This window comes from Actinomadura citrea (assembly GCF_013409045.1).
Taxonomy (GTDB): domain Bacteria; phylum Actinomycetota; class Actinomycetes; order Streptosporangiales; family Streptosporangiaceae; genus Spirillospora; species Spirillospora citrea.
In genome coordinates this window covers 1,508,074-1,562,920 of sequence record NZ_JACCBT010000001.1, presented here as the reverse complement: position 1 = coordinate 1,562,920, position 54,847 = coordinate 1,508,074, and the positions used below count along the sequence as shown (strand labels likewise).

The following is a 54,847-nucleotide window of genomic DNA, read 5'->3' as shown; positions in this document are numbered from 1 at the left end:
GGCGAGGGCGTGCGGGCGCCGGCACAGCGCCAGCAGCCGGCGCTGCTGGCGCGAGAGCCGGCCGGGCTCGGGCGGCGGCCGCCCGGTCGCGACGAGGATCGCCACGATGTCGAGCGGCTCGCCGCTCGGCCGGGTGCGGCCGCGCGTCACCGCATAGGGACGGACGATCGGTCCGGCGGCGGCGTCGAGCCACCGTTCCCTGCCGGGACCCCGGGGAGCACCGGGCCCGTCACTGGGGTCCATGGCGGGTCACCGGTGTCCGGGTCCGGGCGCACCTTGCCTGAGTCCGGTGGACAGCTGCCTGCCGACCCGCTTGACCAGCATCGTCATCTCGTAGGCGACGAGGCCGGCGTTGGCGCCGACCTCGCTGAGCAGCGCGAGGCAGCTGTTGGCCCCGGCCGGGACGACGAAGAACAGGCCCTTGTCCATCTCGACGAGCGTCTGCCGGATCTCGCCGGAGTCCAGTTGCGGCCGCGCCCCGACGGCGAGGCTGTGGAACCCGGCGGCGAGGGCCGCGAGGTACTCGGAGTCCTCGCGCGCGACACCCCGCGACATGCCCATGACGAGCCCGTCCCGGGACAGCACGACCACCTTCCGGATCTGCGGGACCCGGTCGACCAGGTCGTCGAGGAGGAAGTTCAGCTCCGCGGCCACTCCCTGATAGGTCATGATCTTCCCTCCATGCCGTCCACGGGTCCTTCGGGCGCCTCGTCCTCGTCCCGGCCGCGCAGCCAGCCCGCCTGCAGGGACGCGAACAGGTCCCGGGACGCGTCCGCCGACCGTTCCTCCCAGGCGGCGATGGCGTCGCCGGTGGCGGCGGACTCTTCTCCGTACGGGCCGGTCTCCTCGTAGGAACCGGTGTCTTCGTAGGCGCCGGCCTCGCGCAGCTGGGGCGCGAGGCTCCCGCCGCGCACCCGGCGCGGCAGCGGGGCCCGCCCGCCGCCGGCCGCCTGCGCATGCCCGAACTGCGTCCCGCCGAACGGGGACTCGCCGAACGACGTCTCGCCGAACGACGCGGGCGCCCCGTACTGGCCGGTCGCCCCGCCGTAGGAACCGCCGCCGTAGTCGGGTGCGCGGGGGCCCGCGGCCTGGAAGGGACGTGTGGCGTCGGTCGGCGGCGGCGCCCCCCGCGACGGCGGCGGACCGTGCGGCGGTGGGGTGCCGAACGACGTCGGGGTCTGGTCACCGTCGTCGAACCCCACCGCCGCGTTCTGGTCCGGCTTCTCCTCGCTCATCCACTGGGGGAGGGACACCGGCGTCTCTGGCGGCGCCGCTTCACCGATCGGCCCTGGCGCGCCCGGCACCGGGCCGCCGGGGACCACCCTGTTGGGCGCCGTATCGGTCGACGCCACGTCCTGAACAGGGGCGATGTCGTACACCGGCGCGTTGAGCGTCGCGGTGGACGACGGTGTAGGAGGCGTGGGCCATACGGGCGTCGACCCGTTCACCGCCGACGCGCCCCGCTGCTGGGCGGGACCGGCGTGGACGGTGCCGTCCTGGACGGCGCCGTCCTCGTCCTCGGGCTGGTCGACGTCCACGATGAGCCGGCGCGGGATCAGCACGACGGCGCTGACGCCCCCGTACAGCGACGGCTGCAGCGCGACCCTGATACCGTGCCGGCCGGCGAGCCGGCCGACGACGAACAGCCCGAGCCGGTCGGTGACGGCCAGGTCGAACTCGGGCGGCTGCGACAGCCGCAGGTTCAGCGCGTCCAGCTCGGACTGGTCGAGCCCGATGCCGCGGTCGATGATGTCGACGGCGAACCCGTTGGCGCCCATCTCGCCGCGGACGAGCACCTCGGTGGGCGCGGGCGAGAACACCGTGGCGTTCTCGATCAGCTCGGCGAGCAGGTGGATGATGTCGGCGACGGCCTCGCCGATCACCGCGGCCTGCCCGGACACCACGACGATCTCGACCCGCGTGTAGTCCTCGACCTCGGCGACCGCGGCGCGCAGCACGTCCTCGACGTGCACGGGCCGGCTCCAGCCCCGCCCCGGGGACGTCCCGGACAGGATGACCAGGCCCTCGGCGTGGCGGCGCATGCGGGTGGTGAGGTGGTCGAGTCGGAACAGGTCCTCCAGCACCTTGGGGTCGGAGGCGTCGCGCTCCATCTCGTCCAGCATCCGCAGCTGGCGGTGCAGCAGCGACTGGCTGCGCCACGCGACGTTGAGGAACACGCGGCTGATGCCCTGCCGCAGGTAGGACTCCCGGACGGCGGTCTCGATCGCGGTGTGCTGCACCTTGGTGAAGGCGTCGCCGACGCGCGCGACCTCCCGGGACCTGCCGATGACGAGCGGCGGCGCCTCGGCGTCCACGTCCACCTCCTCACCGCGCCGCAGCCGGGCGACGACGCCGGGCAGCCGGTCCTCGGCCAGCTTCAGCGCGGCGCGCTGCAGCCCCCGCAGCTCCCGCGACAGGCTGCGCGCGGCCAGCAGCGACAGCACGATCGAGGCGATCACCGCGAGCAGCCCGAACCCGCCCGCCAGGACGAGCCGCATGATGATCCGCTCACCGATCGGCTTGGCCATCTCGTTGAGCGCGAGGCTCGCCTCGGTGACCTTCTGCGCCCACGCCTGCGACAGCAGCTGCGTGGTGGCCTGCCAGTCCGCCGCCTCGGGCGGCAGCCGGTCGCCGCGCGCGTTGACGATCGCGTCCTCGGCCGCCCGGTACCGCTGGAACTCCGCGGAGGCGGCGAGCTTGCCGAGCGGCCCGCGGATCTGCTCGTTGAGATCGGCGAGCCCGGCCTCGAACTCCCGCCGCCCCTCCGCCGCCCACTGGACGAACGCGGTGTGCTCGGCGGCGGTGAGCCTCCCGTTGCGCGCCATCGCGGCGGTGACGAGCGAGTCCTCCCGCAGCATGTAGGCGCGGGCGTTGCCGATCCCGATCAGCGCCCGGCCCTGGGTGAAGATGGCGACGTCGTTGACGGTCACCAGGCCGTCGAAGACCTTGATGACCTGGTCGAGCAGGACGCTGTAGGAGTTGATGACCTCCAGCGGCTGGACCCGGCCCGAGTCGACCCTGGCGCGCAACTGCGGCAGCCGGTCCAGCGCTCTGACCGCCTCGGCGAGCCGCCGTTTGGTCTCCGGCCGGGCCGCGTCCCTCGCCTCGGGCGACAGCGCGGTCGAGCGGAACACCTTGTCCACGCCGCTCACCCGGGCGCGCTGCCCGCCGAGCTTCTGCCGGGCCGCCGGGTCGCGCGTGCTGAGCGCGACGACGCTGAGCGAACGCTCCGCCTGGAGCTGGTTCACCAGGTAGATGCCGGGAAGGCCCACCTTCTCGTACGTCGTGGAGAAGTCGTACTTGTCGAACGCGTCGCCGAGCGTGATGTTCGCGGCGAAGGCCCACAGGGTGATGAGGGACACCAGCGGGACCAGCAGCAGCGCCGTGATCCGCAGCCGGATGGGACGCCTGCGCCGGGGCCTTCGCCCGGACGCGTCGTCGCGGGGTGTCGTGCGGGACATCGAGATCACTACCTCTAGCCGGGGGCGGGCCGTGCCTGCCGATCCGTGTGTCGGGGGTGGCCCGTGTGTCGGGGGTGCGGGGTCAGGGGTGGGCCTCGTCCAGGGCCGCGCGGGCGACCAGGCCGCGCAGCCGACTGGTGATCATGGCGACGGCCTGGGCGTGCCCGCGCAGGGCCTTGTCCCGCGCGGTGTACTGCCCGATGTCGGCGTGCATCGCGTGGTCGGACACGATCGTCTGCCACAGCAGCGGCCTTCCGTTCGCCGCGATGCCGAGGTCGATCACGGTGAACCAGGTCGAGACGACCACGACGACGGAGCCGACGCGGATGACGTCCTGCGCGAGCAGGCGTCCCCGGACGTCGAGCAGCAGCCGCTGGGCCTCCTCGGCCGTGGCGCGCCGCCCGTCCTCCCGGTAGTAGTCGGGGGGACGGCGAGGATCGGCGGGCCGCCGGCCGGCGGGCTCCCCCGGAGGCCGGTGGTCACCGGGCCACGGGTCGGCGGGCCTTCGATCGATCGGCCCCCGGTCGGCGGGCCGCTGGTCGGCGGGCGGTTGGTCGAACGGCCGCTGGCCGGCGGACCCCTGGTCGGGGGGCCGCTTGTCAGGGGGCCGCTTGTCGGCGGGCATGGCGTTAGCAGGCATGGCATTTCCCATCGCCGTACCGGGGGTGCGCGGGAACTGCTCAGTGGCCGGGGTGCTCGTCCCGCGGCCAGGCGCGCACCTCGCACCAGACCGCCTTGCCGGAGGCGGTGTGGTCGGTGCCGTGCCCGTCGGCCATGACCGCCACGAGGAACCAGCCGCGCCCCGTCTCCTCCATGAGGTCGACCGGCCGCGCCGTCGGGACGGCGGCGCTCTGGTCGTGCACCTCGATGCGGAGCCGGATGCCCGCGCGCAGCAGCCGCAGGCACAGCGCGGCGCCGGCGACCGGCGCGTGCCGGACGGCGTTGGTGACCAGTTCGGACACCAGGACCTCGGCGTCGTCGGCGATGTGCCCGATGCCGGACGCGGTGCTGACGGACCTGCTGAAGCGCCGCGCCGCGGGCACGGACTCCCGCTCGGCGGGCAGCGTCAGCTCGCCCAGCAGGACGGCCGGGGGCTCGTCCAGGCCCCGCAGCCCGTTCGGCGCCGTGCCGTTCGGTGGCGCGACCTGCGACGCGGTGGTCAGTTGGCTCGGGAGTGGGGTGCTAGGGAGTTCGATGGTGTGGTGGTCGCCTGACATGATGAACGCCTCCTTGACTAAGGCGTGCCGCCCGGTTCCAGCTCGGCCGAAGCGCGAGGCCGGGGTGGGCGTGGGGGGTTGGTGCCGGTGCCGCCGCTGTCCGGGCAGACGGTGGCACGGCGTGCGAGGGACGACGGGGCCGCCTCATGGCGGGCCGCTCCCCTCGGACTGGGTGCCCGCCCGGGCGCGCAGCAGCCGGGCGGTGCTGGTGAACCACGCGTAGTTCTCCTGCTCGAAGCGTTGTCCGCGCAGGCACGTGAGGTAGGGCCCGAGAGGGGACCCGGTGCGCAGGAAGGACTCCTCGTCCAGGTCGCCGCGCAGGTGCTTGAGGGTGCGTTCGAAGACCTCGACCTTGGCCGCCGAGGCCACCGCCCGGTCTTCCAGCTGCGCGATGACGGAGTCGGCGCAGATGTGGTCCACGGCCTGGACCATGACGAGCAGGTTCTCGCGGATGATCCCTGGCTTGGCGGGGGTCACGGCGAACCGTTCGAGCTCGTCGACGCCGGCCTGGGTGACGGTGTACACGCGCTTGTTGGGACGATCGTGCTGGATGATCTGCCGCCCGCTGATCAGACCTTCCGTCTCCAACCTCGACAGCTCCGAGTAGAGCTGCTGCGGTACGGCGTGCCAGAAGTTGGAGACCGACAAATCGAAGATCTTTGCCAGCTGGTAGCCGCTGTACTCGCCGTCGAGCAGCGCCGCCAGCACCGCGTGACGTAGCGCCATCGGCCTTCTCTCCCCGCCTTGACTCAGGGTGATGCCCGACGTTAGCAGACAACGACATGATTAGTCATCATGTTGACTAGGATTGGTCAGCGTCAACTTGTGGGCGCGCCTTCCGGAGGCCGGCGACGCCCGGTTCGAGATCGGCCGCGAGTTCGGTGATCTTCCCGGTCAGGAACGCCTCGCGGGTCAGCCGGCGCTGCATCTTCCCGCTGGTCGTCCGCCTGACCGAGCCCCGCGCGGCCAGCACGACGCTGACGGCGGGCAGCTCGAAGGTGCGGGCGACGCGGGTCTTGACGGCGGCGGCGACCTCCTCCAGGGGCGTCCCGGCGGCCGCGCGGGTGCTGACCTCCTGGACGATGACGACCTGCTCCCGGCTCGCGTCGACGGCGTCGCCGTCGCCGTCGCCGGGCCGGCCGTCGCCGGGCGGCCCGGGGCCGAGGTCGGGGTCGATGGCGGCGTCGATCGCGAAGGCGGCGCCGAGCAGCGCGGCCGGATGGGCCGCCCGCGCCACCTCCTCGATGTCGTGCGCGTGGATGTTGCGGCCGTTGACGATGATCAGGTCCTTGATCCGCCCGGTGACGTAGAGCTCGCCGTCGGCGACGAAGCCGAGATCGCCCGTCCGCAGGAACGTGCCCTCGCCGGTGGACGTGCGGGCGCGGAACGTCGCCTCGGTCTCCGCGGGGCTCTCCCAGTAGCCGCGGGCGACGCTGCCGCCGCGCACCCAGATCTCCCCCACGCGCCGCTCCGGCCGCTCGGCGCGGGTCTCGGGGTCGACGACGCGGACGTCCAGGGTGACGGGACGGCCGCTGCTGACGAGCCGTCTGACGCCGCCGTGGGCGGGGGTCCCGCCCGCCGGGGCGGTCCCGTTCGCGGGGGCGGCCTCGTTCGCGGGGACGGCCTCGTTCCGCGCGAGGGCCCCGGCGTCGAAGTCGCGGACGACCGGGCCGCCGCCGAGGGGCGCGCCGGTGATGAGCAGGGTCGTCTCGGCCATCCCGTAGCACGGCATCCACATCGAGGGACGGAACCCGACCGGGGCGAACCGCTCGGCCATCGCCTCCAGTGTCGCGGCCCGGACGGGCTCGGCGCCGTTCTTCACGACGGTCAGCGACGACAGGTCGAGACCCTCCATCTGCCGGTCGGTGACGCGGCGCAGCACCAGCTCGTACCCGAAGTTGGGCGCCACGGTGATCGTTCCCCGGTACCGGGTGATCAGCTCCAGCCACAGCACGGGGCGCTTGATGAACGTGATCGGCGAGGTGAACACGTACCGGCAGCCGAGGTAGAGCGGCTGGAGGAACTGACCCACCAGGCCCATGTCGTGGTAGTGCGGCACCCAGCCGACGCCGACCGTGGCGTGCGACCCCTCGATGCGGCGCCTGATCTCCTCGCCGTTCGCCAGCAGGTTGCCGTGGGTGACCATGACGCCCTTCGGCTCGCTGGTCGACCCGGAGGTGTACTGGAGGAAGGCGACGGTGTCCGGGCCGGACCGCGGCGGGGACCAGTCGCCGGCGTCGGTGTCCTTGCCCGCCTGGGTGTCCAGGCAGTGCACGCGCCCCTTCAGCCCGGCGGCCGACAGCCACGCGTCGAGGGTGTCGCGGTGGGCGGTGTCGGTGAGGATCAGCGCGACGTCGGCGTCCTCGATGATCCGGCGGGTGCGGCCGAAGCGGCCCGCGTCCAGGTCCGGGAGCGGGGCCGGGACGGCGATGACGCGCGCGTACAGGCAGCCGAGGAAGGCCGCCAGGAACTCCAGCCCCTCCGGGTAGAGCAGCAGGACGGCCCGGTCCCGTAGGCCGCGCGACTCCAGGCGGCAGGCGAGCGCGCGGGCCTTGCGGTCCAGGTCGGCGAAGCCGAGCACGTTCTCCTTGTACCTGCGTCCCGGTTCCTCGCTGATGAAGGTGAAGGAGCGGGTGTCGCCGTGCGTCCGGATGTTCTTCCGGACGAGCGACACGAAATCTCTCGTCGTCTCCGGTGGCCCGGCCATGGGTGTCACTCGTCCTCGGCGGAGATGAGCAGGGAGGGAGGGAGCGGGGACAGGGAGAGCAGGGAGAACCAGCGCCGCTCGCCCGTGGCGCGGAACATCGCGTCCTCCACCGGCGGGAGGAAGTCCTCGGACAGGACGGTGTCGGGCTGCGCCCGCTGGAGCAGCCGCTGCAGGCACAGGACGAGCCACTGGCCCTCCTCGAACGCCCCGCCGAACACCTCCCGGTTGTGCAGCCAGGTGAGCATGCACGACGTCATCGCGTGCAGCTCGCAGTACCGTTTGGCCCGCGTCAGCGCCGCGACGGAGGAGGTGTCGCCCTCGTTCGCGCGGATGCCCTCCTCGATCCTGGCGCGCAGGGTGCCGATGGCGGACATCAGGTCCTTCAGCTCGGCCGCGACGCCGGGCGCGGCGTGCGCGTTCGCCGCCGCCAGCACCTCCTCGGAGATCTCCTCGAACCGCTGGCCGATCTCGTCGCGCCCCTCGTTGGTGAGCTGGAGCAGGCGGCCGTCGGGCTCCCAGGCGGGCGGCGTCCGCGTCCAGCGGAACAGGTCGGCGAGCAGTTCGTCCTCGCGGCCCGTCTCCGCCTGCGGGTCGATCAGGAAGGGCAGCTGGCCCGCGACGTTGGCGAGGTTCACGTGCGTGGTGCCCTCGAAGATGCTCGCGATCGCGTGGTCGCGCTGCAGCTTCTGGAACACCCCGTGCGCCACGCCCTCGCGCAGGTAGCCGCGCGCGGCGAGCACGGTCCCGATGCTGGCCACGACCTCCTCGCCGAGGACGGGCACGAAGTACTTCACGATCGAGGACCACAGGCTGAGCCGTCCGGGCGCGACCGTCAGGCAGCGCGCCACCGGGATGGCCACGCACTCGGCGATCAGCAGGTCCAGGTGCGCCTTGACCAGATGGTCGCGGATCACCGGGATCCGGTAGATGTCCGAGCCGTACAGGGTGCGCTGGCGGGCGTACTCCATCCCGATGCGCACGACCGCGTCCATGGTCCCGACCGACAGCGCCGCGATCGCGGTCCGGGTGATCTGCAGGGTCTTCAGCGTCTGGACGAGCCCGGAGCCGCGCCGCCCGATCACTCGCTCGGCGGGCAGCCGCGCCCCGGAGAACGCGACGCCGGACAGGTCGTGGCCGCGCAGCCCGACCGTCCGGACGGGCGGCAGCGTCGACCAGGCCGCCGGGTCCAGTTCCCGCTTGTCGACCAGGATGAGGGAGAAGTCGCGCGGACCGGTCCTGGCATAGGTGGTGACGAACCGTCCGCGGGTGGCGTTGCCGACCGGCCACTTCACCCCGGTCAGGACCAGCTCGTCCCCCTGGATGTCGGCCTCCGACTCCGACGCCATCACGTCGCTGCCGTGGTCGGCCTCCGAGACGCCGAAGCAGGCCAGGTCGCCGCGCAGCACCCCGTCCGCCACGGTCCTGCGCTGCCACGCGTCGCCCCACAGCCACACCGGGTTGACCGCCAGCAACCCGGACCCGTACATGACCGCGACGGTGACGCTGCGGCGCGAGATGCCGCGGGTGACGAAGAACAGCTCCTCCAGCGTCGTCAGGCGTCCGCCCAGCCCGCTCGGCACCAGGTACTTGGGGAAACCCCACGCCCGGACGGCGTCCACCGCGCCCGGGGGGATCTCGTCGCGCTCCTCCGCCTCCACGATGGCCTTGTAGGAGAAGGGCCCGGCCTCGTCGTCCATCGGGTCGCCGAGATAGCCGTCCAGGTCGGCGGCGATCCGGTGGGCCGGGGCCAGCCTCGCGCGCGGGTGCCGCCCGGGCGCGGAACCCGCGGAAGCGGGCGCGGGGCCCTCGGACCCGGGGGTCTCGGACGCGGGGTTCTCGGCCGCGGGGTTCTCAGAATGGCCCGGGTGGACGGAATGCCCGGGATGGACGGAACTCTCAGCGTGGGCCCCGGAGGCGGAGTGAGCGGGGCGGGCGGGATGCACGGGGTGTGCGGGGACCTTGCTATCCATTTCCTTCGACTCCCTTGTGTGGGTCGCGCCTTCCGGTTCGCGGGCCGCGACTCCTGTGCGGGTCGGCTCCCTATGGCTGCGCGGTGTCGCCGGACGGGCCCCCCGCGTCGTCGGCGTTCGTCGGATCCTCCATGCGTCTGCCGACCACCCGGGCGAGCGTCATCGCCGCGGGCAGCGGGCGGACCATGACGGTCAGACCGGTGACGAGCCCGGTCTCGCCGAACCTGAGCAGGTCCAGCCCCTGGACGTCCTTGCCCAGCACCCGGGCGCTGAAGATCAGCGCCTGCGCCGGCGGTTCTGCGCCGTTGCCCCCTCCCGGGGGGACTCCCACCAGCTCGTCGGTGTAGTGGAAGTCCTCGAAGACCTCCAGCAGGACGCCGAGCAGGGCCGCGACGGCGTCGCGCCCCAGGTAGGGCTTCACCATCACCGGACTGCGGAACTCGATGCCGGGGTCCAGCGCACCGGTGATGGCGGCGAGGTCCTTGGCCTCCACCGCCGTTCGGAACGTTCCGGGAACCGTCATCCGAGCTGCTCCCTTCGCTTGCCGTTGGGTCAGTCGGCCGTCCTCGGCGGGACGGCGCCGGCGGGGGGCGTGGCCTGTGGCGGGTCGCCGGATCCGGCGGCGGGAGCGCCGACGGACCCGGTCACGGGAGCGGTGGCGGGGACGGCGGCGCGGGCGAGGTCGCGGGCCCAGACCCGGTACCCCGCGGCCGACGGGTGGAAGCCGTCGGACGCGAAGAGGTGGGGGTCGCGGGCCATCGCCTCGTCCATGGGAGCGTGGACGGCGCCGCCCGCCGCGGCGGCGTCCCGAGTGATCCGGTCCATGGCGCGCGCCCGCGCGCCGAGGACCGAGCGCAGCGGCCGCGGCAGGGCGGGGAAGCGGTGCACCGGCGGCATCCCGGCGACGAGCACCGTCGCCTCCGGGAACCGGCCGCGCAGGAGGGCGACGAGTTCGGTCACGTCCGCCGCCCACCGGCGCAGGGGACGCCGCCTGAGCAGGTCGTTGATGCCCGCGGTGACGACCACCAGGTTCGGCGCGGAGCCGTTCGCGGGCGGGACGAGCCCGGCGATGATGCGCCGGGCCGTCGCGCCGTTGCGGCCGGAGACCGACCAGGCCACGCTGCGCCGCAGCCGCTCGCCCAGTTCCTCCGCCAGGAAGCCGGGCAGCGCCTCGGCGTGCCGGGACGCGCCGACGCCCACGGCGGTGGACTCGCCGATCACCACGACCCGGAAGGCCGGGCCCCGCCCGGGGTCGGCGCCGGCGACGAAGCCCTGCTCGTCCCCGGTCGCCGGGTCCAGCCGCGGTGTCCGCCGCACCGTCCGCCACGCCTGCACGACCAGTACGGGAGCGAGGAACAGCGGCATCGGCGAACGGAGAGCGCGGGCGACGGAATATTCTCTTTTCATCAGTCTCCCAGACTGCTGGATCGGCCCACGGATTTCATTTCACCCGCTCGCCGAGCAGGCTTGCCGCAATCCGCGCCATCACCTCTGCGACATAGGCGTGCCCATCCGGATTCAGGTGGATTCCGTCGGCGCTCCACATCGCGGGATCGGCGACTCTCGCCACTGTCTCCCGCTCGGGAAAGGCCATTCCGAACTCGCGGGAGACCCGGTCGAGCTCGGCATTGAAGTCATGAATGCGCTGCACCGTGCGTTTCTTGCGGAACTGCGAGATCGGCGTGATGTCCAGCAGCGGCGGCCGCGGCACCGGGATGGCGAGGACGACCGCGCCGCGCCCGCGGGCCCAGCCGAACAGCTCCGCCAGCCGGCCGGCCGCGGCCTCCCGCTCGAAGCCGCGCAGCGCGTCGTTCATGCCGCAGCCGAGCACGACCAGCCGCGGCGCCATCTCGCGCACGGCGGGCAGCTGGTCGCGCACCACGTCCTCGACCGTCGCGCCCGGATCGGAGGCGTTGAGCATCTCCTCGGGGGAAATCCCCAGGTGACGGGCCAGCCGTCCGGCCCAGCCGAGCCACCCGCCGGCCGGGTCCGGATCGTCCTGGCCCTCGGCCACGCTGTCGCCGAGCACCACCATGGCGGGCCCGGCGGCGCCGGCCTCGGGCCGGCCGGCCATCACGCGACGAGGTCGAGCAGGTAGTCGGTGAGGTCGGCCACCGTCTCCCGGCGCCGCGCCTCGGCCACGTCGACCTCCACCTGCAGATGGTCCTCGATGTCGCTGATGATGCTGATCGCGTACACCGAGTCCACCCCGTAACGGGCGAGTTCGACTCCGGGATCGATGTTTTCCACAGGCCTGTCGAGGTAGAAGGCGATCTTGTCAAGAAGCCACGATTGTAGCTCGTCGTGGGAAATAATTTCCGATCGGGCCACCGCCACTCCTCCTTATGTCAGAGGATCATCGAAACAATCGTGATTGGTAACGGAAGACGAGCAACACGCAAGATACAGCCAAATGGTTGGCGTGTCTCGATCCGGATGTGAACGATCGGACACGGAGGTGTCTCCGTCCTGTAAACCCAGTCAGTGGTACGGTAAAAACGGCGATAAGTTACTTGCCGGTAACCACTTCCGATAAGGGCCCAGTGCACGCGCCGCGGGCACGCCGTCCCCGCGCGCCCCACCGCCACGTCCTCCCCCGCAGGGCTCTCGGCGGCACGCTACCTGCGCCGTTCCACAGTCAGGTCGGCCCGGACGCGTCACGAGGCCGGCCGAGAACCGGGCACGTTCCAGGAGAGTTTCGGACAACCCTTCGGCCGAGTCTCGTGCCGCCCGGCCGAGGCAGCCTTACCTGAAGGCAAGGATCACCTGTCCCCTCAGTCCATGCCCTCAGTCTGTCAGGACACGCTTACCGGACCGTTCAGCCACGAGACGACGGGGTTGGGCTCGCGTCCCTCCGCGAGCCGTTCACGGACGGCCTGCGCGTGCCGCGCCCGCCAGCGGTGCACCGCCAGGCGGTGGAATCCTACGAGCGGCGCCGCCGCGGGACGCGCCCCCTCCGTGATCGCGTAACCGTGGTGGCGCAGCCGGGAGGCGAGCACGTGCTGGACGAGGTCCGCCTCCCAGCCCTCCAGCCGGTCGCGCCAGGCGCCGACATGGCGGCCGTTGACGGCCTCGTGCGTGCCCAGGTGCCACCTCCGCGTGGACGGCACGGTCCGCCGTGCGTGCCGGTACGCCGTCGTCATGCCGGGGTCGTACTCCTCGCCGAGGAACGCGCACAGCCTCGTCAGGGCGTCCTCGGGCTCGGCGACCAGGTCCTCGTAGCGGAACTCGTAGAACGTTTCCGGGCCGAGGCGGGTCTGGAGGCGCGTGCCCATGTCGACCGCCTCACGCCAGGTCAGCGCGGCGGCGTGGATGTCGCCGTCGAACCACGGCATCCGCGTCAGGGAGCTCACCGCGTCCCGGCCGTCCCTGACGAGATGGACGAACTGGGCGTCGGGGAACATCCGCCGGAGCATCGGCACCCGGCGGAAGTAGCTCGGCCGCTTGTCCCCCCAGCGCGGCTTCCCGTGCCGGCGCGCGTAGGCGCGGAACACCGCCGCGATCGCCGACCCGAGCGTCGGCGGCCCCTGCACGATCTCCTCGACCACGGCCGCGGCGTCCAGCCGCAGCACCCCGAACTTGGTGCCCTCGCCGCTGGTGATCCATTCGGCCAGCGCGCGCCGGTTCTCCGGCCGCTCCAGGTCCCCGAACCGGTGCCGGAGATCGTAGGAAATGTGCACGAACCGCGTCTCGGAGGGGAACGCGATCTGCCGGTGCGAGTGCAGCATCTGCTGCAGCAGCGTCGTCCCCGAGCGCGGGCACCCGAGCACGAAGATGGGCCTGCACGACTCCCCCTCCATGGCCCGCGAACGTACCCGCGCCCCATCGGACGAAGCTCAAACGAATCTCAACAGAACCTGAAAACCGCAGGTCACAGCAGTCCCATGCTCCCCATGGGCCCCACCCGCCCATCCGGGCCGGCCTCCTGCGCCCCGGCGCCGAAGGCGTGTCGCCCTCGGACGGCGACTCGGCCTGCTCGTTTACCCGCACGCAGGAGGCACCCGGAGTGATTGAACGTTCGAGTGCTTTCAATGGACCGAAGGGAGCTATCGCGTCGTCAGGTAGATGTCGTTGTGGCCGCCGCCACCGGTCGACGTCACCCTTCCCGAGTAATGCGCGATGTGCGTTTCTCGTCCGCCCAAAGAGCGGCGGGATATGCGTTGCCGGCCGGAGAGGGCGCTTCCCGAGTGGCTCACGCCCCCGCATCCGCCGGCGCTCCGCCCTTTTCCGCCGACGGCGTTTCCCGCGCCGCGCCGCGAGGTGGTGCGGGCACCGCCGGGACGTCCAGGGCCGCCAGAAAGGCGGTGGCGGCCGGAGAGGGCCCGAGGCGGCTCCAGATCAGATGCTCGACCCGGGTCGGCGGATCACGGAGCTCGACGACGCGCAGGTCCGCGAGCCCGGTGACGAAGGCGGCGGGGAGCATGCCGACGCCCAGGCCGAGCCGGACCAGCCGGACCAGGAGGTCCGGGGTCGTCACCTCGAAGGCGACGTCACGGCCGACCCCGGCGGCGGCGAACGCCTCGTCGGACTGGGCGCGCCCGGCCGTCCCGGCGGAGAAGTCGACGAACACCTCGTCCGCGAGGCGGCGCAGGCCGACGTCCACCGCGTCGGCCAGCGGGTGCCCGGGGGCGACCACCGCCACCAGCTCGCCGTGCGCCAGCACGCGGCCGTGCACGCCTTTCGGCCGGGCGCTGCGCGGCAGCCCGAGGAACGCGAGGTCCAGCGTGCCCTGCCGCACCCGCTCGGCCAGGTCCGCGCTCCCTCCGATGCGGAGCGTGACCCGCACCTGCGGATGGCGGACGTGGAAATCCTTCAGTGCGCTCGGCAGGTCCACCGCCGTCACCGTGGGGATGGCGCCGATGGCGAGCCGGCCGCGGATCTCGCCGGAGACCGCCGCGACCTCGGCGCGGGCGCGGTCCGCGGCGTCGAGGGCCTGCCGGGCGGCGGGCAGGAACGCCTCACCGGCCGGGGTCAGCCGGACCCGGCGGCTGGTCCGGTCGAAGAGCCGGGTGCCCAGCTCGCGTTCCAGCCGGGCGATCTGGTGGCTCAGCGCCGACTGGACGACCCGGCAGCGCTCGGCCGCCCGGGTGAAGTTCGCCGTCTCCGCCACCGCGACCACGTAGCGCATCTGCTGGAGCTCCATCGATCCATCTTGGATCGCGATCAATGAGATGACAAACATGTGTTGGACTCATCGATCGCGCCGGGTCGAGACTCCGGGGGTGGACACGAACACGACGACCGACGAGACGATCAGAGGCGATGCGGCCGTTCGGGAGGAGCGCCCGCACTCGGCCCTTCGAGGATGGCTGGGGGTCGCGGCGATCACGGCCAGTCTGTTCGCCTTCCTCACCACCGAGCTGATGCCCGTCGGCATCCTCACCCCGGTGAGCACGAGCCTCGGCATATCGGTCGGAGTCGCCGGGCTGATGGTCACGGTGTACGGCGTCTCGGCCGGGCTGGGCGTGCCCTTCATCGTGGCGTGGAGCAGGCGCGTCAACCGCCGCGTCCTGCTCTCGGCGCTCCTGGCGGTCCTGGCCGCGGGGAACCTGGTCACCGCCGTCTCCCCGAACTATCCGCTCGTCCTCGCGACACGGCTCACCATGGGTTTCGCGAGCGGGGTCTTCTGGGCCATCGGCGTGAGCATGGCGATGCGCCTCGTTCCGGAGCGCCAGGCGAGCAGGGCGGCCGCGGTCGTGATGTCCGGCATCTCGATCGCCGCCGTGGTGGGCATGCCGCTCGGCACGTTCCTTGAGGACCTCACCGGCTGGCGGACGACGTTCCTCATCTGGAGCGGCCTCAGCGCGCTGGTGTTCCTCGCGGTCGCCGCCGTCATCCCGTCGCTGCCGTCGCGGAACGCGGTCCCAGTCCGCGAGGTGTTCGCCCTTCCGCTCAGGAACGTGCGGCTGCGCTCGGTCATGTTCACCGTCGTGCTGTTCGTGCTCGGCCACTTCGGGGCCTACACGTTCGTGCGGCCGTTCCTGGAAGGCGACTCGGACGCCTCGCCCGCCTCCATCACCGGGCTCCTGATGGCCTACGGCATCGGGGGCGCCCTGGGGAACTTCATCGCCGGGCACACCGCGACCAGGCACCTCAAGGCGACCTTCGTCACCGCCTGCTCGGGCCTCGTCGCCTCGTTGCTGCTGCTTCTGACGGTCGGGCACTGGACGGCCGCGCCGGTCGTCCTGCTCGTCGTGTGGGGCGTGTCCTTCGGCGCCTGGCAGCTGTGCCAGGTCAACATGACGCTCGCCGCCGCGCCCGACACGTTCGAGGCCGCGATGTCGCTCAACACCCTGGCCTACAACACCTCCATCGCGGTCGGCGCGCTGTTCGGCGGGCTGTTCGCCGACCATCTGGGCGTCAGGAGCGTCCTCTGGTTCGGCGCGGCGCTGACGGCGGCGTCGCTGCTCGTCACGCTCGCCGGCGTCCGGCGGGGCCGCCCGGCGTCAGCAGATGCGCGGTAGCGGGTCGCCGACCAGGAGGTCGACGATGCGGGTGCCGCCGAAGGCCGTCTTCAGCAGGACGAGGCCGGACGGGTCGTCGGTCACGCGGCCGATGACGGCGGCCTCCTCGCCCAGCGGGTGGGCCCGCAGCGCCGCCAGCGCGGCCCGCTCGCACTCGGGGGCGACCACGACCACGGCGCGGCCCTCGCACGCGACGTACATCGGGTCGATCCCGAGCAGCTCGCAGGCGCCCCGGACGGCGGGGCGCACCGGGATCGCGTCCTCCTCCACCACCACGGCCGTCCCGGCGTCCGACGCCAGCTCGTTGAGGACGGTCGCCACGCCGCCCCGCGTCGCGTCCCGCATCCGGCGCAGGCCGCCCGGGCACGCGTCGGCCAGGTCGGCGAGCAGGCAGGTCAGCGGCGCGGTGTCCGAGACGACGTCGGCCTCCAGGTCGAGCTCGCCGCGCGCCAGCATGATCGTGACGCCGTGCTCGCCGATCGGCCCCGTCACCAGCACGGTGTCGCCGGGACGGATCTCCCCCGCCGGCCGGGACCGCACGACCCCCACGCCCGCCGTGGTGACGAAGCAGCCGTCGGCCTTCCCGCGCTCGACGACCTTGGTGTCGCCGGTGACGATGTCGACGCCCGCCGCGTCCGCCGCGCGCCGCATCGACTCGACGATGCGCCGCAGGTCGGCGACGGGGAACCCCTCTTCGAGGATGAACCCCGCCGACAGGTGCAGCGGCCTCGCGCCGCAGACGGCGAGGTCGTTGACGGTCCCGTTGACGGCCAGGTCGCCGATGTCGCCGCCGGGGAAGAACAGGGGCGACACCACATGGCAGTCGGTGGTGAAGGCGAGGTGGGCGCCGTTCACCGCGAAACACGCCGAGTCGTCCAGCCGGTCCAGGAGCGGATTGGTGAACGCCTCCCGAAACACCGCCTCGACCAGGGTGTGGGTGGCCTTGCCGCCGGAGCCGTGCGCGAGCGTGATCGTGTCCTCGCGGAGCCGGGCCTTGCGGGCCCGCGCGCGCTCGATGCGTTCCAGGACCTGTTCCTCGCGGACGGTCATCGCGCCGTCTCCCTCACCTGTCCGGCGTCTTCCGCCCGGCCCGCCCCGCCGCTCCGGCCGACCTCGCCGATCCGCTCGCGGGTGAAGCGGCCGAAGTTGTAGTACGCGGCGCACGCGCCCTCGGACGAGACCATGCACGTCCCGATCGGCGTCTCCGGGGTGCAGGCCGTCCCGAAGACCTTGCACTCCCACGGTTTCAGGACGCCCTTGAGCACCTCGCCGCACTGGCACGCCTTCGGATCGGCGACGCGTCCGCCCGGGATGTCGAAGATGCGCTCGGCATCGAAGGCGGCGAACTCCTCCTTCATCCGGAGCGCGGAGTGGGAGATGAAGCCGAGACCGCGCCACTCGAAGTACGGCCGCGGCTCCATGACCTCGGAGATCGCCTCCAGTGCCCGGGGATTGCCGTCCCACGGGACGACCCGGCCGTACTGGTTCTCCACCTCCGAGCGGCCCGCGGCGAGCTGGGCCAGCAGCATGTGCACCGACTGCAGGATGTCCAGCGGCTCGAACCCGGCGACGACCAGCGGTTTCCCGTAGTCGTCGGTGATGAACGAGTAGGGCCGGCAGCCGATCACGGTCGACACGTGGCCCGGGCCGAGGAAGCCGTCCAGGCGCAGGTCCGGCGAGTCGAGAATGGCCTTGATCGCCGGAAGGATCGTCACGTGGTTGCAGAACACCGAGAAGTTCCGGATTCCGGCCGCGGCCGCCCGCAGCACCGTCATGGCGGTGGACGGCGCGGTCGTCTCGAACCCGATCCCCATGAACACCACGCGCCGCGACGGGTTCCGCTCGGCGATCTTCAGCGCGTCCAGCGGCGAGTACACCATCCGGATGTCCGCGCCGGCGGCCTTGGCGTCCAGGAACGACCCCCGGCCGCCCGGTACCCGCATCATGTCCCCGAACGACGCCATGATGACGTCGGGCTGCGACGCGATGTGGATCGCGTCGTCCACCCGCCCCATCGGGATCACGCACACCGGGCAGCCCGGCCCGTGCACCAGCGAGATGCTCTCCGGCAGGTAGTCCTCCAGGCCGTGCTTGTAGATGGTGTGCGTGTGGCCGCCGCACACCTCCATGAACTTGTAGTGCCGCCCGGGCTCGCACAGCGAGGCGATCGAGGCGGCGAGCGCCCGCGCCCGCTCCGCGTCCCGGTACTCGTCGACGAAGCGCATCAGTCGATCCTCGATTCCCGCAGCGCGTCGATCTCGTCGTCGTAGGCCTCGCCGAGGCCCTCCAGCAGCGCCAGCGTCGCCCTCGCCTCGTCCTCGTCGATCTTGGACATGGCGAACCCGACATGGATGAGGACCCAGTCGCCGGCGGCGAGCCGCTCCCCGTCGAGCAGGGCGATGTTCACCGCCCGCCGGACGCCGGTCACGTCCACCTTCGCCATCGGGCGGTCCGGCATGATCTCCACGATCTCGCCCGGTATCGCCAGGCACATCAGAAGTCCTCCCCCGCCAGTTCGCGCTGCGTCAGTTCCCAGAGCGCGTGGTAGATCGTCGTCTGCGCCTCCTGGATGCGGTGCACCGACGACGACGGGACCGTGAACAAGTGGTGCAGGCCGGACGTCTCCGCCATCTGCCCGCCGGTGTATCCGGCGAGCCCGACCACCGTCATCCCGCGCCGCGCCGCCTCCCGCAGCGCGGCGATGAGGTTGTCGGAGTTCCCGCTGGTGGACAGCGCCAGCGCGATGTCGCCCGGACGCCCGAACGCGGCGAGCTGCCGCGCGAACACCACCTCGAACCCGACGTCGTTGGACAGCGCGGTGACCACGGCGACGTCGGTCGTGAGCGCCAGCGCGGGCAGCGGCCGCGCGGACCCGCCCGGGTTGAGGAACAGCGCCGCGACGTCCTGCGCGTCCGTCGAGCTGCCGCCGTTGCCGAACGTGAAGAGCCGGCCGCCGGAGCGGAACGCGTCCGCCATCCGCGCGGCGCAGGCCGCGAGGTCCTCGCCGTACAGCTCCAGGACGGCCTCCCGCAGCCGGACGATCTCCTCGACCTTCTCGCGCGTCGAGCGGCGCACGTCCTCCAGCAGTGTGTCCAGCCCCGAGCCGCCCGCGTACAGGAAGGGATAGAGCATCTCGGTCACGTCGTCACGACCCCGATCGCCTCCTTGGCGTGGACGAGCACGGTGTCGCCGACATCGGCGTCCACCAGCGCCACGCTGACCTGTTCGAGCCGTCCGCCGCCGACGTCGACGTCCGCGAGGCCGTCGCCGAGGAGCCGCGCGACGACGACCGGGACGGCCTCGTCCGCGCAGGTCACGCAGTGGTCGCCCGTGCACCCGGTCACGCGGTCACCTCCTGGCCGAGCACGCCCGGCTGCTCCAGGAACACGTGCACCAGCTCCCACAGCACGTGGTACGCGGTGACGTGCACCTCCTTCACGACCCGCGGGTCGCCGGACGGCACGGTGACCAGGTGGTCGACCGCCCCGGCGAGCCCTCCCCCGTCGCCGCCCGCCAGCGCGACCGTCAGCATGCCGCGGTCCCGGGCGCACTCCATGGCGCGCAGGACGCTGCCGCAGCGGCCGTCCGGCGAGATCCCGAACGCGATGTCGTCCGGGCCGCCGAAGCAGCGGACCTGGTGGGCGAACACGTCGTCGAACCCCGCGCCGGCGCAGACGCCGGTGATCGTCGCGACGTCGCCGGTGAGCGACAGCGCGGGCAGCGCCCGCTTGCCGACGATCACCGGGTGCACGAACTCGACCGCGACGTGCTGCGCGTCGGTCGCGGCGGCACCGGTCCCGAAGGTGAGCAGGCGTCCCCCGCGGTGGAAGCGGGCCGCCATCGCGTGGCAGGCCGCGGCGATGGCGCCGGCCTCCTCGGCGAGCGCGGCGCCCGGCTCCGCGCGGCGGCGGAACACCTCCTTCACGGCGGTCACCGGCCGTCCCCCGCGGACGGGGCGTGCCCGGCGCGCAGCGACATGTCCACGGCGAGGTCCCAGCGGTCCGACAGCTCGTGCGACATCGCGTGGGCGTCCTCGCACATCGCCGCCGCGACCGCCGCCGTCTCCCCGTCCCCGGCGCGGTCGGCGACCCGCCGCAGCGTCTCGCCCGCCCCGATCTGCAGGTGGACGGCGACGTAGGCGTCCCGCATGTGCCTGACGGGGTCGCGGTGGCCGTGGCCGATGCCGCCCTCCAGCACGGACGCGAGCAGCGTCCCGGCGTCGCGCGCGATGCTCGGGGACGACCCGTGCGCGTGCAGCCGCGCCTCGATCGCCCTCGTGTACGCCCGCGACCGCTCGGCGTAGTGCCCGAGCGGCCGGCACAGCTCCGGCTCGTCGGCCGCCGCGGTCAGCATCTCGCTCAGCGCGGCCTCGGTGTGCTCCTGGAGCGCGTGCGCGTCCTTCAGATGGCCGACGAGCCGCCGCTCGATCGTCGTCACGAGCGTCCGCTCCGCGTCCCCGATCACATCGACTCGGCTTTGACGTACCGGCGCAGCGCCGGCACCTCCTTGACGAGCATTACGATCGCGCCGACCGCGACCAGTCCGAGCATCAGCCGGACGACGCCCCGGCCCCTGCAGATCCCTTTCCTCATCCCCCCGCTCCCTCCTGCGCGAGTTCCTGCGTGAATTCCTCCGCCAGCAGCCGCTCGACCATCCCGGCGGCCTCCTCGACCGCCGCGCCGACCGGCGCGCTGAGCCTCATCTCCCAGGTGGCGTCCGTGGTCCGCGCCGACGGCTCGCACGCGACGAGCAGGATGCGCGGCGGGACCGGGCCGTTGTCCCGGGCCAGCCGCAGCACCTGCGCGGGGTCGAGGCCGTGCGCGTCGACGGCGACGCCGCCGAAGTCGTCCGGGCCGGGCTCGACCAGCGACACGGTGCCGGGCGCGTGGCCGCGCTCGGCCGCGTCGACCAGGACCGCGGCCTCGTAGCCGTCGCCGAGCGCGTACATGAGGTCGATGCCGCGGATGCCGAAGTCGACGACGTCCACGCCGGGCGGCTGCGGACGGGTCCGCAGCCGCCGGACGACCTCGACCCCGAACCCGTCGTCGCCGTGGAAGACGTTCCCGATCCCCGCGACGAGCACCTTGCGGGACGGCGCCTCCCCCGGCAGCGGCTCGACCTCGTCCGGCCGCACGAAGAAGCGGTGCCCGAGCTGGTTGTAGGGACCGAGGTCGCGGCCCGGGTCGTCGTCCAATGCGACGACCAGGTGCACCCCGCCCTCCATGTCCTCCTCGACGCGCTCGACGACGGCGGTGCGCCCGACGAGCGCCAGGTCGAAGATGTCCGCGCCCCCGCGCGGACGCAGCCGGACCCGGCTCCCCGGAGCCGTCTCCCGCACGCCCGCGCCCACGTCCTCCCCGCTCACGTCTTCCCCCCTCACCACACGTCCCTCCGCGGATCCCTCAATGTGCCGTGCAGCGCGAGCAGCTCACCGGACGACAGGGCGCCGCACCGCTCCAGGATCTGCCGCGCCTTCGGGTCGGTCGCCGCCATCTCGCGCCGCTCGTCCTCGGTGAGGCTGAGCACGCTGAGGATCAGCAACTGGTCGATCTCCGTCCCGTCGAACAGGTCGCCCGGGCTCTCCGGCGCCACCTGCGGCCAGTCGTAGAGGACGATCGGCGCCGCGAGGACGGTGTCGCGGCTGCCCGGCTCCCCCGCGAGGACCGGCCACAGCCCGTCCCTGCCGCACGCGGCCGCCGCCCCCGCGAGCCGCTCCGGCGGATCCGTGAGCGACACGAACGCGCCGCCGCCCGTGCGCGCCACGACATGCGCGCACAGCATCCCGGCGCGGACGGCGTCCTCGCGCTCCCCGGCGGCGCCGGTGTTGACGACCTCGACGCGCAGCCGCACCACGCCGTCCCCGGCGGGCACGGCCGAGACCTCGACCCGCCCGTCCACCCGCTCCCACGACCGGACGAACCGCACACCGCCGCCGCTGCACGCCTTGCCTTCCACGGCCTCCTCTTCGGCACCCGCGGCCACCTCGACGGGGACGCTGACGGGGGCGTGCACGAGACGCTCGACCGCGATCGGTCCGCTGGTGAGCTCGCGTTCGCGTGCCTCCTGCCAGCTGGTGCAGATCTCGTCCCCGACGCGGATCTCGTCCACGGGACCGTCGCCGTGCATCACCTGGCGGTGCACCGCGTGCAGGAACCGCAGCGTGACCTCGACGTCGGCGCCGGGGACGGCTTCGAGGAGGAACTCGGCGTGGACCGTCCAGTGGTCGCTGTTCCGCTCGGCGTAGCCGCGCGGATAGACGCCCCCGATCGTCCAGCGCTGCCGGTTCTTCAAGGCGGACCGGCGGTACGGCCAGAGCAGGTACCCCTCGTAGAGGACGGTGTCCGCGATCGCCCTCAGGCGGTCCACTCTTCCTCCCCACGTCGCTTCTCGGCCTGGCGCAGCAGTTCGTCGACCGTGTCGTCGAACGAGGAGTGCGCGCGGCGGGCCCGGTAGGCCGAGAGGCGGCCGAAGCAGTCGTCGTCCAGCCGCAGCCAGCGGGCGGTGCCGTAGTAGCGGCCCATCAGGTCCCGCCACACCTGGAGGGGCAGGTCGCCGGTGGCCTCGTGATGCCACGGGATCTGCCCGGTGCGCAGCGCGCCGTCCTCGCCGGGGTAGAAGACCGTGCCGTTGAAGGCCAGGTCGAGCGGGACGTCGCCGCCGCCGAGCGCGTGCAGGTACCGGTCGGCCGCGACCTGCATGTCGTGCCCGCACGGCAGGGACAGCGTCGCCTCCGTCCCGCCCTGGAACGTCGGCACGGTGGCGCCGACGCGCGCCCAGGTCAGCCCGCGCAGCGACCGGTCCCACATCTCCGGCGGGCCGAACACCCCGGCGAGCCGGTCGCGCTCGGCGTCGTCGTAGCCGCGGCGCGCCGCCGCGATCGTCACCACCGTGGTGAGCAGCACGCACTGGACGGGCCCGCCGTCCAGCCGCCGCAGCCCGATCCGCAGGCTCAGCGTCGGCGTCGCCGCGAACTTCTCCGGCTCGATGCCGAGCAGGTCGAGCCCGAGCTCCGGTGTCTCGTTCATGCCCTGCCCCTTCGAAGGGGGACGACCCCCCGCGCCCCCCGGTTCGCTGCGCTCATGCCCGTCACCCGTGGGGGGACGCCCCCCCACACCCCCCGGTTCGCTGCGCTCATGCCCGTCACCCGTGGGGGGACGACCCCCCACACCCCCCGGTTCGCTGCGCTCATGCCCGTCACCCGTGGGGGGACGACCCCCCACACCCCCCCGGTTCGCTGCGCTCATGCTGGGGAGAGATTGGGCATCGAATCGAGGATCGGGCCGCGGGTCTCCGGGTTGATCCCCGTCGAGCGGGCCGCGGTGGACGTGCCGTCGGGCAGGTGCCCGACCTGCTTGTCGTAGTTGCCCGTCTGGTTGCCCTCGCGGACGCCCCTCGTGTGCGAGGGCCTGTCGGGAGTGACGTCGGGCTTCCCCACTCTGATCATCGTGTTCCCCTCTTCTCCTCGGCGGCCGCCCGGGCCGCCGTCAACTCGGTGAAGAACGCGCCGATGTGATGCCAGACCGCGTCGCCGCCGGTGAAGCCAGTCCAGTGCTCGCGCAGCAGGGCGGTGAGCCGGTAGCAGTCGTCGATCGGGAGGATCCAGTGCTCGGCCGCGTCCCGCGCCCGGTGCACGACGAGCGCCTCCACGTCCGGGCGCAGTTCCGCCAGGACGGGGTTCGCCTCGGCCAGGCGCCGCCAGCTCGCGGCGTGGACGGCCGCGTGCAGCGCCCCCGCCGGGCTCGGATAGCGGGCGGTGACCTCGCCCGTCCCGGAGACGGTGAAGAAGGCCAGGTCGACCGGGATGCCGAGACCGGCCCACAGCGGGCCGTCCAGGTGGAAGCCGGTCAGCTCGCGCCGCCGGTCCGGGACGAGCCGGTAGTGCCGCCCGCCCGCCGGCCGGCCGTCGAACAGGAGGGTGCACGCCCCGCACGCGCACAGCAGCTCGCCCTCCTCCAGGTCGAGCAGGTGCCGGTGCGCGTCGTGCACGGGTTCGGCGCACAGCTCGCACCGCTCCACGGCCTCGCCCGGCGGCGGCGCCGGGCGCGGCGGAGCCGAGGCCAGCGCGGCCAGCCTCGGTGTGGAGAGCCCCGGCGTCATACGCGGCTCCGCACCTGGTCCAGAGTGATCAGCACCTTCTCCGGCGCGGGCGCCTCGATCTCGACCCGCTCCAGTTCCGGCGCCGCGGCGAGGGCCGCCCGCTCCACGGCGTCCAGCACCGGGCGGGGCGCGGCGGCGCGCCCCTCGGTCGCGACCTTCAGCCGCACCGACTCCCCGTCGACCCCGGTCAGCTCCACGGACGTGCGGTGCTTGGCCAGGAACGCCTCCAGCGCGGCGAGGGCCCGCCGGACCCGCGCCTCCGGCGCCTCGGGGTGCAGGCCGTGCATGGCCAGCAGGTGGCAGAGCAGCTCGTCGCCGGCCAGCTCCGAGGCGTCCGCGCAGAGCCGCACGATCCGGCCGAGCGCCTCCCCGTAGAGCTCCACCAGCGCCTGGACGGCCTGGTGCGCCCCGGGGTCGATCCCGTCGAGCAGCCCTTCGAGGCGCTGGACGTGCTCGCGGACGCGCTCGTCGTCCCAGCCCATCACTGGCCTTCCTGGGCGCCGAACATCGGGGAGTGCCGCTTCTCGATCGTCCGGCCGTTGCCGACGTACATGTGCACCCCGCACGGCAGGCACGGGTCGAAGCTGCGGACGGTCCGCATGATGTCGATGCCCTTGAAGTCGTCCGGCCCGTTCTCCTCGAAGATCGGCTGCCCCTGGACGGCGTCCTCGTAGGGGCCCGGCGTGCCGTAGGAGTCGCGCGGGCTGGCGTTCCACGGCGTCGGCGGGTACGGGTGGTAGTTGGCGATCTTGCCGTCGCGGATGACGAGGTGGTGCGACAGCACGCCGCGGACCGCCTCGTGGAACCCGCAGCCGATCGCCTCGTCCGGGACGTCGAAGTCGGTGAACACCTTCGTCCGACCGGAGCGGACCTCGTCGAGGGCCTTCTCGGCGAAGTGCAGCGCCATCCCCGCCGCGTAGGCGATGAAGTACGCGCGGGCGCGGTCGCGCTCGATCGTGTTGGCGTACTGCGGCGGCTTCCACTCCAGGTTGACCTCCGGCATACCGGGGGTCTTCGGCAGGTCGATCTGGACGCTGTGCCCGGTGGAGCGGACGTACGGGGTGTCGACCTCGCCGGCCAGCGCGGTCGCCCACAGCCGGGCGAGCGGCCCGCCGCCGGTGTCGAGCGCGAGGTGGTCGCCGGTCCCGGGGTGGCGCCAGCGGGGGCTCATCACCCAGCTGTACTTGCCGCCGTCGAGGTCGCGCTTCTGCGGGCTCGGCAGCGTCGTCTGGTTCCACGGGTGCCGCTGGTCGATCGGGTTGCCGAGCGGGTCCTCCTTGACGAAGGTCTCCTCGTTCACCCAGTCGTCGTAGTAGGAGCTGCCGAGCAGGATCCTCATGCCGAGGTTGATGTCGACCAGGTCCGTCGTGAGGAGCTGCCCGTCCACGACGATGCCCGGGGTCACGTAGGCGGCCCGGCCCCACTCGGACATGTGCCGGTAGTCGTAGTCGCACACGTCGGGGTTCTGGAAGGCGCCCCAGCAGCCGAGCAGCGTCCGCCGCCGGCCCACCTGGTCGTAGCCGGGCAGCGACTCCAGGAAGAAGTCGAAGATGTCGTCGTTCATCGCGACGGCGCGCTTGACGAAGTCGAGGCAGCGGGTCAGCCGGACGAGGTAGTCGGTGAACACCTGCGGCGTCGCGACCGTCCCCACGCCGCCCGGGTACAGCGTGGACGGGTGGACGTGGCGCCCCTCCATCAGGCAGATCATCTCGCGGGTGATGCGGCTGAGCTGGAGGGCCTCCTTGTAGACCGAGCCCTCGAAGGGGTTGAACGCCGTCATGATGTCGGCGATCTTGCGGAACCCGTGGACGTCGCCGCGCGGCGCGTCGGTGTTCTTGGCCGTGGCGAGCAGGCCCGGGTTCGTCTCGGCGACCATGCGCTCGCAGAAGTCGACGAAGACCAGGTTGTCCTGGAACAGCGTGTGGTCGAACATGTACTCGGCGGCCTCGCCGAGGTTGATGATCCATTCGGCGAGCGGCGGCGGTTTGATCCCGTAGGCCATGTTCTGGGCGTAGATCGAGCAGGTCGCGTGGTTGTCGCCGCAGATGCCGCAGATCCGGCTGGTGATGAAGTGCGCGTCGCGCGGGTCCTTGCCCTTCATGAACACGCTGTAGCCGCGGAAGATGGACGAGGTGCTCCGGCACTCGGCCACCTGCCCGTTCGCGAAGTCGATCTTGGTGTAGATGCCGAGGTTGCCGACGATCCGGGTGATCGGGTCGAATGCCACCTCGACGAGCCCCGCCTGCGTGGCGGCCCGTTCGCCTCGCGCCTGCGTCCCCTGCTTCATGACTCGCCCCGCTCCATGACTCGCCCCTGTTCCCTCGCCCGGCCGCCGTCCATCGGCGCGGCCGTCCTGCGTCCGTGTCTTTTCTGGTCAGGCCGTACCGCGCCGGTGGGGCCGACCACCGGCGCGGGCATCGCTCACTGGTGCGGCCAGCGGGGCTGGTAGCCGCTGGTCAGCCTCTCCCGGTTGTGGCGCCACTTCGGCTCCCGGTTCGCGCCCTTGTTGGTGATCGACCGCATCTTCCGGATGAACGGCCCGTAGGACCGCAGCAGCGTCGTGGAGAGGCTCGCCCCGGGCGGCTCGTCCATGAACGGCATGAACTTGTCCGGGAAGCCGGGCATGGTGCAGCCGATGCAGATGCCGCCCACGTTGGGGCAGCCGCCGACGCCGTCCATCCAGCCGCGCTTGGTGACGTTGCAGTTCACGACCGGGCCCCAGCATCCGATCTTCACCTGGCACTTCGGCGAGTTGTAGTCGCGCGCGAAGTCGGCCTGCTCGTAGTAGGCGGCGCGGTCACAGCCCTCGTGGACGGTCTTGCCGAACAGCCACGTCGGGCGCAGCCGGTCGTCCAGCGGGATGACCGGCGCCTGCCCGACCGCCTGGTGCAGCACCCAGAGCAGCGTCTCCATGAAGTTGTCCGGTTGCACGGGGCAGCCCGGCACGTTCACGATCGGCAGCCCGCCCGCGGAGCGGAAGTCCCAGCCGAGGTAGTCGGCGAGGCCCATGCAGCCCGTCGGGTTGCCCGCCATGGCGTGGATGCCGCCGTAGGTCGCGCACGTGCCGATCGCCACGACCGCCCACGCCTTCGGCGCGAGCCGGTCGATCCAGGTGTTCACCGGGATCGGCTCGCCGGTCTCGGGGTCGTTCCCCATCGACGTCCAGTAGCCGTCCCCGTTGATGTTCTCGTTGGGGATCGAACCCTCGACGACGAGGATGAAGGGCGCCAGCTCGCCGCGCGCGGCCTGCCGGAACGCCTCCATGAACTCGTCGCCGTTCTCGTAGGCGAGCACCTTGTTGTGCAGGTGGACCTTCGGCAGGCCCGGTATCGCGCCGAGGACGACGTCCTCGATGCTCGGCAGCGACGCCGCGGTCACCGAGATGGTGTCCCCGTCGCAGCTCATTCCCTCGGACGTCCACAGAATGTGGATCTCGTCCGTCAGCGGTTGCGCCGGAGCGACGCTCGTCATCGCTTCCCCCCTCGACCGACTGCGGTCATCACCCATGCGGTTGCCCTGGGGGAACGGCGCGAAACACCGCCCGAAAAGCCCCCCAAGGCATTTCCCCGATTCGGTAAACACACCGTTTGACCTGGGGAGATCGGGGCAGCAGAACGGCGCTGGGACAATGGAAACGGGCCGGGAGGGCGCGTGCACGAATTGGCCGTGACGGAGAGCGTCATCGCGGCAATTTCTACCCAATTGCCCGATTCGCGGGTGGTGGTGGTGCACCTGGAAATTGGGAGACTTTCCGGAGTCATGCCGGACGCGGTGCGTTTCTGCTTCGAACTGGCCGGCGAGGGGACGTGCGTCGAGGGCGCGCGGCTCGACATCACCGAGCCGGAGGGCGTCGGCGACTGCGCCGACTGCGGTGTCTCGTTCCCGGCGCGCGACCCGCTCGCGATGTGCCCGTGCGGCAGCGCCGACGTGGTGATCAGCGGCGGCGCCGACCTGACGATCAAAGCGGTGGAGGTCGCCGACGATGTGTGAGACCTGCGGCTGCGACGGCGAGGACGCCGCGCGCCTGACGACCCTGACGGCCCCGGGGGACGCTCCCGGCCATGTCCACGTCCACGATCCCGTCCACGGACACGGGCATGGGCATGGGCACGAGGACGGGCACGTCGTGACGCTGGGCCAGAGGGTCCTGGCCCGCAACGACGACCTGGCCGGCCGGAACCGGGCGTGGCTGGCCGAACGCGGCATCGCCGCGCTCAACGTGATGAGCTCCCCCGGTTCGGGGAAGACGACGCTGCTGGCGCGCACCGTCGCCGACCTGAGCCCGGACCGCCCGATCTCGGTGATCGAGGGCGACCAGGAGACGCTGCTGGACGCGCGGCGCCTGGCCGCCGCCGGGGCCCGGACCGTCCAGGTCAACACGGGCGCCGGCTGCCATCTCGACGCCGCGATGGTGGCCGGCGCACTGGCCGCGCTGGCGCCGCCGGACGGCTCCACGGTGTTCGTCGAGAACGTCGGCAACCTCGTCTGCCCGGCGCTGTTCGACCTCGGCGAGCGTGCCCGCGTCGTGCTCATGTCCGTCACCGAGGGCGACGACAAACCGCTGAAGTACCCGCACATGTTCCGCGGCGCGGACGTCCTGCTGCTCAACAAGACCGACCTGCTGCCGCACGTCGACTTCGACATGGACGCCTGCCGGGACGCGGCCCGCCGGCTGTGCCCCGGGCTGTGCGTCCTGCCCGTCTCGGCGACCCGCGGCGACGGCCTGGACGCCTGGTACGACTGGCTCGACGAGGCGACGGCCGGGCCTTGACCTGGAGCGCGCTCCAGCACCTAGCGTTCTGCGCGAGCCACTGACGAGGAGCACGCATGCAGTACCGCAAGCTCGGCCGCACCGGCGTCGAGGTCAGCACCCAGACCCTGGGCGCGATGATGTTCGGCGCCGTCGGCAACCCCGACCACGGCGAGTCCGAGCGCATCGTCCACCGGGCGCTGGACGCCGGGATCAACTTCATCGACACCGCCGACATGTACTCGGCCGGGGAGAGCGAGGAGATCGTCGGGAAGGCCCTCAAGGGCCGCCGGGACGACGTCGTCCTCGCGTCCAAGTTCTTCTTCCCGCTCGGCGAGGAGCGCAACGCGCGGGGCGGCTCGCGGCGCTACATCGTCCGCGCCGTGGAGGACAGCCTGCGCCGCCTCGGCACCGACCGCATCGACCTGTACCAGATGCACCGCCGCGACTGGGAGACCGACCTCGAGGAGACCCTGGACGCGCTGACCGACCTCGTCCGCCAGGGCAAGGTGCTCTACGTCGGGTCGTCGTCCTTCCCCGCCGACTGGATCGTCGAGGCCCAGTGGGCCGCCGAGCGCCGGGGCGGCGTCCGGTTCGTCTGCGAGCAGCCGCAGTACTCGATCTTCGCGCGGTCGATCGAGGAGTCGATGCTGCCCGCGGCGCGGCGGCACGGCATGGGCGTCATCCCGTGGAGCCCGCTCGCCGGCGGCTGGCTCACCGGCAAGTACCGGCGCGGTGAGCAGGCCCCCGAGGGCGCCCGCTTCGCGCCCTCGGACAACCCGGCATGGCGGGGCCGCACGGTCGACACCGACCCCAGCGTCTCGGCGCGCTACGACGCCGTGGAGCGCCTCACCAAGATCGCCGAGCAGGCGGGCCTCTCGCTGACCCATCTGGCCCTCGGGTTCGTCGCCGAGCACCCGGCCATCACCTCGACGATCATCGGACCGAAGACGATGGCGCAACTGGAGGACCTGCTCGGCGCCGCCGACGTCCGGCTCGACGCCGCCACCCTCGACGCCATCGACGAGGTCGTCCCGCCCGGCACCGACATGGCCGGCATCAGGCACATGACCGGCAACCCGTCCCTGGACGCGGAGAACCGCCGCCGGTCCTGAGCCGCCGGTCCCGGAAGGCCCCGGCCCCGGCGCGGCCGCGCCGGGGCCGGCCGCCCGCCCCTACCGGATCAGCGGGTCGCGGGGCAGGCCGAGGATGCGCTCGGCGATCTGGTTGCGGGTGATCTCGGAGGTGCCGCCCGCGATCGACATGCCGCGGGACCCGAGGCGCATCAGGCCCGCGGCCTGCCCGAGGCCCTCGGTGAACGCGGTCTCGGGCCCGGCGAACTCGGCGAGGAGTGCGGCGGTGGCGTGGCCGTGCTCGGCGAGGACGAGCTTGGTGATGTTGCCCTCGGGGCCCGGCTCGCCGCCCGCGACCGCGCGCTCGGCGGACCGCAGGTTGAGCAGGCGCAGGGCCTGCTCCTCGGCGGCGTGGGCGCCGACGCGCTCGGCCGCCGCCGGGACGCGGTCGCCGCGCTCGGCGTAGAGCCGGAACACGTCGGGTCCGGGCGGGCCCCCGACGCCGCCGCCGATGCTGACCCGCTCGTTGCCGAGGGTGGCGCGGGCGACCGTCCACCCCTGGTTGGGGTTCCCGACGACGTCGGCGTCGGGGACGAGGACGTCGGAGAAGAACACCTCGTTGAAGTCGGAGGTGCCGGTCGTCTGGCGCAGCGGCCGGACCTCCACACCGGGGTGGTGCATGTCGACGACGACCATCGTGACGCCGGAGTGCTTCGGCGCGTCGGGGTCGGTGCGGACGGTGGCGAAGCCCCAGCGGCAGTACTGGGCGCCGCTCGTCCACACCTTCTGGCCGTTGACCAGCCAGCCGCCGTCCACCTTGACGGCGCGGGTCCTGACGGCCGCCGCGTCCGACCCCGCGTCGGGCTCGCTGAACAGCTGGCACCAGACCTCCTCGCCGGTGAGCGCCGGGCGCACCCACCGGTCGATCTGGTCCTGGGTGCCGTGCTGGACGAGCGTGAGGATCACCCAGCTCGTGATGCCGAGCTGGGGGCGCTTCACGCCCGCGGCGCGGAACTCGTCCTCGATGACCAGTTGCAGCCCGGCGCTCGCCTCCACGCCCCAGGGGCGCGGCCAGTGCGGCTGGACGTAACCGGTCTCGATGAGCCTCTCGCGCTGCTCGGCCCGGGGCAGCGCGGCGATCTCCCGGGCCAGCCCGCGGATCTCCGCGCGCCGCGCCTCGGCCTCGGGCGGCAGGTCGAGGCTCGCCTCCCGGACGACCCCGGCCGCCCGCAGCCGGGTCACGTCCCGCTCCGCGCCGTGCGGGCCGGCGACGGCCTCCAGCGTCGCGGCCCGGCGCAGCAGCAGGTGCGCGTCGTGCTCCCAGGTGAAGCCGATGCCGCCGTGCACCTGGATGTTCAGGCCCGCGTTGGAGGTGAAGGCGGGCAGGGCGAGCGCCGCCGCCACGGCCGCGGCCAGCTCGAACTGGTCGGACGGACCGGACGCGGCCCGCGCCGCGTCCCACACCGCGGCCGTGGCCAGCTCCGCGGCGACGAGCATGTTCGCGCAGTGGTGCTTGACCGCCTGGAACGTCGCGATCGGCCGCCCGAACTGCTGCCGCACCTTGGCGTACGCGGTGGCGGTCTCGACGCACTCCAGCGCGCCGCCGACCGCCTCGGCGGACATCAGCGTCCGGGCGACGGCGGTCGCGTGCGCGCGGGCCCCGGCGAGGACCTCCACGGCGGCGCCGTCCAGCCTCACGCGCGCGGAGCGGCGGGACGGGTCCAGGTTGCCGGGCACCTCGACCGCGACGCCCGGCGCGCCGGCCCGCACGACGACCATGTCGTCACCGGCGGGCAGGACGAGCAGTTCCGCGAGGCCGCCGCCCAGCACGACGCCCGCGTCCCCGGTGGCGGCGCCGCCGGCCACGGTGAGCGCGCCGTCCAGCCCGAGGGCCGCCGGGGTCGCGCCCGACGCGAGGCCGGGCAGGAGCCGGCCCCGCTGCTCCCCGTCCCCCGACGCGGCGAGCACCGCGGACGCGATCATCGTCGGCAGCATCGGGCCGGGCGCGGCGGCGCGGCCGAGCTCCTCGGCGACCACGACCAGCTCCGGCAGGCCCGCGCCCCCGCCGCCGTGCTCCTCGGGAAGGTGCAGTCCGAGCAGTCCCAGCGCGGCGAACTCCGCCCAGAAGGCGGGCAGGGGCTCCTTCTCGGCGTCCAGCAGCGCGCGGTTGCCCGCCCGCGCCTCCTGGTCGCGCAGGAACGAGCGCGCCGTCCGTGCCAGCTCGCGGTGTTCGTCGCTGATGGCGATCGCCATGGCCCCTCCAAGCTTCCGTCCCGGCCAGAACACCAGAATGGCATTCGGTTACCCTCCGAGGCGAGGGGTGAGGCCCGATCAGCCGGCGACCCGGGTCGGGTGCGAGCCGTGCCGCGCGGGTCCGGGCGGCGGCGCGAGATACAGCCACGCGCTCGCGCGCGTCTGCTTGACGTCGACGTCGATCAGTTCGAAGTCCTTGCCGTCGATCAGCCGGTATCCGGTGGCCGCCTCGTAGACGTTGGGAGAGACCGCGAGCGCGAAGTCGGCGTCCTCGTCGTCGAGGCGCCGCTTCATGGCGGGCGCGTCCAGCATCCGGAACAGCAGGTTGACCGTGTCGCCGGCCACTCCGTACCTGTCATGGTGCAGGAATCCCGCGTGCAGGGCGGCCCGCAGCCGCAGCCGCGCCGAGGGGACGGCGGTCGCGTTGTGGTCCTGGACGCCTTCCCGGATGTTCCCGAAAAGGGCCGGAAGGACGGTGTCGAGGCTGGCCTGTGCGCGCAGCACCATCAGGAGCCCGTCACCCCGGTCCTCCAGCCGGCTGCCGCGCCGCCCGATGCGCGCCGCGGCGAGCGCCTCGTCGACGATCCGGTACATGACCGCGCGCAGGTGGATCTGCGTGGCCTCGTCCCGGCTGGTGAAGCGGGCGATGTCCAGGGCGAGGACGACCCGGCAGCGGGGCCGCGCGCCGCTGCCGCGCCGGGAGGCGAGGCGGCGGTACAGCCGGCGTGCGATGCACCGCCCCGCTCCGCGCCGCCGGGACGTGCCGAGAAAGAGCGCTTCGACGATGGGATCGTCGCTCTGGAAGTGGGGCGCCATTGCCGTACTTCTCCTCCACGAAGATCGATCGCTTCTGTCAGCGATCACCTGACTCTTTCGCGCGCTTAGTCAGTTCCGTGGCACTTCATCCAAAAAAGACCGGCAGTGGCGCTTGCGATACGTCAGGGAACGGCGCGGAACACAGGCGAATGCGCGGGATCACATCCCGTTTAGCCTATTCGTCCGGCATTCCGGTTAGTTGTCCGGTGCGCTCGCCGGGCGCGGCGGGGCGGCGCCCGGTAAGGCCCCGCAGGAGCGGAACGCGCGCGCCGCCTCCTCGTCGCCGTACCGCCCGGCCGCGTACGCCAGGGCCCGCGCGTGCGCCCGCGCGAGCCGCCGGTCGACCTCCCCGTCGTCCGCGGGCAGCAGGTCCGAGGCGGCGCTCTGGCCCGCCGCGGTGGCGTTCACCAGGTAGGCCGCCGCCTTGTGGCCGTGGCCCGTTCCGCAGGCGAGGAGCACCGCGATCTCGTACACGGCGTCCCGGTCCCCTCGCTCCCCCCGCGCCGCCAGGGCCGAGGCGTACGGGCCGTGCGCGTCGAGCACCGCGCGCTCGCCCGGTTCGAGCCGCACCGGATCGGCCGTGCGGACCCGCCGCGCGTCAGGGCCCTCACCGGACGCGGCGCGGTCGCGCGCGCCCTCCTCCGCCTTCGCCTCCCTGAGCAGGCGGTGCCATTCCTCCAGGCCGGCCGCGCCCGGGTCCTCGGTCAGGCCGCCGTTCTCCCGGCCGCACCGCTGCAGGGCAAGGACGATCACCGCCAGCATCCCCGCGGACGGGAGCCGGACGCCGTTGACGACCTGGTTCAGCGTGGAACGCGCGACGCTCGTCGGCAGCGTGCTGCGCCCGCCCATGAGCGGATAGAACTCCTCCAGGTCTTCGACGATCTGGTTCACGACCGTCGGCTTGGGCGATCCGGCCCGGGCGTAGAGCTCCTTGATCCGGTGCCTGAACACCCGGAGAGCGGAGGCTTCGGGCTGCTCGTCGGGCATCGCGTCCTCGTTCTCTCCGCCGCCCGCCCGGAGGGCCCCGGCCGGGGTGACAGGAGTGGACCGCCGGGACGGGACGGCGCGCGTGGTGCTCGCCATCGATCGCGGGACACGATGTCACAGCGCGACGGCGGGAGTCTGCGTCATAAGACACGGCCCCGTCACAATGCGGAGATCATTTCTTTCAGGATGAGCGGCGTGCGGGCCGGCGACGGCGCCCGTGTGGCCAGCACGTTCATGGCGTGCCGATGGTGATCTCGTTCGCAGGACCGGTCCGGATAGATGGCGTTGTCCAGCTGTTCGAGATAGACGACGTCCGCCAGATCATCGTGGGGAAGCCGAAGCAGCGTCATGGCGCCGCCCAGTGCGACATGACCGGCACTCGCGAGCGGCAGGATCTGGAGCGTGACGTTCGGAAGCTCGCACAGCTCCAGCAGATGCTCGATCTGCCGGAACATCGTCGCCCGCCCGCCGACCGGGCGGCGCAGCGCCGTCTCGTCGAGGACGGTCCACACGCTGGCGGGCGAGGCCCGGTGCAGGACGTCCTGCCGCCGCAGCCGCAGCCGCACGCGCCCGTCGACCTCCTCGGCGGGGCCCGCGCCCCAGGCCGACGCGAGCTGGGCCCGGGCGTACTCGGCGGTCTGGAGCAGGTCGGGGACGTACCGGACGGCGTAGCAGCGGATGACGGCGGCGATCTGCTCCGCCCCGACGTAGGGCAGGAACCAGTCGGGGATGAACCTGCGGTACGGCTGCCACCAGCCGGGACGGTGGGACTGCCGCGCCAGCTCCAGCAGCGCGACCCGGGTCGCATGCTCCCGCACCCCATACAGCTCGCACAGCGCCAGCACGTCGTCGATCCCGCAGCGCGTGACGCCGGACTCCAGGGCGGCCAGCCTGGCGTCGGAGCCGAGGGCCCGCGACGCGGCCCGCGCGCTCAGCCCGCGCCGTGCGCGCAGCCTCCGCAGGTGGGCCGCCAGCACCAGCCTCGGCATCGTCGGCCCCGCCGACGCGTCGGCGCCCAGCCCGGCCGCCAGCGCGGCGCCGATCCGTCCCGCCGGGACGATGCTCATGACCCGGCGGGCTTGCGCGCGACGCCGCAGAACTGGTCCATTTCCTCGGGCTCCCCGAACGGCGTCGCCTCCGGACGCCATCGGGTGCAGGAAACGACGCCGGGTTCGACGAGCTCCAGCCCCCGGAACAGATTCTCGATCTGCCGGGGCGTGCGGTGAATGCCGGGCGGCTTGCCGAACCTGTTCCACTCCCGGATCGCCGCCGCCATCCTCTCACCGGTGATCTCGATCGTCGGATGTGCGATGGCGAGGTAACTGCCGGGCGCCGTTCCCGCCATCAGCCTGCGGACGATGTCGAGCGCCTCGGCATCGTCGGTGATGTGCCACAGCACGCCGAGCATCGTGATCGCGACCGGCTCGGTGAGGTCGAGCGTCGCCCGGGCGCCGCGCAGGACGGTCTCCGCCTCGCGCAGGTCGGCGTCCAGGTAGTCGGTGGCGCCCTCGGGAGTACTGGTCAGCAGGGCCCTCGCGTGCGCCAGTACCAGCGGGTCGTTGTCGACGTAGACGACCCTCGCGTCCGGCGCCACGCGCTGGGCGACCTCGTGGGTGTTGTCGGCGGTGGGCAGCCCCGTCCCGATGTCGAGGAACTGCCGGACGCCCGCCTCGCCGGCCAGAAAGCGCACCGCCCTGCCGAGGAAGAGCCGGTCGGCGCGGGCCTGCTCCACGATGTCGGGCAGCACCGCCGCTATCTGGTCGCCGAGCTCGCGATCGACCGCGTAGTTCTCTTTGCCGCCCAGCCAGTAATCCCAGATCCGCGCCGAATGCGACACCGTGGTGTCGATCTCTGGGACCGGGGGTGGATGCGGCGCTCGCGAGTCGTCCAAGACCTGCCCCTCCTCCCCGGTGGACACAGCGCCTTCCACCCTAGGTCTCGGATCGGCCTTTCTCCTGGCCCATTGAGGCCATCACGAAATTGAACCGCGACATTGGGCGAGATCAACCGAAACCGAAGGCGATTATTCGCCGGCACCATTCGGCGGGTCAGGCGGTGGCCTCGACCTCCGCGCGCGACAGCACCGGGTCGGGCGCGTCCGGCGCGGTGGAGGCGACCGGCGCCGACACCCCCGCCGCGACCCTGGCCCGCGCCTGGCGGAACTCCGGCAGCGGGCCGGTGGCGTCGTGCAGGGCGTTGAGGACGACCCACAGCGTCGTCCGGCGCAGCCGCAGCGTGACCGGGTTGGGCGGCTGGTAGAGGGCGAGCTTCCGCGCCCACTCCGGCAGCATGTCGCGGGCCGCCCAGTCCATGAACGGGCTGCCGGGCTCCCACGGCTTGGTCTTGCTGTCGCGCAGGTTGGGCCCGGTCCCGAACGCCTTGATCGGGGTGATCGCGAGGCGCGGCAGGTACGCCTCCAGGCACTCGGCGACCTCCGCCTTGGTGGCGGGCAGGTCCGTCCCGCCGAGGGCCTCGCCTACGCGGACGAACTCGCGGTAGTAGCGCTCCAGGTCGTCGCCCTTGAGCGGACGGCGGTGGTAGCGCTCGTGCGCGGTCGCCAGCCCCCACACCACCGTCGCGTAGTTCCAGCGCAGCCAGTCGGGGTCGTCGGCGTCGTAGGCCAGGCCGTCCGGGCGGGTGCCCTTCACCGTGTGGTGCATCGCGCGGACGGTCCGGGCGAGGCGCTCGGCGGTCGCGGTGGAGCCGTAGGCCGTCCCGACGAAGAACGAGAGGGAGTGCCCGAGCCGCACCGCCGCGCCCTCGGGGTCGATGCCGCCGGTCGGGACGCCGTCGACGCGCTCGGGGATGCGGGAGTGGTCGTAGGCCATCCAGCTGATGCTCGGGTCCAGGCCCTCGATGTAGGCGGCCCCGACCAGCCCGAGCAGCAGGGTCGGCAGATGCGAGTGGACGTACCAGACCGCGCTGCCGGGCCCGAACCAGCCGGGGTCCCCCTCCGGACCGGCGAACTCCAGCCCCCGGAAGAACCGGGAGCGGATCTCGGCGTCGAAGGCCCGCTCGAACCGCGCCGCGATGATGTTGGTCCTCGATGACATGCCGCACTCCCGGGCCATTCTGGTGACAAGTGTATCCAGAGTAAGTGTCTGGGTACACCCGTGTCCAGACTTGGAGGGCCCGGCGGCCCGGCGGGGGTAGGGTGACGGGCATGGCGAGCACGCGCACGGCCGCGGTCACGCGGTGGGCCGGCGTCCCCGCGAGCCGGCGCCGCGACGAGCGGCGCGCCATGCTCGTCCGGGCCGCGTTCCGGCTGTTCGGCGAGGAGGGCGAGGCCGCCCTCACCGTCCGCGCCGTCTGCCGCGAGGCCGAGCTGCACACGCGTTACTTCTACGAGAACTTCGCCGACACCGGCGCCCTGCTCGCCGCCGTCTACGACCGGGAGGCCGCCGCCCTCGGCGAGGTCCTCGCCCGCGCCCTGGACGAGGCGGGCCCCCACCCCGACGTCCGCACCCGTGCCGGCATCCGCGGCGTGCTGAGCTTCATCAGCGAAGACCCCCGCCGGGGCCGCGTCCTGTTCGCCGAGGCGCGCGGCAACGAGGTGCTGGCCGAGCGCCGCCGCGCCGCGCAGACCGCCCTCCTGGAGGGCGTCCTCGCGATGAGCCGCGCCGAGAGCCCGCCGCTTCCCGTCGTCGTCGCCGCCACGATGTTCACCGGCGCGATGACCGAGCTGGCCCAGCAGTGGGCCGACGGCCGCCTGGGCGACGACCTCGACGCCGTCGTCGACAGCGCCGTCGAACTCTCGCTCGCCCTCCACGCCACGACCGCCCCCCACCTCCCCTCCGGGTAGGGGCGCGGGCGCGGGCCCGTCAGGTGTGCCGGAGCGAAGAGCCGGTCCAGGACGGTCGGCAGGTCGCGCATCTCTTCGAGGGTGAAATCGACCCTAGAGTATGCGGGGAAGGTAGTCGGAGAGGGGAGCGCGGTGAGCGCCGGAATCGGCACGGCGGAGGACGTTGCGGCGGAGGCGGCGCGGCGCCGGACGTTCGCGGTGATCAGCCACCCGGACGCGGGCAAGTCCACGCTGACCGAGGCCCTGGCCCTGCACGCCCAGGCGATCGAGCAGGCGGGCGCGGTGCACGGCAAGGCCGGGCGGCGGGGCGTGCGCTCGGACTGGATGGACATGGAGCGCTCCCGCGGCATCTCCATCACCTCCTCGGTGCTGCGGTTCGAGTTCGGCGACGCCCTCCTGAACCTGCTCGACACCCCGGGCCACGCGGACTTCTCCGAGGACACCTACCGGGTGCTGGCGGCCGTCGACGGGGCGATCATGCTGCTGGACTCGGCCAAGGGCCTGGAGGCGCAGACGCTCAAGCTGTTCGACGTGTGCCGCCACCGCGGCATCCCCGTCATCACGTTCGTCAACAAGTGGGACCGGCCGGGACGCGAGCCGCTGGAACTGCTGGACGAGGTCGAGCAGCGCATCGGCCTGCACCCGGCGCCGCTGAACTGGCCGGTCGGGATCGCCGGGGACTTCCGCGGCCTGATCGACCGCGCCGACGGCTCCTACACCCGGTTCCGCCGCACCCCCGGCGGCGCCACCCGGGCGGCCGCCGAACACGTCCCCGCCGACCGGGCCGCCGCCGAGGAGGGCCAGGCGTGGGTGACCGCGAACGAGGAGCTGGCGCTGCTGGAGGAGATCGGCGCCGTCCTCGACATGGAGGCCTTCGCCGCCGGCGCCTCCACCCCCGTCCTGTTCGGCGCCGCGCTGCCCAACTTCGGCGTGAGCGCGCTGCTGGACACCGTGCGCCGCCTGGCGCCCGCGCCGTCCGCGCGCACCGACGCCCAGGGCCACGCGCGCCCGGTGACGGCGCCGTTCTCCGGGCAGGTGTTCAAGGTGCAGGCGGGCATGGACCGGGCCCACCGCGACCGGCTGGCCTTCATCCGCGTCTGCTCGGGCCGGTTCGAGCGCGGCGCGACCCTCACCCACGCCCCGACCGGGCGTCCGCTGGCGACCAAGTACGCCCAGACGGTCTTCGGCCGCGACCGCTCCACCCTGGACGCCGCCTACCCCGGGGACGTGATCGGGCTGCCCAACGCCTCCGGCCTGACCGTCGGCGACACCCTGTACACCAGGACGCCCGTGACGTTCCCGCCGATCCCGGCGTTCGCCCCGGAGCACTTCATGGTGGCGAGGGTCAAGGACAACAGCCGGGCCAAGCAGTTCCGCCGCGGCATCGACCAGCTCGACAGCGAGGGCGTCGTGCAGGTCCTGCGCAGCGACCTGCGCGGCGACCAGGCTCCCGTCCTGGCCGCGGTCGGCCCGCTCCAGTTCGACGTGTTCACCGCACGGATGGCCGACGAGTTCGGCGCGCCGGTCGAGTTGTCCCGCCTCGACTACACCACCGCCCGCATCACCGACAAGGAGTCCGCCGAGACGCTCAACGGGCGCCGCGGCATCGAGGTGCTGACCCGCACCCTCGACGGCTCGTACATCGCGGTCTTCATCGACAAATGGCGAGTACGCGCCATCGAACGCGAATACCCCGACCTCACCCTCACCCCCATGCTCGCCGCCGGCGTCCCGGACTGACCCGCGACGACGCGACCGCCCGCGCCGCCTCGGGCTACCCGTCTCCGTAGAGGGCGGCGATCGCGGAGACGATGCGGTCGCGCGCCGCCTCCGGAGCGGTGAGCCCGATCAGGACGTAGTACGCCAGGCCCTCGGCGAGCGCGACGAGGTCGACGCCCGCGCCGCCGGGCTCCACTCTCCCGGGCAGGAGTCCGGTCTCCCGGTCTCTGCGAAGGAGCCCCGCGACCTGCCCGTGGAAGCGCTCGTAGTCCGCCCGCATGCGCCGCGCGATCGCCTCGTCCGTGAGGGCCAGAGCGGTGAAGGACTGGCGGACGCGCAGATGCGCCCGCGTCTCGGCGTCGTGGGCGATGAGCTCGGTCAGGACGACGGTGAGCACGGTGCGCGGCGCGGCGCCTTCGAGATCCCCGCCCACGAGCGCCCTGATGCGGGCGCCGCTCAGCTCGTTGCCGCGCTCGAACGCGGCCTCGACGAGCTCGCCCTTGGTGGGGAAGTAGTGCTGGACGCGTCCCGTCGACACCCCCGCCCGCGCCGCGACCTCGGTCAGCGACACGGCCGGCAGCCCGCGCTCGGCGACGACCGCCAGGACCGCGTCGGCGATCTCCTGCCGCCGCACCTCGGCGCGGCCGTCCTCGCTCCGGCGACCCTGACCGTCCTCACCACCTCCTTCCCCGAGGGCCCCCGGCGCACCCGCGCCCTCGCCGCCTGGACGGCGGTGAGCCTCGCGGGCGGCGCGGCGGGCAACCTCGTCGGCGGTGTCCTCACGCAGTCCCTGTCCTGGCGCTGGATCCTGCTGGTCAACGTCCCGATCGGCGCGATCGCGCTCACCCTGACCGGCCGCCTGCCCGGCTCGGGCCGGGCCGGGCGCGCCGCCCGGCTCGACCTTCCGGGCGCCGCGTCGGTCACCGCCGGCCTGGCCCTGCTCGCCTACGGCGTCATGCAGGCCGAACCGCGCGGCTGGGACGACCCGGTGACCGCGTCCGTCCTCGCCACCGCGGTCCTCCTGCTCGCCGCCTTCGTCCTCATCGAGACGCGCCTGGCCCGCGATCCGCTGATCCCGCCGCGGCTGTTCCGCCTGCGAGCCGTCTCCGCCGGCAACGCGGTCATGCTGCTGGCCGGCGCCTGCTTCCAGGTGCCGATGTGGTACTTCCTGACCCTCTACATGCAGGACGTCCTGAACTACACCGCGCTGCAGACCGGCCTCGGCTTCCTTCCGCACACCCTGCTCACGACGGCCGTCGGCCTGCGCGTCACGCCGTGGCTCATGAAGCGCGTCGACGACCGGGCCCTCGTCATCGCCGGCGCCCTGCTCGCCGCCGCCAGCTTCCTCTGGCAGAGCCGCCTCACCGCCGACGGCGACTACCTCTCCGCCGTGCTCGGCCCGGCGGTCCTGGTCTCCGTCGGCGGCGGACTGCTGAACACTCCCCTGACCACCACCGTCACCTCGGGCGTGCCCGGACGCGACGCCGGCGCGGCCTCCGGCTTGATGAACACCGCCAAACAGGTCGGCGGCGCCCTCGGCCTGGCCGCCCTCACCGCCGCCACCGCAGGCCACGCCGCCGGCCCGCCATCCCTGGCGCACGCCTACGGCAACGCCTTCCTGATCATGGCGATCATGATGTCCGCCATCGCCGCCGCCTCTCTCGCCCTCCCACCCAGACGCGACACCCCCGAGACCGGCCCGCCCCGCTGAGGGCTTCGTCCCCCGAGGTGCCGTAGGAGGGCGGCCCGGCCTGCCGCGGGCTGATCCCGGCCCTGCGGGAGGTCAGGGACTCGCGGATCTTGCTGCGGTCGTCCACCTTCTCCTGTCTAGAGGGCCTTACCTCGGGTAGGGACGCCGTCTCAGCACACCCTTCACCCGTGCCTGTCCGCCGCGCCGACCGACGGCTTCGCCGGGTTCCCAGACCGAATATCGCACCGAACGAAGGAGCATCATGCGCGCTGCCGTCCTGCACGCTCCGGGAGAAGTCCGGGTGGAGGAGATCGACGACCCGGAGATCATCGAGCCGACCGACGCGGTCATCCGGCTGACGGCGACCTGCGTGTGCGGCTCGGACCTGTGGCCCTACCGCGGCGTCGAATCCGTGGACGGGCCCGTCCCGATGGGGCACGAGTACGTCGGCGTGGTCGAGGAGGTCGGCGACCAGGTCAGGACCGTCAAGCCGGGCCAGTTCGTCGTGGGCTCGTTCGTGGCCTCCGACGGCACCTGCGAGATCTGCCGCGCGGGCTATCCCTCGTCCTGCGTCCACCGCGTGTTCATGTCCCAGATCGGCACCCAGTCCGAGCGCGCCCGGATCCCGTGGGCCGACGGCACCCTGGTCGCCACCCCCGATCTCCCCGACCTCGACCTGGTCCCCAGCCTTCTGGCGGCTTCGGACGTCCTCGGCACCGGCTGGTTCGGCGCGGTGGCCGCCGAGGCCGGCCCCGGCAGGACGGTCGCCGTCGTGGGCGACGGCGCGGTCGGACTGCTGGCGGTGCTGGCCGCCGGGCGGCTGGGCGCCGAGCGGATCATCGCCATGAGCCGCCACGAGGCGCGCCAGAAGCTGGCCGCCGACTTCGGCGCCACCGACATCGTCACCGAGCGCGGCGACGAGGGCGTGGCGAGGATCAAGGAGCTGACCGGCGGGCTGGGCGCGCACTCGGTCGTCGAGGCGGTCGGCACCCAGGAGTCGATGCAGCAGGCCATCGGCTCCGCCCGCGCGGGCGGCCACGTCGGCTTCGTGGGCGTCAGCCACGACGTCGCCCTCAGCGGAGAGGACCTCTTCTTCTCCCAGGTCCACCTGCACGGCGGGCCCGCCCCGGTGCGCCGCTTCCTGCCCGAGCTGATCGACCTGATCTGGCAGCGGAAGATCGACCCGGGCAGGGTCTTCGACCTCAGCCTCCCCCTGGACCAGGCCGCCGAGGCCTACAGGGCGATGGACGAGCGCCGCGCCGTCAAGGCCCTCCTCAGCGTGTGAACGGACACCGACGGACAGGACGCACAGCGGCCGGCGGCTCCCTGCCGCAATGGGCGCGTCAACAGGCATGCAGGATCGGAAAAGTCCGGTTCATGGCTGGGAAGGGACAGTTCGCTTCCCAGCCGCGCGGGTATGCGGCGCCGAGAGAGGTACCGGCCGTCCGGTATCGCACTCCGGGAGGAGGGCACGCATGTTTCGTGTACATCCGGTCAGCACGGTCCGTTCATCCGACCCGGTCGGCGTCCCGCGGCGCCGTCGGTCGCGGATCCCGGCGCCGGCGTGGCCGCTGGTGGTCTCCGCGGCTGCCGTGGTCGCGGTCGCCGGATGCGGCGGCGGGTCGAGCGACTCGTCCAACCAGAAGACGTCGCCCGCGCCCCCGCCGTCGCCCTCGGCCACCGCCACCGCCACCGGTGGCGGCGCGCCCGGTGCGACGACCAAGACGGCGAACGTGGGGCAACTGGGTCAGATCGTGGTCGACGGCCAGGCCCGGACGGTGTACCTGTTCCAGAAGGACACGGGGACCACGTCGTCCTGCTCCGGGTCGTGCGCGGCGGTGTGGCCACCGGTCACGACCAACGGAAAGCCTCAGGCCGGTTCAGGTACGGACGCGGCGAAGCTGGGCACCACCAAGCGGAGCGACGGCACGACCGAGGTCACCTACAGCGGGCATCCTCTCTACTATTACGCGCCCGACGGCACCAGCAGCGGCAGCGCCAAGGGACAGGGCCTCAACCAGTTCGGCGCCAAGTGGTACGTGCTGTCCCCGTCCGGTGCTCCGGTGACGAAGCAGCCGTCGGGTGGCGGTGGTGGCTACTGAGATGCGCCGTCCCCGGACGGCGCGGTTCGGCGGGAGGCTTCTCGCCGCTTCGCTCGCGGCGACGGCGCTCGCCGGTTGCACGACCGCGACCAACTCGCAGAGTCCCGGCCGGACGCAGATCAGTTCGGCCCAGGCGCCGCACCTCGGGCAGATCCTGGTGAACGGGACGGGACGAACGCTGTACCTGTTCGTCGCCGACCCACCGAACCAGTCGACCTGCTCGGGGGCTTGCGCGAGCATCTGGCCACCGGCGACCACCCAGGGCGCCCCGACCACGGCCGGGAGCGCCCAGCAGTCCCAGATCGCCTCGATCAGCCGCCCCGACGGGCCCCCGCAGATCGTCTACGGGGGCCACCCGCTGTACTACTACCAGGCCGACACCGGACGCGGCGACACCCGCGGCCAGGCCCTCACCCAGTTCGGCGCCGAATGGTACGCCGTCTCGCCTCAGGGCCAGCAGGTCCAGAGCGGAACGAGCGCGGGGTCACCATGAGCAATGCGCTGCGCTATCTGGGCGTGCTGCTGCTGTTCGGCATCGGCGCGGTCCATCTCTACGAGTACTTCGCGGACCACTACCGCGTCGTCCCGGTCATCGGCGTGCTGTTCGTGCTCAACTTCGCCGGCGCGGTGGTGCTGGCGCTCGCCCTGGCCGGTCCGCTGAGGTCCCTGCCCGGCCTCTCCTCCGTGCCGGTCGTCGGTCGCGCACCCCACGCGCTCGTGGCGCTCGGAGCGATCGTCTTCTCGCTGGGAACCCTCATCGGTCTTCTGATCAGTGAGCAGGGCGCGCTGTTCGGGTTCCACGAATACGGCTACCGGACCACCGTCATGCTCGCGCTCGGCCTGGAGTCCGGCGTCGTCGTCGTGCTCAGCGCCTTTCTGGCACTCGAAGCACGCCGGCTGCGTCCCCCTCCCGGAGCGGGCGGAAGCCGAGCGTCTCGGCGCGACCAGCATGTCCCACCCCATCGATGAGACTGCGCTCATGAGGGGCCGCGGCCCAAGCGCGTGAAGCGGCGCGTCGGCGGTTTCGGTGAAGCCCGGCCAACCGGCCTCTGCACGCCGAGCTCAGACCAGGGCCGCGATGGCGGCGTCGACGTCGGCCTCGGTCGTGTAGAGGTGGAAGGCCAGGCGCGCCATGCCCTTGCGGACGGATGCCCGGATGCCGGCCGCAGAAGGCGGTACCGCGCGGGCACATCAGCCACTTGTAGGCCGAGACGGCGAGGACGTCGAAAGGCGTCGCGTCGACCGGGAGCCGGCCGACCGCCTGGGTGGCGTCGCCGACGAACGAGAGCGCCGTGCGCCCGCGCCGCCGCGACGACCTCGTCGACGGCGGCGGCCTCGCCCGTCGCGGACTGGACCAGGCTGAAGGCGACCGCGTCCGTGCGCTCGTCGATCGCGCCGGGCAGGTCGGCCGGCGGCACCGTGCGCACGTCGAGATCCTGCACGAGCCAGGGGAACAGGTTCGACGTCTGCTCGATGTCGGGGACCACGACGCGCGAGCCGGGCGGCAGTGAGGCGGCGACCGGCGCCAGCACCTGCGAGGCGGAGGCGCCCACGGCCACGTCGTCGGCCGCGACGCCGACCAGGCGCGCGAAGGCGCCGCGCGCACGGCCGGTGGACCGGTCCCACTTGTCCCAGCCGTTGGCCCGCGACGCTACTCCCCCAGCGCGCCCTGCAGCGCCTCGACCGCCGGTTCCGGCGGTATGCCGTAGCTCGCGGTGTTCAGCCATCCCGGCTCCGGGTCCCACATGCGTACCGCTTCGCCCAGGTTCACCCTGGTGAGCCTGGAGCCCGTGCGCGAACGAATGTGGGGAGGGGCGGCGGCCCCTCCCCACTGGTGGTGATTGTTCCAGGTTGCGGGCCGCGGCACATGTGTCGCGGCCCGCCTGGCCGGTGTGCCCTCAGGCGGGCCTTTCCCTCTCCTTGGAGAAGGACCGGTCCCCCTCCTTGAAGCCGAACGAGTCGTCCCGCTCGAACACTTCGATGATCGGGTTCTTCGCGGCGACGATCGCCGCGAGGAGGACCAGGGCCATTCCGCCCCAGCCCCAGCTGTCGGGAGCCTGCACCGCGCTCAGCACGCCGGCGAGGGCCCCGAAGAAGCCGACGAGAGTGCCCATCAGACTGTCGAACAGATAGAACACGCCCGACGCGTCTTCTGAGATCTTGTCGGCCACCCAGGCGCCGATGAGCGTCGGCACCGCGAAGGACAGGATGCCGGCGATGGAGCCCAGCATGAGCACCTTCCCCGACAGCTCGGAGAACCCTCCGCCGAGGACGAAGCTCATTCCCCACACCGCGAGAGCGGTGAAGGGAACCGCGAACAGGTCCGCGACCGCCAGGATCCTGAGCCTCTCGTTCAGCGAGTAGCGGTCGTTGTAGACGCAGCTGAGATAGTTCCAGAACGACCACGCCCCGAGCACGCCGCACGCGATTCCGAAAACGGTCTCCTTGTCGAAGTGCCTGAACTCGCCAAGGGGGTTGTTGACGGCCATGACTCCCGCGAACGCGACGACGCGAAGCGCGATGTTCAGGGCCGCGTTCCGAAGAACACGCTTCGGCATCTCGCTGCGATGCCGCAGGACCGTCCACAGGTTGCTGCCCTTGCAGCACAACGGTCCCAGGGCGGACATGGTGATGATCGTCCCCATGCCCAGGGTCTGGGCACCGTACGGATACGCCGCGTTGAGCACCAGGATGCCGGCCGCGAGGCGCAGGACGATCACACGGTCGTAGGCCGTGAGCGATCGGACCGGAAGCAGGCTTCGGGTCTTCACCATCACGCAGCCCGCGAGCACGAGGGCCCCGACCGCGCCCGTGACCAGTCCGCTGGCGAGCGGATCGGCCAGTGTGTTGAAAGCCCAGCCGATCTGCTGGATCAACAATTCGAAGAGTACGACGACGCCGTACACGATTTCTCCTTTGAGACACCCCCCGCCCTGAGGACGGAGGTGGCTGTGGTCCGCGGACCACGGCGTGTTCTGGCAGACCGCGCCAGGACACGCCGGAGTTCCGCGGAACCCGAACATGTCCCGGCACATGAGCCGGAACAGTGATGACCGTGCGGAGGAAAGCAGCGGGCGCATCGCGGAGGACGAAGAAAAGACGCAGATCACACGGTCGGCGCAGAGCCGCCCGGGGTCATGAACGTGAAAAGGCGGCACCCTCGTTCACACGAGGATGCCGCCTGGTACAGCGGTGAAAGAGTTCGGCGGCCGGCCATCCGGATCCGCCGCGCCCGTCCCGGGCGCCGAGGGTTCAGAGGCGGCGGGACTCCAGGACGCGGCTCAGGAACTCGCGGGTGCGCGGCTCGGTGGGCTCTTCGAAGATCTGCTCGGCCGGGCCGCGCTCCAGCAGGACGCCGTCATGGAGGAAGCACACGGTGTCGGCGATGTCGCGGGCGAAGCCCATCTCGTGCGTGGCCAGGATCATCGTCATTCCGGAGTCCTTGAGCTCCCGGATGATGCCCATGACCTCGGTGACGAGTTCGGGGTCGAGCGCGGAGGTCACCTCGTCCAGCAGGAGCAGGCTCGGACGGGTGGCCATGGCCCGGATGATCGCGACCCGCTGCTGCTGGCCGCCCGACAGCCGGTCGGGGTACTCGCCGGCCCTGTTCGCCAGGCCGAACCGTTTGAGCAGCTCGTGCGCCTGATCGGTGGCCTCCGCCTTCGGTCGCTTGTGGACGCGGATGGGCGCGAGGGTGATGTTGTCCAGCACCGACATGTGCGGGAACAGGTTGTACGACTGGAACACCATCCCGATCCGCTTGCGGACCTCGTCGGGGTCCGCGCCGGGGTCGGTGATGTCGTCGTCCTCCAGGAAGATCGCGCCGTCGTCGACGGTCTCCAGGACGTTCACGCAGCGCAGCAGCGTCGACTTGCCCGATCCGGAGGCGCCGATGAGGCAGACCACCTCGTGCGGCGCGACGTCCAGATCGACGCCGCGCAGCACGGGGTGGGCGTGGTAGGTCTTCCACACGCCCTGGATGCGCACCAGCGGTGTGCTCATCGGCCGCCTCCGGGAGCGCGGCGGCGTTCGGCGCGCGCCGCGAGATGGTCGGTGAACCGGGCCATCGGCACCGTCAGCGCGACGAACAGCACCGCCGTGGCCAGGTAGGGGGTGTAGTTGAAGGTCTCGGCCGAGTGGATCTGCGCCTGACGCAGCGCCTCCAGCGGGCCGAGCACCGCGACCAGCGCGGTGTCCTTCTGCAGCGAGGCGAAGTCGTTGAGCAGCGGCGGGACGACCCGGCGCACCGCCTGCGGCAGCACCACGTACCGCAGGCTCTGGGCCTTGCTGAGGCCGAGCGATCGGGCCGCGGCGCGCTGGCTGGGGTGGATGGAGTCGATCCCCGCCCGGAACACCTCCGCGACATAGGCCCCGTAGGAGAGGACGAGCGCGAACCCTCCCAGCACCGCCGGGCTCTCGGGGACGCCCTGCAACCGCAGCGCCGGGAGCCCGAACCCGACCAGGTACACCAGCAGGATCGTCGGAATGCCGCGGAACACGTCGGTGTAGGCGACGGCCAGCGCCCGCAGCGGGAACAGCAGCGGGGTCCGCAGCCCCCGCGCGAGCGCCACCAGCAGCCCCAGCACCAGGATCGCCACCTCGGCGATCAGGAAGATCCGCACGTTCAACCAGAAGCCGCGCAGCACGTCCGGGAACGCGCCGGTGAGCTCGCCCCAGTTGAAGAACGTCTCGTGCACGCGCGGCCAGCCCGGCGACCCCACGACCACGACCACCAGGACCGCGACGCACAGCACCGTCGAGGCCGCGGCCACCGACCCGGAGCGGACGTCGGCGCGGCGGCGCCGGCGCTCCCGTTCGCGCTGCCGCTCGCTCTTGACCCAGGCGGTCTGGCCGCCCGCCTGCGCGGTCACTTCAGGACGGGCGCGCCGGCCGACGCGGTCAGCCATTGCTGCTGGATCTTCGCCAGCTCACCGGAGGACTTCAGCTGCCCGATCGCCTGGTTGAGGCAGCCGGCGAGCCCGCTGCCCCGCTCCATGAGCAACCCGAAGTGCTCGGCGGAGCCGCCCTGCGACTGCGGCAGCTGACCGACGATCTTGGAGTCGTCGATCTGCGCGGCGGTGACGTAGAAGGCGGTCGGCAGGTCGACCACCAGCACGTCCACCTGCTTGTTCTTCAGCGCGTTCACCGCGTCGATCTGCGTGTTGAAGATCTTCGGCTCGTCGGCGGGCTTGATCTGGTTCTTCACTGCCTGCAGCGACGTCGTCCCGACCTGGACCGCGATGCGCGCCTTGCCCAGCTCCGCGACGGACTTGGCGTTCTCGAACTTGCCACCCTTGAGCGTCACGATGCCCTGCTGCACGTCGTAGTAGCCGTCGCTGAACGCGACCGCCTTCTCGCGTGCCGGGGTGACGGAGATCTGGTTGATGTCGAAGTCGAAGGTTTTCGGCCCCGGGGCGTACGACGACTCGAACGACTGGGTCTTCCAGACCACCTGGTCCTTGGTGAAGCCGAGCTTCCCGGCGACCGCGTAGGCGACGGCGCCCTCGTAGCCCTGCCCGTTGGACGGGTCGTCGTCCTTGAACCACGGTTCGAACGCCGGCTTGTCGGTCGCGACGGTGAGCTTGCCGGGGGACTTCAGCGGCAGTTTGTCCTTGGCGCAGGAGGCGGGACTCTTGCTCGCCGAGGCGTTGGATTCTTCGTCCTGCGGAGCGCAGGCGCTGACGGCGAGGGCGAGCGCGGCGGCGCCGGCGAGCGTTGCCACGAGGGGACGGCGGGTCACAGGAGATGCCTCCGGCGGTGAGGGTTGCGGATCATGGATGCGGCACCGCGCGCAGAGTGAGGGTCCGCGCGCCGGCCAGGCCGAGGACTTCGATGGCGCGTCCCTGGTTGACGCCCAGGGCGAGCCATCCGGACGAGTCGGTCCACAGCAGCGGCTCCCCGACCGCGACGCTGCCGAAGGTGAGCTGGAACGGGACGCGGATCGTCCGGGACGGTGCGTCTGCAACGTTCCACTCCACGTCGAGAGGGGTGCCCGGCTCCAGCGTGCCGAACGCCGCCGCCAGGTCGCCGCGCTCCGCGCCCAGCACCTGGCTTCCGAACCGGTCGGTGTACAGCACGGGAACGGTCAGCTCGCCGGGCCGGATCACCGGGGGCGGGACGTCCAGCGGCAGCGGCTCGACGGACGCACCGAGATCCGCCGCGTCCACCCCCGCCGCGACGTGCGCGGCCGCGGGAGCGAACACGTCACGCCCGTGGAACGACGTCGAGACCCCCGGAAGCCGGTAGGCCGGGTTCTCCAGCGCATACGCCCCGGCGATCCCGCCCAGCGCCTCCGCCGCCGGCACCAGCAGCCCGTTGTCGGGCCCGACCAGCACGTCACCGCGGCCCGTCACGATCGCCAGGGGCCGGCGCGACGTGCCCACCCCCGGATCCACGATCCCGACGTGCACGCCCACCGGCAGGTACGGCAGCGCCTGCCGCAGCAGCATCGCCCCCTCCCGCACGTCGAACGGCGTGATCTCATCGCTGAGCACCAGCACGTTCGCGTCCGGAGCGATCCCGTACACCACCCCCGCGCAGATCGCCGTGTACGCCGCACCGAAGTCGGTCGCCAGGCTGACGAACGGACGACTTTGCGGCATGGGAGACCTCATGAAACGGAAGGGATGGGTGGTACAGAAGTGAAAATCCTACCAAGTCGATAGATTAGCCACCCCCACCGCCTCCCGCTCAGCAAGCCCGACCTCCGTCCCACAATGTGAGACGACCGTCTTGCCACCGAACTCCAGCACACGGCGCACCGAAGCAGATGAGCCCCGCCCCGCAGAAGCCCGACATCGTCGACGTCGAGGCGGCAGGCCGGTGACACGGCCGAGCCGAGGCACCGGACCCCTATGCCTCATCTTGCCGGTCCTAAATCCAAGGGGACGGTCGTCCCCGAGAGGAGGGCTGGTGCCTGGTGAGCCCCGCGGGGGCGGGGCCGGCAGCCAGCCAGAAACAATGCAGAGCAGGACAACCGGGTGGGTCGCGGGAGCGATCCTCCTTCTCATAGTCGTCGGCACGGGGAGCACCGGACTCCCCGAGTCCGGGTCCACCTCGGGCGGCTCGAACGGTCCCGCCGCTCCGCCCGCTGGAACCAGCGGGAAGGGGCAGGTGACCTCCCGCCTCTGGCAGACCGATCACTGGAAGATCTTCCTCCAGGACGGCAGCACGATCGATCTGTCCCAGGACGCGGGTCGCAACTGCAGCGCCGGCAGCGTCTATCCCCAGTGCAAGGGATAGATCCAACCGATTGATCGGGAGTTCCCGGGGGCGCACCTGCTCCGGGAACTCCCACCCTGTCGGAACGAGTCCCTGAGCCAACTGCTGCCGACGTTCCGTCTTCCGGGTGGGGCACTGCGTTCCACGGCGTCCCTCCTCACCCTGCGAATCTGGGTGATGCGAGATCGCACTCCCGGTCGCCTTCTACGGGCGACGGCCGCGCGTACTCGGCGCGGCCGTGTGGTGCGGGTGTCCGTGGGTACGCCGCTCCTCCTTGAGCCGAGCCTCGTGGAGGTGCCGTCTACCAGCAGTCAGCAACTCTCGTACGTGCGCCTCATAACGCCGGAGCGGCTCGTAGTAGGTGTCTTCGTACTCCTCGACCGCCTGGAAGGTCCAACGGTCCGGGAGGACGTTGCGGCCTACGAGTTCGCGCGACAGCTCGTCGGCAAGGTCCTGGTGACCGGCCTGGGCGAGCAGCGCGGCCGCATCGCCCAACTCGAAGTCCGCCTTGCCGGTGAGCTGATGCCATGAGTAGAGATGGCCTCTGGCCCGCTCGATGGTCTCCAGGGCTTCGCTCAGCTTGCCCACGGCGCTCACGGTGGCCTCGTCGGGCTCGGGACTGCCAGCGATCATGCGGGTTTACCTTCCCCTCTGACCTCCGATGATGCGCTCCTGGACGCCTCCGCGCCGACCTGCGGCCTAGACTGCTGGGCCGGTTCAGGTCGCTTCGGACGGCAAGGGGTCTCATGGATAACGGCGTCCCGCCTCAACGGCAGAGCCCGGAGAGCGACCGGCTCGCGGAGCGCATGGAGGCGGCGTCCGACCGGGAGAAGGCGTCCATCCTTGTCGACCACTTCGCGGAGGCCACCGCCGGCCCCCCGTCGGCGTGGGTGGACGGGTTCGTCTCACGGGTCGAAGAGTTCGGGCTCCCCGTGCGGCAGATCCGGACGGCGGCAACAGACCTCGCCTGGCTGGCTCGGAAGAACGGTCAGGGCTACCTGGACGGGGCCGACCGGGCGCGGATCCTGGCAGCGAGCAACACGCGTACCGCGCGGCTGTGCCTGGCCTACGTCCATGGCCAGCGCCTGCGCTTCGACTTCAAGTTCGCACAGCTCCACCGCCTTTGTGTCGACTGGCTGGCGGAGTTCGAAGATGACGCCCTCGTGCTGAGCTTCGCGGCCTTCGCCGCGCTCGGCACGCGTGCCACGAACGGGCTCAGCATGTTCCAGCGGGCGGTCGACGCTCCCGACGCGGACAACAGGAGCAACCAGGTGCTCCTGACGGGAATCAATTTCGCCGACCACTTGCCGGAACAGCCGCAGATGATGCTGGATCTGTCCGACGAGATGATGGCGCGCGGCCAGGAAAACGCGATCGTCTATTACCGGCGCGCGACGGCTTATCGGAAGCTGGCCCGTTACGATGAAGGGCTCCACGAGATAGACCGGGCGATAGACGCCCTCGCCCCCGGCGACGTTCTGGTGCACGAGCAGTTCACGCAGGAGCGGCGTTCGATCATTCTGGCCCAGGATTTGCAGAACCAGATCGAACGCAATACCCAGGCCGTCGCGGACTCCATCGCCGCCCAGGTGGACGAGAGGCTCGCGGCGGCCTCGGCCGAGCTCGAACAACGGCTCGACGAGGCGTCGCTAAGGCTCGCCCAGCGCATCGACGCAGCGCAGGAGATGGTCTCGTCCGGCCTGCTCAAGATGGTGGAGATACTCGGTCTCTTCGTCGCCCTCGTCGGTTTCATCGCCGGATCCGGGGCGGTGGTGATCAAATCGCACAGTCTCCAGGAGCGGGCGCTCTCCATGCTCCTGGTGGTCGGCGGGGCTTTGATCTTCTTCGCTCTCCTGCGGCTCGTCACCACGGTGGGACGGCGGCGGGTACGAGCGGAGAGGTAGCCGCCCGCCGCCTTGCTATGCTGACGCCAAGTTCGACTTAGGCGGCTAATGTGAGCGAAATAAACGCTATCTACTACCCTGAGCTTATTTACCCCGAACGGACGATCGGGCAACGCACGTTCGATTTCTCGCGGCAGGTCGCCGTGATGGCGATAATCAACCGCACCCCCGATTCATTCCACGACCGGGGCCGCACATTCGCCCTGGACAAGGCTTTGATCGCGGTAGAGAACGCGCTCGTCCATGGAGCCGACTGGCTGGACATCGGCGGTGTCCCCTTCGCTCCGGGGCCCCCGGTGAGCGTCGAAGAAGAGATCGACCGCGTGGTGCCGGTCGTCGAGGGCGCCCGCTCCCGCACGGACGCGGTGATCTCCGTCGAGACGTACCGCCCCGAGGTCGCCCGCGCCGCCTTCGCCGCCGGCGCCGACGTCCTGAACAACACGAGCGGACTGCACGACCCCGCCCTCGCCGATGTGGTCGCAGAGGCCGGTGCGACCCTCATCATCACCCACAGCCTCGCCGACCCCCGGACTCCCTACCCTCGTCCGCAGTACGACGACGTGGTCACCGAGGTCGCCGAGTTCCTGCGTCAGCGGGTCGCCCTGGCCGAGAAGCACGGTGTGCCGGCGGACCGGATCGTCATCGACCCCGGCCACGACCTGAACAAGAACACCTATCACTCACTCGAACTGACTCGCCGTCTCCCGGAGATCGCACAAATCGGCTACCCGATGCTCGTCGCGGTCTCCAACAAGGACTTCATCGGCGAGACCCTGAAACGAGACCAGCAGGACCGCATCGAGGGCACCATCGCCACCCTCGTCGTCTCCATCCTGAGCGGGGCACGCATCGTGCGAGTTCACGACGTCACAGAGGCAAAGCAAGCGGTGAACATGGTCGAGAGCATCCTCGGCTGGCGTCCCCCCGCCTACGTCCGTCACAACCTCGTCTAGCCCTGGGCCATGCGGTACCGCAGGAACAGATAGTTCTCGTCCTGGATCGCGTGGCAAAGCTCCATGCGCTGCATGTCGATGACCGGACCATCCAGAACGCGGGCGGCGTCGCCGGCGGTGATGACCGGACTCAACGTCAGGCACAGCTCGTGCAGCCAACCCGCGGCGGCGATCTGGGCGAGCACGACCGGGCCTCCCTCGCAGAGCTGCCGCTGGTAACCCTTGTCGGCCAGCCGCTGCAACGCCATGCCCATATCCGTGGAGTCACCGCCGCACACGATGACCTCAGCGCGCTTCTCGGCCTCGCGCAGACGCTCGGCCGGTGCCGCGCCGCACGTGATGACGACCGGCGGGGAGGGCGCCTCGGTGAACAGCGGTCCGTCGAAGTCGAGCCGCAGGCTCCGCGACACGATCGCCAGCTTCGACGCCTCCGCCGGATACGTCCCGTACTCCCGGACGGTCGTGGCCCCCATGATCACAACGTCGGCCAACGTCCTGAGCCGCTGCATGAGAGCCCAGTCCCCCGCGTACCCGAGTGCACTGGTGCTCCCCTGGTACTGGATCCCCCCGTCAAGCGACGCGATCATGTTCGCCCGCAGCCACGGTGTCGTCTCCGGATAGGCGTACTGCTCAAGCATCGCGCTCACGTCCATCTGAGCACTATAAAAGGCTGCCGTCTCCCCGCCTCCGCCCCGGGCCATGTGATGATCAAGGCCGTGCGCCCGGCGCCGCCGCTCACGAGGAGGAGTGCCATGCCGCTGATCTCGATCATCACCGCCGTACGGGAGCCGATACCCGACTACCTGCGGCAGGCCGCTGCGAGCGTCGCGGCTCAACGCCTCCCACCCGGCTGGGACCTTGAATGGCTCGTCCAAGAGGACGGGGCCGCGCCGGCGGCCCGCGATCTATGTCCGGGTGCGCTCTATGAGGCGAACGGCGCCCAGCTCGGCACCGGAACGACTCGGAACTTCGCACTGAGCCGGGCACGCGGCGAACTGGTCGCGGTGCTCGACTATGACGACGTCCTTCTTCCCGACGGCCTCGCAACGCTCATCCCCGCCTTCGAGGAACATCCCGGCATCGGCTGGACGATCGGCCAGGCGGACGACCTGATTGACGGACGCCGCGTCCGCTACCCCCTGGCCTACCCCTGCGGCATGGTGCCCGCGGGAACGATCGGCCTTTTGTACGAAGAGACGGGACTATGCCAAGCGGCCTGCGCCGGCCTCGTAGCCCCCGCGAATCTGATTCGCGCCTTCGGCGGCTGGGGCGCCCTTCCTCGTGCACAAGACGTGGCCCTCTTCATAGCACTCAGCGAAGTCTTCGACGGCTACCAAGAACCCTCCGTGACCTGGCTCTACCGCAAGCACCCAGATCAGAGCACCCACCCCACAAAGATCGACACATGGGGCCGGCACCAGGACCGCTTCATCCGCCACCGCCTCAACGCCATCCGCACCGGCAACCTGCTCCCCCGAACCGCTGACCACACCTTCCCCTGAGGCGTCCGAGCTTCCGCTTTTCAGGAATGGCGACCCTTCGGCGACCAAGGTCCGGACGGTGCCCGGCGTGCGCCTGCGGTGCTGCTCGGTCTTGCTCGACAGTCCATCGCCGGCGTGGATGAGAGGAACGGCTCATCCGCCTTCCGAGACTTCCCACGC

The 54,847-nt window shown here is 72.0% G+C and carries 59 protein-coding genes (1 of these 59 cut by a window edge); 14 read left to right on the top strand and 45 right to left on the bottom strand.

Features of this window, described 5'->3' with window-relative positions:
- The 14 genes from BJ999_RS07645 to BJ999_RS07580 form a co-directional block, all read right to left on the bottom strand.
- Positions 1 to 243: the 5' portion of a DUF742 domain-containing protein gene (locus BJ999_RS07645; protein ID WP_179832629.1), read on the bottom strand. It extends 201 nt beyond the left edge of the window; 243 of the gene's 444 nt are visible here — the first part of the coding sequence; it begins with the start codon at positions 241 to 243; its stop codon lies beyond the left edge, outside the window.
- Positions 244 to 249: 6 nt separating this feature from the next.
- Positions 250 to 669, bottom strand: a complete 420-nt coding sequence (locus tag BJ999_RS07640; RefSeq protein WP_179832628.1) for a roadblock/LC7 domain-containing protein — start codon at positions 667 to 669, stop codon at positions 250 to 252.
- The gene (locus BJ999_RS07635; protein WP_179832627.1) at positions 666 to 3,461 is read right to left on the bottom strand and encodes a sensor histidine kinase; all 2,796 of its coding nucleotides are present in this window, start codon (positions 3,459 to 3,461) and stop codon (positions 666 to 668) included. The genes BJ999_RS07640 and BJ999_RS07635 overlap by 4 nt, the downstream gene beginning before the upstream one ends.
- 82 nt (positions 3,462 to 3,543) lie before the next feature.
- Positions 3,544 to 4,101 (bottom strand): hypothetical protein, encoded by a 558-nt coding sequence (locus tag BJ999_RS07630; RefSeq protein WP_179832626.1) that lies wholly within the window; start codon positions 4,099 to 4,101, stop codon positions 3,544 to 3,546.
- Between the two features lie 40 nt (positions 4,102 to 4,141).
- Positions 4,142 to 4,678, bottom strand: a complete 537-nt coding sequence (locus tag BJ999_RS07625; RefSeq protein ID WP_179832625.1) for an ATP-binding protein — start codon at positions 4,676 to 4,678, stop codon at positions 4,142 to 4,144.
- A 144-nt stretch (positions 4,679 to 4,822) separates the two neighbouring features.
- Entirely contained in the window at positions 4,823 to 5,404 is a 582-nt protein-coding gene (locus BJ999_RS07620; protein ID WP_179832624.1) for a PadR family transcriptional regulator, read from the bottom strand.
- 76 nt (positions 5,405 to 5,480) lie between these two features.
- Complete coding sequence (locus tag BJ999_RS07615) at positions 5,481 to 7,385, bottom strand: fatty acyl-AMP ligase (RefSeq protein ID WP_179832623.1); 1,905 nt, start codon at positions 7,383 to 7,385, stop codon at positions 5,481 to 5,483.
- Between the two features lie 5 nt (positions 7,386 to 7,390).
- The gene (locus BJ999_RS07610) at positions 7,391 to 9,355 is read right to left on the bottom strand and encodes an acyl-CoA dehydrogenase family protein (RefSeq protein ID WP_179832622.1); all 1,965 of its coding nucleotides are present in this window, start codon (positions 9,353 to 9,355) and stop codon (positions 7,391 to 7,393) included.
- Between the two features lie 70 nt (positions 9,356 to 9,425).
- On the bottom strand, positions 9,426 to 9,878 hold the full coding sequence (locus tag BJ999_RS07605) for a nuclear transport factor 2-like protein (RefSeq protein ID WP_179832621.1): 453 nt from the start codon (positions 9,876 to 9,878) through the stop codon (positions 9,426 to 9,428).
- 29 nt (positions 9,879 to 9,907) lie between these two features.
- The gene (locus tag BJ999_RS07600; RefSeq protein WP_179832620.1) at positions 9,908 to 10,762 is read right to left on the bottom strand and encodes an SGNH/GDSL hydrolase family protein; all 855 of its coding nucleotides are present in this window, start codon (positions 10,760 to 10,762) and stop codon (positions 9,908 to 9,910) included.
- Between the two features lie 34 nt (positions 10,763 to 10,796).
- Positions 10,797 to 11,429, bottom strand: coding sequence for an SGNH/GDSL hydrolase family protein (locus BJ999_RS07595; RefSeq protein ID WP_179832619.1), 633 nt, complete (start codon positions 11,427 to 11,429; stop codon positions 10,797 to 10,799).
- Positions 11,429 to 11,692, bottom strand: coding sequence for an acyl carrier protein (locus tag BJ999_RS41840; protein WP_089311288.1), 264 nt, complete (start codon positions 11,690 to 11,692; stop codon positions 11,429 to 11,431). Before BJ999_RS41840 ends, BJ999_RS07595 begins: the two co-directional genes overlap by 1 nt.
- 458 nt (positions 11,693 to 12,150) lie before the next feature.
- A complete protein-coding gene (locus BJ999_RS07585) occupies positions 12,151 to 13,155 on the bottom strand; it encodes a sulfotransferase family protein (protein WP_179832618.1) in 1,005 nt (334 codons plus the stop codon).
- Between the two features lie 392 nt (positions 13,156 to 13,547).
- Positions 13,548 to 14,498 (bottom strand): LysR family transcriptional regulator, encoded by a 951-nt coding sequence (locus BJ999_RS07580; RefSeq protein ID WP_179832617.1) that lies wholly within the window; start codon positions 14,496 to 14,498, stop codon positions 13,548 to 13,550.
- Between the two features lie 79 nt (positions 14,499 to 14,577).
- On the opposite strand from BJ999_RS07580, the gene BJ999_RS07575 reads away from it, so the two are divergent.
- Entirely contained in the window at positions 14,578 to 15,819 is a 1,242-nt protein-coding gene (locus BJ999_RS07575; protein WP_229810274.1) for an MFS transporter, read from the top strand.
- Here the strand turns inward: BJ999_RS07575 and hypE are convergent.
- From hypE to BJ999_RS07500, 16 genes are all read right to left on the bottom strand, one after another.
- Positions 15,802 to 16,869, bottom strand: a complete 1,068-nt coding sequence (gene hypE / locus BJ999_RS07570) for a hydrogenase expression/formation protein HypE (protein ID WP_179832615.1) — start codon at positions 16,867 to 16,869, stop codon at positions 15,802 to 15,804. The two genes, BJ999_RS07575 and hypE, sit on opposite strands and share 18 nt — an antisense overlap.
- Positions 16,866 to 18,044, bottom strand: coding sequence for a hydrogenase formation protein HypD (hypD, locus tag BJ999_RS07565; RefSeq protein ID WP_179832614.1), 1,179 nt, complete (start codon positions 18,042 to 18,044; stop codon positions 16,866 to 16,868). Before hypD ends, hypE begins: the two co-directional genes overlap by 4 nt.
- Positions 18,044 to 18,313: a HypC/HybG/HupF family hydrogenase formation chaperone gene (locus BJ999_RS07560; RefSeq protein ID WP_179832613.1), complete on the bottom strand. Its 270-nt coding sequence runs from the start codon at positions 18,311 to 18,313 to the stop codon at positions 18,044 to 18,046. Before BJ999_RS07560 ends, hypD begins: the two co-directional genes overlap by 1 nt.
- Positions 18,313 to 18,951 (bottom strand): D-sedoheptulose-7-phosphate isomerase, encoded by a 639-nt coding sequence (locus BJ999_RS07555; protein ID WP_179838393.1) that lies wholly within the window; start codon positions 18,949 to 18,951, stop codon positions 18,313 to 18,315. The genes BJ999_RS07560 and BJ999_RS07555 overlap by 1 nt, the downstream gene beginning before the upstream one ends.
- 5 nt (positions 18,952 to 18,956) lie before the next feature.
- Positions 18,957 to 19,163, bottom strand: a complete 207-nt coding sequence (locus BJ999_RS41835) for a HypC/HybG/HupF family hydrogenase formation chaperone (protein ID WP_179832612.1) — start codon at positions 19,161 to 19,163, stop codon at positions 18,957 to 18,959.
- Positions 19,160 to 19,753: a D-sedoheptulose-7-phosphate isomerase gene (locus tag BJ999_RS07545; protein WP_229810275.1), complete on the bottom strand. Its 594-nt coding sequence runs from the start codon at positions 19,751 to 19,753 to the stop codon at positions 19,160 to 19,162. Before BJ999_RS07545 ends, BJ999_RS41835 begins: the two co-directional genes overlap by 4 nt.
- The gene (locus BJ999_RS07540; protein WP_179832611.1) at positions 19,750 to 20,283 is read right to left on the bottom strand and encodes a DUF892 family protein; all 534 of its coding nucleotides are present in this window, start codon (positions 20,281 to 20,283) and stop codon (positions 19,750 to 19,752) included. Before BJ999_RS07540 ends, BJ999_RS07545 begins: the two co-directional genes overlap by 4 nt.
- Positions 20,280 to 20,411: a hypothetical protein gene (locus tag BJ999_RS42870; RefSeq protein WP_268247809.1), complete on the bottom strand. Its 132-nt coding sequence runs from the start codon at positions 20,409 to 20,411 to the stop codon at positions 20,280 to 20,282. The genes BJ999_RS07540 and BJ999_RS42870 overlap by 4 nt, the downstream gene beginning before the upstream one ends.
- Positions 20,408 to 21,184 carry a hydrogenase maturation protease gene (locus BJ999_RS07535; protein WP_218934983.1) on the bottom strand — a complete coding sequence of 259 codons (777 nt, stop codon included), beginning with the start codon at positions 21,182 to 21,184 and terminating at the stop codon, positions 20,408 to 20,410. Before BJ999_RS07535 ends, BJ999_RS42870 begins: the two co-directional genes overlap by 4 nt.
- A gap of 11 nt (positions 21,185 to 21,195) precedes the next feature.
- Positions 21,196 to 22,185 carry a hypothetical protein gene (locus BJ999_RS07530; RefSeq protein WP_179832610.1) on the bottom strand — a complete coding sequence of 330 codons (990 nt, stop codon included), beginning with the start codon at positions 22,183 to 22,185 and terminating at the stop codon, positions 21,196 to 21,198.
- Positions 22,173 to 22,844 carry a DUF6084 family protein gene (locus BJ999_RS07525; RefSeq protein WP_179832609.1) on the bottom strand — a complete coding sequence of 224 codons (672 nt, stop codon included), beginning with the start codon at positions 22,842 to 22,844 and terminating at the stop codon, positions 22,173 to 22,175. Before BJ999_RS07525 ends, BJ999_RS07530 begins: the two co-directional genes overlap by 13 nt.
- Positions 22,845 to 23,059: 215 nt before the next feature.
- Positions 23,060 to 23,263: a hypothetical protein gene (locus BJ999_RS07520; protein ID WP_179832608.1), complete on the bottom strand. Its 204-nt coding sequence runs from the start codon at positions 23,261 to 23,263 to the stop codon at positions 23,060 to 23,062.
- The gene (locus BJ999_RS07515; protein ID WP_179832607.1) at positions 23,260 to 23,916 is read right to left on the bottom strand and encodes a DUF5947 family protein; all 657 of its coding nucleotides are present in this window, start codon (positions 23,914 to 23,916) and stop codon (positions 23,260 to 23,262) included. The genes BJ999_RS07520 and BJ999_RS07515 overlap by 4 nt, the downstream gene beginning before the upstream one ends.
- Positions 23,913 to 24,398: a NifU family protein gene (locus BJ999_RS07510; protein ID WP_179832606.1), complete on the bottom strand. Its 486-nt coding sequence runs from the start codon at positions 24,396 to 24,398 to the stop codon at positions 23,913 to 23,915. Before BJ999_RS07510 ends, BJ999_RS07515 begins: the two co-directional genes overlap by 4 nt.
- Positions 24,398 to 26,203, bottom strand: a complete 1,806-nt coding sequence (locus BJ999_RS07505) for a nickel-dependent hydrogenase large subunit (protein WP_179832605.1) — start codon at positions 26,201 to 26,203, stop codon at positions 24,398 to 24,400. The genes BJ999_RS07510 and BJ999_RS07505 overlap by 1 nt, the downstream gene beginning before the upstream one ends.
- A gap of 134 nt (positions 26,204 to 26,337) precedes the next feature.
- Positions 26,338 to 27,387: an NADH-quinone oxidoreductase subunit B family protein gene (locus tag BJ999_RS07500; protein WP_179832604.1), complete on the bottom strand. Its 1,050-nt coding sequence runs from the start codon at positions 27,385 to 27,387 to the stop codon at positions 26,338 to 26,340.
- A 180-nt stretch (positions 27,388 to 27,567) separates the two neighbouring features.
- Between BJ999_RS07500 and BJ999_RS07495 the strand changes: the two genes are divergently transcribed.
- Genes BJ999_RS07495 through BJ999_RS07485 form a run of 3 tightly spaced genes read left to right on the top strand, consistent with a single transcriptional unit; the run spans position 27,568 to position 29,781 of the window.
- Entirely contained in the window at positions 27,568 to 27,906 is a 339-nt protein-coding gene (locus BJ999_RS07495; protein ID WP_179832603.1) for a hydrogenase maturation nickel metallochaperone HypA/HybF, read from the top strand.
- Positions 27,899 to 28,687, top strand: a complete 789-nt coding sequence (hypB, locus tag BJ999_RS07490; protein WP_179832602.1) for a hydrogenase nickel incorporation protein HypB — start codon at positions 27,899 to 27,901, stop codon at positions 28,685 to 28,687. The genes BJ999_RS07495 and hypB overlap by 8 nt, the downstream gene beginning before the upstream one ends.
- Before the next feature lie 56 nt (positions 28,688 to 28,743).
- Entirely contained in the window at positions 28,744 to 29,781 is a 1,038-nt protein-coding gene (locus BJ999_RS07485) for an aldo/keto reductase (RefSeq protein ID WP_179832601.1), read from the top strand.
- Between the two features lie 60 nt (positions 29,782 to 29,841).
- Here the strand turns inward: BJ999_RS07485 and BJ999_RS07480 are convergent, their stop codons facing one another.
- From BJ999_RS07480 to BJ999_RS07455, 6 genes are all read right to left on the bottom strand, one after another.
- Positions 29,842 to 31,992, bottom strand: a complete 2,151-nt coding sequence (locus BJ999_RS07480) for an acyl-CoA dehydrogenase family protein (RefSeq protein ID WP_179832600.1) — start codon at positions 31,990 to 31,992, stop codon at positions 29,842 to 29,844.
- A gap of 78 nt (positions 31,993 to 32,070) precedes the next feature.
- Complete coding sequence (locus BJ999_RS07475; protein WP_179832599.1) at positions 32,071 to 32,808, bottom strand: nucleotidyl cyclase domain-containing protein; 738 nt, start codon at positions 32,806 to 32,808, stop codon at positions 32,071 to 32,073.
- A 195-nt stretch (positions 32,809 to 33,003) separates the two neighbouring features.
- Entirely contained in the window at positions 33,004 to 33,891 is an 888-nt protein-coding gene (locus BJ999_RS07470) for a hypothetical protein (RefSeq protein ID WP_179832598.1), read from the bottom strand.
- 62 nt (positions 33,892 to 33,953) lie between these two features.
- Entirely contained in the window at positions 33,954 to 34,862 is a 909-nt protein-coding gene (locus tag BJ999_RS07465; protein ID WP_179832597.1) for a DUF5753 domain-containing protein, read from the bottom strand.
- Complete coding sequence (locus BJ999_RS07460; RefSeq protein ID WP_179832596.1) at positions 34,859 to 35,686, bottom strand: SAM-dependent methyltransferase; 828 nt, start codon at positions 35,684 to 35,686, stop codon at positions 34,859 to 34,861. The genes BJ999_RS07465 and BJ999_RS07460 overlap by 4 nt, the downstream gene beginning before the upstream one ends.
- Positions 35,687 to 35,843: 157 nt before the next feature.
- Positions 35,844 to 36,848: an oxygenase MpaB family protein gene (locus BJ999_RS07455; protein ID WP_179832595.1), complete on the bottom strand. Its 1,005-nt coding sequence runs from the start codon at positions 36,846 to 36,848 to the stop codon at positions 35,844 to 35,846.
- Between the two features lie 110 nt (positions 36,849 to 36,958).
- On the opposite strand from BJ999_RS07455, the gene BJ999_RS07450 reads away from it, so the two are divergent.
- Both BJ999_RS07450 and BJ999_RS07445 read left to right on the top strand, forming a co-directional pair.
- The gene (locus BJ999_RS07450; protein ID WP_179832594.1) at positions 36,959 to 37,597 is read left to right on the top strand and encodes a TetR/AcrR family transcriptional regulator; all 639 of its coding nucleotides are present in this window, start codon (positions 36,959 to 36,961) and stop codon (positions 37,595 to 37,597) included.
- A gap of 132 nt (positions 37,598 to 37,729) precedes the next feature.
- Positions 37,730 to 39,337 carry a peptide chain release factor 3 gene (locus BJ999_RS07445; protein WP_179832593.1) on the top strand — a complete coding sequence of 536 codons (1,608 nt, stop codon included), beginning with the start codon at positions 37,730 to 37,732 and terminating at the stop codon, positions 39,335 to 39,337.
- A 34-nt stretch (positions 39,338 to 39,371) separates the two neighbouring features.
- Here BJ999_RS07445 and BJ999_RS41830 read toward each other — a convergent pair whose 3' ends face one another.
- The gene (locus BJ999_RS41830; protein WP_308427252.1) at positions 39,372 to 39,887 is read right to left on the bottom strand and encodes a TetR/AcrR family transcriptional regulator; all 516 of its coding nucleotides are present in this window, start codon (positions 39,885 to 39,887) and stop codon (positions 39,372 to 39,374) included.
- On the opposite strand from BJ999_RS41830, the gene BJ999_RS07435 reads away from it, so the two are divergent.
- The 5 genes from BJ999_RS07435 to BJ999_RS07415 all read left to right on the top strand — a co-directional run bounded on the left by BJ999_RS07435 (position 39,831) and on the right by BJ999_RS07415 (position 44,077).
- Entirely contained in the window at positions 39,831 to 41,027 is a 1,197-nt protein-coding gene (locus tag BJ999_RS07435) for an MFS transporter (RefSeq protein ID WP_179832591.1), read from the top strand. The two genes, BJ999_RS41830 and BJ999_RS07435, sit on opposite strands and share 57 nt — an antisense overlap.
- Before the next feature lie 241 nt (positions 41,028 to 41,268).
- A complete protein-coding gene (locus tag BJ999_RS07430; RefSeq protein ID WP_179832590.1) occupies positions 41,269 to 42,291 on the top strand; it encodes a zinc-dependent alcohol dehydrogenase family protein in 1,023 nt (340 codons plus the stop codon).
- A 289-nt stretch (positions 42,292 to 42,580) separates the two neighbouring features.
- A complete protein-coding gene (locus BJ999_RS07425; RefSeq protein WP_218934981.1) occupies positions 42,581 to 43,108 on the top strand; it encodes a COG4315 family predicted lipoprotein in 528 nt (175 codons plus the stop codon).
- Positions 43,098 to 43,601, top strand: coding sequence for a COG4315 family predicted lipoprotein (locus BJ999_RS07420; protein ID WP_218934980.1), 504 nt, complete (start codon positions 43,098 to 43,100; stop codon positions 43,599 to 43,601). Before BJ999_RS07425 ends, BJ999_RS07420 begins: the two co-directional genes overlap by 11 nt.
- Positions 43,598 to 44,077 carry a hypothetical protein gene (locus BJ999_RS07415; protein WP_179832588.1) on the top strand — a complete coding sequence of 160 codons (480 nt, stop codon included), beginning with the start codon at positions 43,598 to 43,600 and terminating at the stop codon, positions 44,075 to 44,077. Before BJ999_RS07420 ends, BJ999_RS07415 begins: the two co-directional genes overlap by 4 nt.
- An 8-nt stretch (positions 44,078 to 44,085) precedes the next feature.
- Here BJ999_RS07415 and BJ999_RS43975 read toward each other — a convergent pair whose 3' ends face one another.
- The 7 genes from BJ999_RS43975 to BJ999_RS07380 all read right to left on the bottom strand — a co-directional run bounded on the left by BJ999_RS43975 (position 44,086) and on the right by BJ999_RS07380 (position 50,962).
- A complete protein-coding gene (locus BJ999_RS43975; RefSeq protein ID WP_420838223.1) occupies positions 44,086 to 44,661 on the bottom strand; it encodes an aminotransferase class V-fold PLP-dependent enzyme in 576 nt (191 codons plus the stop codon).
- Positions 44,662 to 45,006: 345 nt separating this feature from the next.
- Entirely contained in the window at positions 45,007 to 46,014 is a 1,008-nt protein-coding gene (locus BJ999_RS07405) for a hypothetical protein (RefSeq protein WP_179832587.1), read from the bottom strand.
- Between the two features lie 346 nt (positions 46,015 to 46,360).
- Positions 46,361 to 47,110: an amino acid ABC transporter ATP-binding protein gene (locus BJ999_RS07400; RefSeq protein ID WP_179832586.1), complete on the bottom strand. Its 750-nt coding sequence runs from the start codon at positions 47,108 to 47,110 to the stop codon at positions 46,361 to 46,363.
- Positions 47,107 to 48,015 (bottom strand): amino acid ABC transporter permease, encoded by a 909-nt coding sequence (locus tag BJ999_RS07395; protein ID WP_179832585.1) that lies wholly within the window; start codon positions 48,013 to 48,015, stop codon positions 47,107 to 47,109. The genes BJ999_RS07400 and BJ999_RS07395 overlap by 4 nt, the downstream gene beginning before the upstream one ends.
- Positions 47,976 to 48,830: an ABC transporter substrate-binding protein gene (locus tag BJ999_RS07390; RefSeq protein ID WP_229810277.1), complete on the bottom strand. Its 855-nt coding sequence runs from the start codon at positions 48,828 to 48,830 to the stop codon at positions 47,976 to 47,978. The genes BJ999_RS07395 and BJ999_RS07390 overlap by 40 nt, the downstream gene beginning before the upstream one ends.
- Before the next feature lie 49 nt (positions 48,831 to 48,879).
- A complete protein-coding gene (locus tag BJ999_RS07385; protein ID WP_179832583.1) occupies positions 48,880 to 49,710 on the bottom strand; it encodes an SAM hydrolase/SAM-dependent halogenase family protein in 831 nt (276 codons plus the stop codon).
- An 823-nt stretch (positions 49,711 to 50,533) separates the two neighbouring features.
- Positions 50,534 to 50,962, bottom strand: a complete 429-nt coding sequence (locus BJ999_RS07380; protein ID WP_179832582.1) for a hypothetical protein — start codon at positions 50,960 to 50,962, stop codon at positions 50,534 to 50,536.
- 113 nt (positions 50,963 to 51,075) lie between these two features.
- Here BJ999_RS07380 and BJ999_RS07375 point away from each other — a divergent pair, with 113 nt between their 5' ends.
- A complete protein-coding gene (locus BJ999_RS07375; RefSeq protein ID WP_179832581.1) occupies positions 51,076 to 52,233 on the top strand; it encodes a hypothetical protein in 1,158 nt (385 codons plus the stop codon).
- Between the two features lie 146 nt (positions 52,234 to 52,379).
- Positions 52,380 to 53,186 (top strand): dihydropteroate synthase, encoded by an 807-nt coding sequence (gene folP, locus BJ999_RS07370; protein ID WP_179832580.1) that lies wholly within the window; start codon positions 52,380 to 52,382, stop codon positions 53,184 to 53,186.
- Here the strand turns inward: folP and BJ999_RS07365 are convergent.
- The gene (locus BJ999_RS07365) at positions 53,183 to 53,839 is read right to left on the bottom strand and encodes a dihydrofolate reductase family protein (protein WP_179832579.1); all 657 of its coding nucleotides are present in this window, start codon (positions 53,837 to 53,839) and stop codon (positions 53,183 to 53,185) included. The genes folP and BJ999_RS07365 overlap by 4 nt on opposite strands.
- 99 nt (positions 53,840 to 53,938) lie before the next feature.
- Between BJ999_RS07365 and BJ999_RS07360 the strand changes: the two genes are divergently transcribed.
- Positions 53,939 to 54,688 (top strand): glycosyltransferase family 2 protein, encoded by a 750-nt coding sequence (locus BJ999_RS07360; RefSeq protein WP_179832578.1) that lies wholly within the window; start codon positions 53,939 to 53,941, stop codon positions 54,686 to 54,688.
- The last annotated feature ends 159 nt before the right edge of the window (positions 54,689 to 54,847 follow it).

Bases quoted from the DNA above. Each gene is read 5' to 3' on its own strand.
- BJ999_RS07610 (WP_179832622.1), bottom strand. From the start codon at position 9,355: ATGGATAGCAAGGTCCCCGCACACCCCGTGCATCCCGCCCGCCCCGCT.
- hypD (WP_179832614.1), bottom strand. From the start codon at position 18,044: ATGCGCTTCGTCGACGAGTACCGGGACGCGGAGCGGGCGCGGGCGCTC.
- BJ999_RS07625 (WP_179832625.1), bottom strand. From the start codon at position 4,678: ATGTCAGGCGACCACCACACCATCGAACTCCCTAGCACCCCACTCCCG.
- BJ999_RS07555 (WP_179838393.1), bottom strand. From the start codon at position 18,951: ATGCTCTATCCCTTCCTGTACGCGGGCGGCTCGGGGCTGGACACACTG.
- BJ999_RS07400 (WP_179832586.1), bottom strand. From the start codon at position 47,110: ATGAGCACACCGCTGGTGCGCATCCAGGGCGTGTGGAAGACCTACCAC.
- BJ999_RS07475 (WP_179832599.1), bottom strand. From the start codon at position 32,808: ATGGCGCCCCACTTCCAGAGCGACGATCCCATCGTCGAAGCGCTCTTT.
- hypE (WP_179832615.1), bottom strand. From the start codon at position 16,869: ATGACCGTCCGCGAGGAACAGGTCCTGGAACGCATCGAGCGCGCGCGG.
- BJ999_RS07640 (WP_179832628.1), bottom strand. From the start codon at position 669: ATGACCTATCAGGGAGTGGCCGCGGAGCTGAACTTCCTCCTCGACGAC.
- BJ999_RS07580 (WP_179832617.1), bottom strand. From the start codon at position 14,498: ATGGAGCTCCAGCAGATGCGCTACGTGGTCGCGGTGGCGGAGACGGCG.
- BJ999_RS07380 (WP_179832582.1), bottom strand. From the start codon at position 50,962: ATGATCGCTGGCAGTCCCGAGCCCGACGAGGCCACCGTGAGCGCCGTG.
- BJ999_RS42870 (WP_268247809.1), bottom strand. From the start codon at position 20,411: ATGAGGAAAGGGATCTGCAGGGGCCGGGGCGTCGTCCGGCTGATGCTC.
- BJ999_RS07465 (WP_179832597.1), bottom strand. From the start codon at position 34,862: ATGAGCATCGTCCCGGCGGGACGGATCGGCGCCGCGCTGGCGGCCGGG.
- BJ999_RS07395 (WP_179832585.1), bottom strand. From the start codon at position 48,015: ATGGCTGACCGCGTCGGCCGGCGCGCCCGTCCTGAAGTGACCGCGCAG.
- BJ999_RS07455 (WP_179832595.1), bottom strand. From the start codon at position 36,848: ATGTCATCGAGGACCAACATCATCGCGGCGCGGTTCGAGCGGGCCTTC.
- BJ999_RS07505 (WP_179832605.1), bottom strand. From the start codon at position 26,203: ATGAAGCAGGGGACGCAGGCGCGAGGCGAACGGGCCGCCACGCAGGCG.
- BJ999_RS07635 (WP_179832627.1), bottom strand. From the start codon at position 3,461: ATGTCCCGCACGACACCCCGCGACGACGCGTCCGGGCGAAGGCCCCGG.
- BJ999_RS07470 (WP_179832598.1), bottom strand. From the start codon at position 33,891: ATGGCGAGCACCACGCGCGCCGTCCCGTCCCGGCGGTCCACTCCTGTC.
- BJ999_RS07560 (WP_179832613.1), bottom strand. From the start codon at position 18,313: ATGTGCCTGGCGATACCGGGCGAGATCGTGGAGATCATGCCGGACCGC.
- BJ999_RS07585 (WP_179832618.1), bottom strand. From the start codon at position 13,155: ATGGAGGGGGAGTCGTGCAGGCCCATCTTCGTGCTCGGGTGCCCGCGC.
- hypB (WP_179832602.1), top strand. From the start codon at position 27,899: ATGTGTGAGACCTGCGGCTGCGACGGCGAGGACGCCGCGCGCCTGACG.
- BJ999_RS07515 (WP_179832607.1), bottom strand. From the start codon at position 23,916: ATGACGCCGGGGCTCTCCACACCGAGGCTGGCCGCGCTGGCCTCGGCT.
- BJ999_RS07430 (WP_179832590.1), top strand. From the start codon at position 41,269: ATGCGCGCTGCCGTCCTGCACGCTCCGGGAGAAGTCCGGGTGGAGGAG.
- BJ999_RS07375 (WP_179832581.1), top strand. From the start codon at position 51,076: ATGGATAACGGCGTCCCGCCTCAACGGCAGAGCCCGGAGAGCGACCGG.
- BJ999_RS07415 (WP_179832588.1), top strand. From the start codon at position 43,598: ATGAGCAATGCGCTGCGCTATCTGGGCGTGCTGCTGCTGTTCGGCATC.
- BJ999_RS07500 (WP_179832604.1), bottom strand. From the start codon at position 27,387: ATGACGAGCGTCGCTCCGGCGCAACCGCTGACGGACGAGATCCACATT.
- folP (WP_179832580.1), top strand. From the start codon at position 52,380: ATGGCGATAATCAACCGCACCCCCGATTCATTCCACGACCGGGGCCGC.
- BJ999_RS07525 (WP_179832609.1), bottom strand. From the start codon at position 22,844: ATGAACGAGACACCGGAGCTCGGGCTCGACCTGCTCGGCATCGAGCCG.
- BJ999_RS07620 (WP_179832624.1), bottom strand. From the start codon at position 5,404: ATGGCGCTACGTCACGCGGTGCTGGCGGCGCTGCTCGACGGCGAGTAC.
- BJ999_RS07595 (WP_179832619.1), bottom strand. From the start codon at position 11,429: ATGGCCGGCCGGCCCGAGGCCGGCGCCGCCGGGCCCGCCATGGTGGTG.
- BJ999_RS07360 (WP_179832578.1), top strand. From the start codon at position 53,939: ATGCCGCTGATCTCGATCATCACCGCCGTACGGGAGCCGATACCCGAC.
- BJ999_RS07605 (WP_179832621.1), bottom strand. From the start codon at position 9,878: ATGACGGTTCCCGGAACGTTCCGAACGGCGGTGGAGGCCAAGGACCTC.
- BJ999_RS07365 (WP_179832579.1), bottom strand. From the start codon at position 53,839: ATGGACGTGAGCGCGATGCTTGAGCAGTACGCCTATCCGGAGACGACA.
- BJ999_RS07510 (WP_179832606.1), bottom strand. From the start codon at position 24,398: ATGGGCTGGGACGACGAGCGCGTCCGCGAGCACGTCCAGCGCCTCGAA.
- BJ999_RS07480 (WP_179832600.1), bottom strand. From the start codon at position 31,992: ATGGCGATCGCCATCAGCGACGAACACCGCGAGCTGGCACGGACGGCG.
- BJ999_RS07630 (WP_179832626.1), bottom strand. From the start codon at position 4,101: ATGCCTGCTAACGCCATGCCCGCCGACAAGCGGCCCCCTGACAAGCGG.
- BJ999_RS07385 (WP_179832583.1), bottom strand. From the start codon at position 49,710: ATGCCGCAAAGTCGTCCGTTCGTCAGCCTGGCGACCGACTTCGGTGCG.
- BJ999_RS07520 (WP_179832608.1), bottom strand. From the start codon at position 23,263: ATGATCAGAGTGGGGAAGCCCGACGTCACTCCCGACAGGCCCTCGCAC.
- BJ999_RS07485 (WP_179832601.1), top strand. From the start codon at position 28,744: ATGCAGTACCGCAAGCTCGGCCGCACCGGCGTCGAGGTCAGCACCCAG.
- BJ999_RS07450 (WP_179832594.1), top strand. From the start codon at position 36,959: ATGGCGAGCACGCGCACGGCCGCGGTCACGCGGTGGGCCGGCGTCCCC.
- BJ999_RS07615 (WP_179832623.1), bottom strand. From the start codon at position 7,385: ATGGCCGGGCCACCGGAGACGACGAGAGATTTCGTGTCGCTCGTCCGG.
- BJ999_RS07600 (WP_179832620.1), bottom strand. From the start codon at position 10,762: ATGAAAAGAGAATATTCCGTCGCCCGCGCTCTCCGTTCGCCGATGCCG.